The organism is Streptomyces sp. NPDC006743 (assembly GCF_040703815.1).
Taxonomy (GTDB): Bacteria; Actinomycetota; Actinomycetes; order Streptomycetales; family Streptomycetaceae; genus Streptomyces.
This window is the reverse complement of the sequence record NZ_JBEYJA010000049.1, coordinates 1-57671: the sequence shown is the minus strand read 5'-3', so window position 1 is coordinate 57671 and position 57671 is coordinate 1. Positions and strand designations below refer to the sequence as shown.

Annotated in this window: 49 protein-coding genes and 1 riboswitch (1 of these 50 running past the window's edge); of the genes, 40 read left to right on the top strand and 9 right to left on the bottom strand. The window is 73.2% G+C overall.

All coding sequences use genetic code 11. The features are described 5' to 3' along the window. The 10 genes from carA to ABZ719_RS29960 all read left to right on the top strand — a co-directional run. Nucleotides 1-917, top strand: partial view of a glutamine-hydrolyzing carbamoyl-phosphate synthase small subunit gene (gene carA, locus ABZ719_RS30005; RefSeq protein WP_366728293.1) — the 3' portion only. The gene continues 241 nt to the left of window position 1, outside the view; 917 of the gene's 1158 nt are visible here — the last part of the coding sequence; its start codon lies beyond the left edge, outside the window; the stop codon is at nt 915-917. After that, a complete protein-coding gene (carB, locus tag ABZ719_RS30000) occupies nt 910-4218 on the top strand; it encodes a carbamoyl-phosphate synthase large subunit (RefSeq protein ID WP_366728292.1) in 3309 nt (1102 codons plus the stop codon). Before carA ends, carB begins: the two co-directional genes overlap by 8 nt. Nucleotides 4219-4416: 198 nt before the next feature. Continuing rightward, nucleotides 4417-5523, top strand: a complete 1107-nt coding sequence (locus ABZ719_RS29995) for a quinone-dependent dihydroorotate dehydrogenase (RefSeq protein ID WP_366728291.1) — start codon at nt 4417-4419, stop codon at nt 5521-5523. Next, complete coding sequence (gene pyrF, locus ABZ719_RS29990) at nt 5520-6365, top strand: orotidine-5'-phosphate decarboxylase (RefSeq protein WP_366728290.1); 846 nt, start codon at nt 5520-5522, stop codon at nt 6363-6365. Before ABZ719_RS29995 ends, pyrF begins: the two co-directional genes overlap by 4 nt. 266 nt (nt 6366-6631) lie before the next feature. After that, the gene (locus tag ABZ719_RS29985; protein ID WP_003977346.1) at nt 6632-6955 is read left to right on the top strand and encodes an integration host factor; all 324 of its coding nucleotides are present in this window, start codon (nt 6632-6634) and stop codon (nt 6953-6955) included. 59 nt (nt 6956-7014) lie between these two features. Continuing rightward, nucleotides 7015-7608: a guanylate kinase gene (gene gmk, locus ABZ719_RS29980; protein WP_366728289.1), complete on the top strand. Its 594-nt coding sequence runs from the start codon at nt 7015-7017 to the stop codon at nt 7606-7608. 51 nt (nt 7609-7659) lie between these two features. Then, the gene (rpoZ, locus tag ABZ719_RS29975) at nt 7660-7932 is read left to right on the top strand and encodes a DNA-directed RNA polymerase subunit omega (protein WP_003977348.1); all 273 of its coding nucleotides are present in this window, start codon (nt 7660-7662) and stop codon (nt 7930-7932) included. 167 nt (nt 7933-8099) lie between these two features. Beyond that, complete coding sequence (gene coaBC / locus ABZ719_RS29970) at nt 8100-9302, top strand: bifunctional phosphopantothenoylcysteine decarboxylase/phosphopantothenate--cysteine ligase CoaBC (protein ID WP_366728288.1); 1203 nt, start codon at nt 8100-8102, stop codon at nt 9300-9302. Nucleotides 9303-9542: 240 nt separating this feature from the next. After that, nucleotides 9543-10751, top strand: a complete 1209-nt coding sequence (gene metK / locus ABZ719_RS29965; protein WP_366728287.1) for a methionine adenosyltransferase — start codon at nt 9543-9545, stop codon at nt 10749-10751. A 136-nt stretch (nt 10752-10887) separates the two neighbouring features. Continuing rightward, nucleotides 10888-13035 carry a primosomal protein N' gene (locus ABZ719_RS29960; RefSeq protein ID WP_366728286.1) on the top strand — a complete coding sequence of 716 codons (2148 nt, stop codon included), beginning with the start codon at nt 10888-10890 and terminating at the stop codon, nt 13033-13035. A gap of 156 nt (nt 13036-13191) precedes the next feature. Here the strand turns inward: ABZ719_RS29960 and ABZ719_RS29955 are convergent, their stop codons facing one another. Continuing rightward, nucleotides 13192-13746 carry a hypothetical protein gene (locus ABZ719_RS29955; RefSeq protein ID WP_366728285.1) on the bottom strand — a complete coding sequence of 185 codons (555 nt, stop codon included), beginning with the start codon at nt 13744-13746 and terminating at the stop codon, nt 13192-13194. Between the two features lie 261 nt (nt 13747-14007). Between ABZ719_RS29955 and fmt the strand changes: the two genes are divergently transcribed. From fmt to ABZ719_RS29900, 11 genes are all read left to right on the top strand, one after another. Beyond that, nucleotides 14008-14940 (top strand): methionyl-tRNA formyltransferase, encoded by a 933-nt coding sequence (gene fmt, locus ABZ719_RS29950; protein WP_366728284.1) that lies wholly within the window; start codon nt 14008-14010, stop codon nt 14938-14940. A 280-nt stretch (nt 14941-15220) separates the two neighbouring features. Beyond that, nucleotides 15221-16639 carry a transcription antitermination factor NusB gene (locus tag ABZ719_RS29945; protein WP_366728283.1) on the top strand — a complete coding sequence of 473 codons (1419 nt, stop codon included), beginning with the start codon at nt 15221-15223 and terminating at the stop codon, nt 16637-16639. A gap of 372 nt (nt 16640-17011) precedes the next feature. After that, a complete protein-coding gene (rpe, locus tag ABZ719_RS29940; protein ID WP_366728282.1) occupies nt 17012-17698 on the top strand; it encodes a ribulose-phosphate 3-epimerase in 687 nt (228 codons plus the stop codon). 151 nt (nt 17699-17849) lie between these two features. Next, on the top strand, nt 17850-18893 hold the full coding sequence (locus ABZ719_RS29935; protein ID WP_366728281.1) for a sugar-binding domain-containing protein: 1044 nt from the start codon (nt 17850-17852) through the stop codon (nt 18891-18893). Between the two features lie 40 nt (nt 18894-18933). After that, the gene (locus tag ABZ719_RS29930; RefSeq protein ID WP_366728280.1) at nt 18934-19395 is read left to right on the top strand and encodes a ribonuclease domain-containing protein; all 462 of its coding nucleotides are present in this window, start codon (nt 18934-18936) and stop codon (nt 19393-19395) included. Beyond that, a complete protein-coding gene (locus tag ABZ719_RS29925; RefSeq protein ID WP_366728279.1) occupies nt 19392-19721 on the top strand; it encodes a barstar family protein in 330 nt (109 codons plus the stop codon). Before ABZ719_RS29930 ends, ABZ719_RS29925 begins: the two co-directional genes overlap by 4 nt. A gap of 132 nt (nt 19722-19853) precedes the next feature. Continuing rightward, nucleotides 19854-21296, top strand: coding sequence for a GuaB1 family IMP dehydrogenase-related protein (locus ABZ719_RS29920; protein WP_366728301.1), 1443 nt, complete (start codon nt 19854-19856; stop codon nt 21294-21296). A gap of 380 nt (nt 21297-21676) precedes the next feature. Further along, nucleotides 21677-23152, top strand: a complete 1476-nt coding sequence (locus ABZ719_RS29915) for an amino acid permease (RefSeq protein WP_366728278.1) — start codon at nt 21677-21679, stop codon at nt 23150-23152. 36 nt (nt 23153-23188) lie between these two features. Beyond that, entirely contained in the window at nt 23189-23641 is a 453-nt protein-coding gene (locus ABZ719_RS29910; RefSeq protein ID WP_037859947.1) for an Lrp/AsnC family transcriptional regulator, read from the top strand. A 329-nt stretch (nt 23642-23970) separates the two neighbouring features. Further along, complete coding sequence (locus ABZ719_RS29905) at nt 23971-24759, top strand: carbon-nitrogen hydrolase family protein (protein ID WP_366728277.1); 789 nt, start codon at nt 23971-23973, stop codon at nt 24757-24759. Nucleotides 24760-24816: 57 nt separating this feature from the next. Continuing rightward, nucleotides 24817-26514, top strand: coding sequence for an NAD(P)/FAD-dependent oxidoreductase (locus tag ABZ719_RS29900; protein ID WP_366728276.1), 1698 nt, complete (start codon nt 24817-24819; stop codon nt 26512-26514). 146 nt (nt 26515-26660) lie between these two features. Here ABZ719_RS29900 and ABZ719_RS29895 read toward each other — a convergent pair whose 3' ends face one another. The 3 genes from ABZ719_RS29895 to ABZ719_RS29885 form a co-directional block, all read right to left on the bottom strand. Then, complete coding sequence (locus ABZ719_RS29895) at nt 26661-27590, bottom strand: LLM class F420-dependent oxidoreductase (protein ID WP_366728275.1); 930 nt, start codon at nt 27588-27590, stop codon at nt 26661-26663. A 191-nt stretch (nt 27591-27781) separates the two neighbouring features. Next, complete coding sequence (locus ABZ719_RS29890; protein WP_366728274.1) at nt 27782-28477, bottom strand: DUF5995 family protein; 696 nt, start codon at nt 28475-28477, stop codon at nt 27782-27784. Nucleotides 28478-28873: 396 nt separating this feature from the next. Next, the gene (locus ABZ719_RS29885) at nt 28874-30286 is read right to left on the bottom strand and encodes a solute carrier family 23 protein (RefSeq protein ID WP_366728273.1); all 1413 of its coding nucleotides are present in this window, start codon (nt 30284-30286) and stop codon (nt 28874-28876) included. Nucleotides 30287-30494: 208 nt separating this feature from the next. Between ABZ719_RS29885 and ABZ719_RS29880 the strand changes: the two genes are divergently transcribed. Further along, the gene (locus ABZ719_RS29880; protein WP_366728272.1) at nt 30495-30953 is read left to right on the top strand and encodes a thioesterase family protein; all 459 of its coding nucleotides are present in this window, start codon (nt 30495-30497) and stop codon (nt 30951-30953) included. Here the strand turns inward: ABZ719_RS29880 and ABZ719_RS29875 are convergent. After that, nucleotides 30913-32124: an MFS transporter gene (locus ABZ719_RS29875; RefSeq protein ID WP_366728271.1), complete on the bottom strand. Its 1212-nt coding sequence runs from the start codon at nt 32122-32124 to the stop codon at nt 30913-30915. The two genes, ABZ719_RS29880 and ABZ719_RS29875, sit on opposite strands and share 41 nt — an antisense overlap. A gap of 141 nt (nt 32125-32265) precedes the next feature. Between ABZ719_RS29875 and ABZ719_RS29870 the strand changes: the two genes are divergently transcribed. Then, complete coding sequence (locus ABZ719_RS29870) at nt 32266-33504, top strand: ROK family transcriptional regulator (RefSeq protein WP_366728270.1); 1239 nt, start codon at nt 32266-32268, stop codon at nt 33502-33504. A gap of 206 nt (nt 33505-33710) precedes the next feature. On the opposite strand, the gene ABZ719_RS29865 is transcribed toward ABZ719_RS29870, so the two are convergent. Then, the gene (locus tag ABZ719_RS29865) at nt 33711-34460 is read right to left on the bottom strand and encodes an NAD(P)H-binding protein (RefSeq protein WP_366728269.1); all 750 of its coding nucleotides are present in this window, start codon (nt 34458-34460) and stop codon (nt 33711-33713) included. A gap of 509 nt (nt 34461-34969) precedes the next feature. Further along, nucleotides 34970-35100, top strand: a riboswitch (FMN riboswitch). A gap of 153 nt (nt 35101-35253) precedes the next feature. On the opposite strand from ABZ719_RS29865, the gene ABZ719_RS29860 reads away from it, so the two are divergent. The 9 genes from ABZ719_RS29860 (at nt 35254) to ABZ719_RS29820 (ending at nt 42788) form a co-directional block, all read left to right on the top strand. Beyond that, nucleotides 35254-35862, top strand: coding sequence for a riboflavin synthase (locus ABZ719_RS29860; RefSeq protein WP_366728268.1), 609 nt, complete (start codon nt 35254-35256; stop codon nt 35860-35862). After that, complete coding sequence (locus tag ABZ719_RS29855) at nt 35859-36503, top strand: nicotinamide mononucleotide transporter family protein (protein ID WP_366728267.1); 645 nt, start codon at nt 35859-35861, stop codon at nt 36501-36503. Before ABZ719_RS29860 ends, ABZ719_RS29855 begins: the two co-directional genes overlap by 4 nt. Then, a complete protein-coding gene (locus ABZ719_RS29850; RefSeq protein ID WP_366728266.1) occupies nt 36500-37789 on the top strand; it encodes a bifunctional 3,4-dihydroxy-2-butanone-4-phosphate synthase/GTP cyclohydrolase II in 1290 nt (429 codons plus the stop codon). Before ABZ719_RS29855 ends, ABZ719_RS29850 begins: the two co-directional genes overlap by 4 nt. Before the next feature lie 136 nt (nt 37790-37925). After that, nucleotides 37926-38411 (top strand): 6,7-dimethyl-8-ribityllumazine synthase, encoded by a 486-nt coding sequence (gene ribH, locus ABZ719_RS29845; RefSeq protein WP_037859926.1) that lies wholly within the window; start codon nt 37926-37928, stop codon nt 38409-38411. A 34-nt stretch (nt 38412-38445) separates the two neighbouring features. Beyond that, nucleotides 38446-38718, top strand: coding sequence for a phosphoribosyl-ATP diphosphatase (locus ABZ719_RS29840; protein ID WP_016434182.1), 273 nt, complete (start codon nt 38446-38448; stop codon nt 38716-38718). A gap of 52 nt (nt 38719-38770) precedes the next feature. Next, nucleotides 38771-39619, top strand: coding sequence for an ATP phosphoribosyltransferase (gene hisG, locus ABZ719_RS29835; RefSeq protein ID WP_366728265.1), 849 nt, complete (start codon nt 38771-38773; stop codon nt 39617-39619). A 13-nt stretch (nt 39620-39632) separates the two neighbouring features. Beyond that, nucleotides 39633-40115, top strand: coding sequence for a PH domain-containing protein (locus ABZ719_RS29830; protein WP_366728264.1), 483 nt, complete (start codon nt 39633-39635; stop codon nt 40113-40115). A 244-nt stretch (nt 40116-40359) separates the two neighbouring features. Further along, on the top strand, nt 40360-41706 hold the full coding sequence (locus tag ABZ719_RS29825; protein WP_366728263.1) for a hemolysin family protein: 1347 nt from the start codon (nt 40360-40362) through the stop codon (nt 41704-41706). Further along, entirely contained in the window at nt 41703-42788 is a 1086-nt protein-coding gene (locus ABZ719_RS29820; protein ID WP_366728262.1) for a hemolysin family protein, read from the top strand. Before ABZ719_RS29825 ends, ABZ719_RS29820 begins: the two co-directional genes overlap by 4 nt. A 213-nt stretch (nt 42789-43001) precedes the next feature. Here the strand turns inward: ABZ719_RS29820 and ABZ719_RS29815 are convergent, their stop codons facing one another. After that, on the bottom strand, nt 43002-44870 hold the full coding sequence (locus ABZ719_RS29815) for an AAA family ATPase (RefSeq protein ID WP_366728261.1): 1869 nt from the start codon (nt 44868-44870) through the stop codon (nt 43002-43004). A 430-nt stretch (nt 44871-45300) separates the two neighbouring features. Then, nucleotides 45301-45924, bottom strand: a complete 624-nt coding sequence (locus ABZ719_RS29810; RefSeq protein WP_366728300.1) for a hypothetical protein — start codon at nt 45922-45924, stop codon at nt 45301-45303. A gap of 365 nt (nt 45925-46289) precedes the next feature. On the opposite strand from ABZ719_RS29810, the gene ABZ719_RS29805 reads away from it, so the two are divergent. The 5 genes from ABZ719_RS29805 (at nt 46290) to ABZ719_RS29785 (ending at nt 52543) form a co-directional block, all read left to right on the top strand. Next, on the top strand, nt 46290-47246 hold the full coding sequence (locus tag ABZ719_RS29805) for a hypothetical protein (protein WP_366728299.1): 957 nt from the start codon (nt 46290-46292) through the stop codon (nt 47244-47246). 79 nt (nt 47247-47325) lie between these two features. Beyond that, the gene (locus ABZ719_RS29800) at nt 47326-48825 is read left to right on the top strand and encodes an amino acid permease (RefSeq protein WP_366728260.1); all 1500 of its coding nucleotides are present in this window, start codon (nt 47326-47328) and stop codon (nt 48823-48825) included. Between the two features lie 357 nt (nt 48826-49182). Then, nucleotides 49183-50574: a peptidase C39 family protein gene (locus tag ABZ719_RS29795; protein WP_366728259.1), complete on the top strand. Its 1392-nt coding sequence runs from the start codon at nt 49183-49185 to the stop codon at nt 50572-50574. 199 nt (nt 50575-50773) lie between these two features. After that, complete coding sequence (locus tag ABZ719_RS29790; RefSeq protein WP_360978193.1) at nt 50774-50926, top strand: SCO1431 family membrane protein; 153 nt, start codon at nt 50774-50776, stop codon at nt 50924-50926. Between the two features lie 444 nt (nt 50927-51370). After that, the gene (locus ABZ719_RS29785) at nt 51371-52543 is read left to right on the top strand and encodes an acyl-CoA dehydrogenase family protein (RefSeq protein WP_366728298.1); all 1173 of its coding nucleotides are present in this window, start codon (nt 51371-51373) and stop codon (nt 52541-52543) included. A 677-nt stretch (nt 52544-53220) separates the two neighbouring features. Here ABZ719_RS29785 and ABZ719_RS29780 read toward each other — a convergent pair. Then, nucleotides 53221-53655 (bottom strand): hypothetical protein, encoded by a 435-nt coding sequence (locus ABZ719_RS29780; RefSeq protein ID WP_366728258.1) that lies wholly within the window; start codon nt 53653-53655, stop codon nt 53221-53223. A 268-nt stretch (nt 53656-53923) separates the two neighbouring features. Here ABZ719_RS29780 and ABZ719_RS29775 point away from each other — a divergent pair, with 268 nt between their 5' ends. The 3 genes from ABZ719_RS29775 to ABZ719_RS29765 all read left to right on the top strand — a co-directional run bounded on the left by ABZ719_RS29775 (nt 53924) and on the right by ABZ719_RS29765 (nt 57536). Next, the gene (locus ABZ719_RS29775) at nt 53924-54364 is read left to right on the top strand and encodes an Lrp/AsnC family transcriptional regulator (RefSeq protein ID WP_018570152.1); all 441 of its coding nucleotides are present in this window, start codon (nt 53924-53926) and stop codon (nt 54362-54364) included. Nucleotides 54365-54610: 246 nt separating this feature from the next. Then, entirely contained in the window at nt 54611-56215 is a 1605-nt protein-coding gene (locus ABZ719_RS29770) for an amidohydrolase (RefSeq protein WP_366728257.1), read from the top strand. Between the two features lie 520 nt (nt 56216-56735). After that, nucleotides 56736-57536 (top strand): polyprenol monophosphomannose synthase, encoded by an 801-nt coding sequence (locus tag ABZ719_RS29765; protein ID WP_366728256.1) that lies wholly within the window; start codon nt 56736-56738, stop codon nt 57534-57536. Nucleotides 57537-57671 lie beyond the last annotated feature (135 nt).

Genomic DNA, 57671 nt, shown 5'->3' with positions numbered 1-57671 from the left:
AGGACCCCGAGTCCCGGCGCATCTGGGTGGCCGGCTACGTCGTCCGCGACCCCGCGCGCGTGCCCTCCAACTGGCGCTCCCGCCGCTCCCTGGACGAGGAGCTGGCCGCGCAGGGCGTCGTCGGCATCAGCGGCATCGACACCCGCGCGCTCACCCGCCACCTGCGCGAGCGCGGCGCCATGCGCGTCGGCATCTTCAGCGGCGACGCCGTCCAGGACGACGCCGCGCTGCTGGCCCGCGTCCAGGAGGCCCCCGAGATGGTCGGCGCGGACCTGTCCGCGGAGGTCGCCACCAAGGAGGCGTACGTCGTCCCCGCGATCGGTGAGAAGAAGTTCACCGTCGCCGCCGTCGACCTCGGCATCAAGGGCATGACCCCGCACCGCATGGCCGAGCGCGGCATCGAGGTGCACGTCCTGCCCGCCACCGCCACCCTGGAGGACGTCTACGCGGTCCGGCCCGACGGCGTGTTCTTCTCCAATGGCCCCGGCGACCCCGCCACCGCCGACCACCCCGTCTCCGTGATGCGGGGCGTCCTGGAGCGCGGCACGCCGCTGTTCGGCATCTGCTTCGGCAACCAGATCCTCGGCCGCGCCCTCGGCTTCGGCACCTACAAGCTGAAGTACGGCCACCGCGGCATCAACCAGCCGGTGCAGGACCGTACGACCGGCAAGGTCGAGGTCACCGCGCACAACCACGGCTTCGCCGTGGACGCCCCGGCCGACCAGGTCTCCGACACCCCCTTCGGCCGCGCCGAGGTCTCCCACGTCTGCCTGAACGACAACGTGGTGGAGGGCCTCCAGCTCCTCGACAAGCCGGCCTTCAGCGTCCAGTACCACCCCGAAGCGGCGGCCGGTCCCCACGACGCCGCCTACCTGTTCGACCGCTTCGTTTCCCTGATGGAGGGCCAGCGTGCCTAAGCGCACCGATATCCAGTCCGTCCTGGTCATCGGCTCCGGCCCGATCGTCATCGGCCAGGCCGCCGAGTTCGACTACTCCGGCACCCAGGCGTGCCGGGTCCTGAAGGCCGAAGGCCTGCGGGTCGTCCTGGTGAACTCCAACCCGGCGACGATCATGACCGACCCGGAGATCGCCGACGCCACCTACGTCGAGCCGATCACCCCCGAGTTCGTCGAGAAGATCATCGCCAAGGAGCGCCCCGACGCCCTGCTGCCCACCCTGGGCGGTCAGACGGCCCTGAACACCGCCATCTCGCTGCACGAGAACGGCGTCCTGGACAAGTACGGTGTCGAGCTGATCGGCGCCAACGTCGAGGCCATCCACAAGGGCGAGGACCGCGACCAGTTCAAGGAGGTCGTGGAGGAGGTCCGCCGCAAGATCGGACACGGCGAGTCCGCCCGCTCGGTCATCTGCCACACCATGGACGACGTCCTCGCCGGCGTCGAGGAGCTGGGCGGCTACCCGGTCGTCGTCCGCCCCTCCTTCACCATGGGCGGCGCCGGCTCCGGCTTCGCCCACGACGAGGAGGAACTGCGCCGCATCGCGGGCACCGGCCTCACGCTCTCCCCGACCACCGAGGTCCTTCTGGAGGAGTCCATCCTCGGCTGGAAGGAGTACGAGCTGGAGCTGATGCGCGACAAGAACGACAACGTCGTGGTCGTCTGCTCCATCGAGAACTTCGACCCGATGGGCGTGCACACCGGTGACTCGATCACCGTCGCCCCGGCGATGACGCTCACCGACCGCGAGTACCAGGTCCTGCGCGACATGGGCATCGCGATCATCCGCGAGGTCGGCGTCGACACCGGCGGCTGCAACATCCAGTTCGCGATCAACCCGGTCGACGGCCGCGTGATCGTCATCGAGATGAACCCGCGCGTCTCCCGCTCCTCCGCGCTCGCGTCCAAGGCCACCGGCTTCCCGATCGCGAAGATCGCCGCCAAGCTCGCTGTCGGTTACACCCTCGACGAGATTCCCAACGACATCACGCAGGAGACCCCGGCCTCCTTCGAGCCGACCCTCGACTACGTGGTCGTCAAGGCTCCGCGGTTCGCCTTCGAGAAGTTCCCGAGCGCGGACTCCACCCTCACCACCACCATGAAGTCGGTCGGCGAGGCCATGGCCATCGGCCGCAACTTCACCGAGGCGTTCCAGAAGGCGCTGCGCTCCCTGGAGAAGAAGGGCAGCCAGTTCACCTTCGTCGGCGAGCCGGGTGACAAGCAGGCGCTCCTGGAGCGGTCCGTCCGGCCCACCGACGGCCGCATCAACACGGTCATGCAGGCCGTCCGGGCCGGCGCCACGCCGGAGGAGATCTTCGAGTACACGAAGATCGACCCCTGGTTCGTCGACCAGCTCTTCCTGATCAAGGAGATCGCCGACGAGCTGGCCGAGGCCCCCGAGCTGACCGCCGAGCTGCTCGCCGAAGCCAAGCGGCACGGCTTCTCCGACCAGCAGATCGCCGAGATCCGCGGGCTGCGCGAGGACGTCGTCCGCGAGGTGCGCCACGCGCTCGGCATCCGCCCGGTCTACAAGACGGTCGACACCTGCGCGGCCGAGTTCGCCGCCAGGACCCCGTACTTCTACTCGTCCTACGACGAGGAGAGCGAGGTCGCGCCGCGCGAGAAGCCCGCCGTGATCATCCTGGGCTCCGGCCCCAACCGCATCGGCCAGGGCATCGAGTTCGACTACTCCTGCGTCCACGCCTCCTTCGCGCTGAGCGACGCCGGGTACGAGACCGTGATGGTCAACTGCAACCCGGAGACCGTCTCCACCGACTACGACACCTCCGACCGGCTGTACTTCGAGCCGCTCACCCTGGAGGACGTCCTGGAGATCGTCCACGCCGAACAGCAGGCCGGACCGGTCGCCGGTGTGGTCGTCCAGCTCGGCGGCCAGACCCCCCTCGGTCTGTCGCAGGCGCTCAAGGACAACGGCGTGCCGGTCGTCGGCACCTCGCCCGAGGCCATCCACGCCGCCGAGGACCGGGGCGCCTTCGGCCAGGTCCTCGCGGAGGCCGGCCTGCCCGCCCCCAAGCACGGCACCGCCACCACGTTCGCCCAGGCCAAGACCATCGCCGACGAGATCGGCTACCCGGTCCTGGTGCGCCCGTCCTACGTCCTGGGCGGCCGCGGCATGGAGATCGTCTACGACGAGGCCCGCCTGGAGGCGTACATCGCCGAGTCGACCGAGATCAGCCCCTCGCGTCCGGTCCTCGTCGACCGCTTCCTCGACGACGCCATAGAGATCGACGTCGACGCCCTCTACGACGGCGAGGAGCTGTACCTGGGCGGCGTCATGGAGCACATCGAGGAGGCCGGCATCCACTCCGGCGACTCGGCGTGCGCGCTGCCGCCGATCACGCTGGGCGGCTTCGACATCAAGCGGCTGCGCGCCTCCACCGAGGCCATCGCCAAGGGTGTCGGGGTGCGCGGCCTGATCAACATCCAGTTCGCGCTGGCCGGTGACATCCTCTACGTCCTGGAGGCCAACCCGCGCGCCTCCCGCACCGTGCCCTTCACCTCGAAGGCGACCGCGGTGCCGCTGGCGAAGGCCGCCGCCCGGATCTCGCTGGGCGCCACCGTCGCCCAGCTGCGCGAGGAGGGCCTGCTGCCCAGGAACGGCGACGGCGGCACCATTCCGCTCGACGCGCCGATCTCCGTCAAGGAGGCCGTCATGCCGTGGTCGCGCTTCCGCGACATCCACGGCCGCGGCGTCGACACCGTCCTGGGCCCGGAGATGCGCTCCACCGGTGAGGTCATGGGCATCGACTCCGTCTTCGGCACGGCCTACGCCAAGTCGCAGGCGGGCGCCTACGGGCCGCTGCCCACCAAGGGCCGCGCCTTCATCTCGGTCGCCAACCGGGACAAGCGCTCGATGATCTTCCCGGCCCGTGAGCTGGTCGCCCACGGTTTCGAACTGCTCGCCACCTCCGGCACCGCCGAGGTCCTCAAGCGCAACGGCATCAACGCCACGCTGGTGCGCAAGCAGTCCGAGGGCACCGGCCCGAACGGCGAGAAGACCATCGTCCAGCTCATCCACGACGGCGAGGTCGACCTCATCGTCAACACCCCGTACGGCACCGGTGGCCGCCTGGACGGCTACGAGATCCGTACGGCGGCCGTGGCGCGGTCCGTGCCCTGCCTGACGACCGTCCAGGCGCTCGCCGCCGCCGTCCAGGGCATCGACGCCCTCAACCGCGGCGACGTGGGCGTGCGGTCGCTCCAGGAACACGCCGAGTTCCTGACCGCGGCCCGCGACTAGCGGCCGCACCGAGGGGGACACCGGAAACGGTGTCCCCCTCCTCATGAGGGCCCGTCCCTTCATGAGGAGCCGGTCTCTCCACGACGACCCGGCCTCTTCATGACGTTTCACGAGGACCCGGTTTCCGCACGAGCACCCGGGTCCCTCCACGAGGACCCCTGGTCGCCGCCTCGAGCACCCCCGAAGGACTTCTCCGCGATGTACAAGCTCTTCTTCCGCCTGGTCTTCCGGCGCATGGACCCGGAACAGGCCCACCACCTCGCCTTCCGCTGGATCCGCCTGGCCGTCCGCGTCCCGGTGCTGCGCACCTTCGTCGCCGCCGTCCTGGCACCCCGCTACAAGGAACTGCGCACCGAGGCACTGGGGCTGCGCATGCACGGCCCCTTCGGGCTGGCCGCGGGCTTCGACAAGAACGCCGTCGCCATTGATGGCATGTCCATGCTCGGGTTCGACCACGTCGAGATCGGCACGGTCACCGGGGAGCCGCAGCCCGGCAACCCCAGGAAGCGCCTCTTCCGCCTCGTCGAGGACCGCGCGCTCATCAACCGCATGGGGTTCAACAACGACGGCTCGCTGGCCGTGGCGGCCCGCCTGGCCTCCCGCACGCCGGTGTTCAGGACCGTGGTCGGCGTCAACATCGGCAAGACCAAGGTCGTCCCCGAGCAGGAGGCGGCCGCCGACTACGTGAAGTCCGCCGAGCGCCTCGCCCCCCACGCCGACTACCTGGTCGTCAACGTGTCCTCGCCCAACACCCCCGGCCTGCGCAACCTCCAGGCGACCGAAGCGCTGCGGCCGCTGCTCAGCGCGGTGCGCGAGGCCGCCGACCGGGCGGTGCCCGCCCGCCGCGTCCCGCTGCTGGTCAAGATCGCGCCGGACCTCGCCGACGAGGACGTGGACGCCGTCGCCGACCTCGCCGTGGAACTCGGCCTGGACGGCATCATCGCCACGAACACCACCATCGCGCGCGAGGGACTCGGTCTGCGCGCGCGGCCCGCCCTGGTGAAGGAGACCGGCGGTCTGTCCGGCGCGCCCCTGAAGGAACGCTCCCTGGAGGTCCTGCGCCGCCTCTACGCGCGCGTGGGCGACCGCATCACCCTGGTCGGCGTCGGCGGCATCGAGAACGCCGAGGACGCCTGGCAGCGCATCCTGGCCGGCGCCACGCTGGTCCAGGGCTACAGCGCCTTCGTCTACGAGGGGCCCTTCTGGGGCCGCGCCATCCACAAGGGCCTCGCCGCGCGCCTGCGCACCAGCCCGTACGCCACCCTCGCCGACGCGGTCGGCGCCGACGTGAGGAAGTCCGCATGAGCCCTCTGGAGCCCTTCGGCGCACGCCTGCGCCGTGCGATGGACGAGCGCGGCCCGCTGTGCGTGGGCATCGACCCGCACGCCTCCCTGCTCGCCGAGTGGGGCCTGAACGACGACGTGGCCGGGCTGGAGCGGTTCAGCCGCACCGTCGTGGAGGCGGTCGCCGACCGGGTCGCCGTCCTCAAGCCGCAGAGCGCCTTCTTCGAGCGGTTCGGCTCGCGGGGCGTCGCCGTCCTGGAGGCGGCGGTCCAGGAGGCGCGGGCGGCCGGGGCGCTGGTCCTCATGGACGCCAAGCGCGGCGACATCGGCTCGACCATGGCGGCCTACGCCGAGTCGTTCCTGCACAAGGACGCGCCGCTGTTCTCGGACGCGCTGACCGTCTCGCCCTACCTCGGTTACGGGTCGCTGAAGCCCGCGGTCGACCTGGCGCGGGAGAGCGGCGCCGGCCTGTTCGTCCTGGCGCTGACCTCCAACCCGGAGGGCGGCGAGGTGCAGCACGCGGTGCGGCCCGACGGCCGCGACGTGGGCGCCACCATGCTCGCCCACCTGGCGCGGGAGAACGCGGGAGAGGGCCCGATGGGCTCCTTCGGCGCGGTGGTCGGCGCCACGCTCGGTGACCTGTCGTCGTACGACCTGGACATCAACGGGCCGCTCCTGGCGCCCGGGATCGGGGCGCAGGGGGCGACGCCGGCCGATCTGCCCGCGGTCTTCGGTCCGGCGGTGCGCAACGTGGTGCCGAACGTCAGCCGCGGTGTTCTGCGTCACGGTCCCGACGTGGTCGCGCTGCGTGACGCGGCGGACCGTTTCGCGCAGGAGATCCGGGCGGCGGTGCGGGCCGGCTGAGCCCCGGACGAACGGTCGGGCGGAGCCCCGAGTCCGGCCCCGGGTCTGGATACATTCTCAAATCCGGGGCAATATGTCCTAAATGCCCGGCCTCACTGAGGCTGACCAGGACTTTTCCGCTGTTCTCGCTGACTCTGGCGCCCTTGACCGCTAGTCTCCGTCGAGAGTCATCGGGCGAGCGTGTTGCTCGTGGCTCCCCAGGTGTGGGGCGACTAGGTTCCTCACCGGTCCGTATCCGACAGTTCGACATCCGAGGTGACGTAGGCGTGGCTCTTCCGCCCCTTACCCCTGAACAGCGCGCAGCCGCGCTCGAAAAGGCCGCCGCGGCTCGCCGGGAGCGGGCCGAGGTCAAGAATCGACTCAAGCACTCCGGCGCCTCCCTGCACGAGGTCATCAAGCAGGGCCAGGAGAACGACGTCATCGGCAAGATGAAGGTGTCCGCCCTTCTTGAGTCCCTGCCGGGCGTGGGCAAGGTCCGCGCCAAGCAGATCATGGAGCGACTCGGCATCTCCGAGAGCCGTCGTGTGCGCGGCCTCGGCTCCAACCAGATCGCTTCCCTGGAGCGTGAGTTCGGCAGCACCGGTTCCTGAAGTCCCGGTGCCCGGGACGGGCGTCCCGGGCACCGCCGGATTGCTGGAATAATCGCTGCATGGCTGTAACACCCCGGGGGACGACCCCCGTACCCCCGGACGCACGTCCGCGGCTGACCGTGCTCTCCGGCCCCTCCGGGGTCGGCAAGAGCACGGTCGTCGCTCATATGCGCAAGGAGCACCCCGAGGTCTGGCTCTCGGTGTCGGCGACGACCCGCAAGCCCCGCCCCGGCGAGCAGCACGGCGTCCACTACTTCTTCGTCACCGACGAGGAGATGGACAAGCTGATCGCCAACGGTGAGCTGCTGGAGTGGGCCGAGTTCGCCGGCAACCGCTACGGCACGCCGCGCGCCGCCGTGCTGGAGCACCTGGAGGCGGGTGTGCCGGTCCTGCTGGAGATCGACCTCCAGGGCGCCCGGCAGGTCCGCGAGTCCATGCCCGAGGGACGCCTGGTGTTCCTGGCCCCGCCCTCCTGGGAGGAGCTGGTGCGCAGGCTCACCGGCCGGGGCACCGAGCCGCCCGAGGTGATCGAACGCCGGCTCCGGGCCGCGAAGGTCGAGCTGGCGGCCGAACCCGAGTTCGACGAGACCCTGGTCAACACCTCCGTCGAGGACGTGGCGCGCGAGCTGCTAGCCTTGATGGACGTCGTGTGATCGTCACCGATCATCCGGACTGATTCTTTCCCATCCATCGGAAGGTAGAGCGTGTCCTCTTCCATCTCCGCGCCCGAGGGCATCATCAACCCGCCGATCGACGAGCTCCTCGAGGCCACCGACTCGAAGTACAGCCTCGTGATCTACGCGGCCAAGCGGGCCCGCCAGATCAACGCGTACTACTCGCAGCTCGGCGAGGGCCTCCTCGAGTACGTCGGTCCGCTCGTCGACACCCACGTCCACGAGAAGCCGCTCTCCATCGCCCTGCGGGAGATCAACGCCGGTCTGCTGACGTCCGAGGCCATCGAAGGCCCGGCGCAGTAACCGCCGACGATACGGCGCAGATGCGGCGCAGGTACGGTGCGATAAGTCGTATCTACAGACCGCAGTAGCTTTTTCCACAGGCCCGGCAGCGCGACTGCCGGGCCTGTGGTGTGTCATAGGAGGCGTGCGCCGCACCGGGCGCACCGGGGCCGAGCCAGGGAGAGACGGTGGACAAGCCGAAGGTCGTGCTGGGGGTCAGCGGCGGCATCGCCGCGTACAAGGCCTGTGAACTGTTGCGCCGGTTCACCGAGTCCGGACACGAGGTGCGCGTCGTCCCCACCGCCTCCGCGCTCCACTTCGTCGGCGCCGCCACCTGGTCCGCCCTGTCCGGCAACCCCGTCGCCACCGAGGTCTGGGACGACGTCCACGAGGTGCCGCACGTCCGCATCGGCCAGCACGCCGACCTGGTCGTCGTCGCCCCGGCCACCGCCGACACGCTCGCCAGGGCCGCCCACGGCCTCGCCGACGACCTGCTGACCAACACGCTGCTCACCGCCCGCTGCCCGGTCGTCTTCGCCCCCGCCATGCACACGGAGATGTGGGAGCACCCCGCCACCCAGGAGAACGTGGCGACGCTGCGCCGGCGCGGCGCCGTCGTCATCGAGCCGGCCGTCGGCCGCCTCACCGGCGTCGACACCGGCAAGGGGCGGCTGCCCGACCCGGCGGAGATCTTCGAGGTCTGCCGCCGCGTCCTCACCCGGGGCGCCGGCGCCCCCGACCTGGCCGGCCGGCACGTCGTCGTCAGCGCGGGCGGCACCCGCGAGCCGCTCGACCCCGTCCGCTTCCTCGGCAACCGCTCGTCCGGCAAGCAGGGCTACGCGCTGGCGCGCACCGCCGCGGCCCGGGGCGCCCGGGTCACCCTGGTCGCCGCCCACACCGAGCTGCCGGACCCGGCGGGCGTCGACCTCGTGCGGGTCTCGACCGCCGTACAGCTGCGCGAGGCGGTGCTGAAGGCGGCCGCGGACGCCGACGCGGTCGTGATGGCGGCCGCCGTCGCCGACTTCCGTCCCGCGGTCTACGCGGCCGGGAAGATCAAGAAGAAGGACGACCAGGAGCCCGAGCCCATCGCCCTGGTGCGCAATCCCGACGTCCTCGCGGAGATATCGGCCGACCGGGCGCGGGCCGGGCAGGTGATCGTCGGCTTCGCCGCCGAGACCGACGACGTCCTCGCCAACGGCCGCAGGAAGCTGGCGCGCAAGGGCTGCGACCTCCTCGTGGTGAACGAGGTGGGGGAGCGCAGGACCTTCGGCTCCGAGGAGAACGAGGCGGTGGTGCTGGCGGCCGACGGCGGCGAGACGCCGGTCCCCTACGGACCGAAGGAGGCCCTGGCCGAGACGGTGTGGGACCTGGTCGTCTCCCGGCTGGGCTGATCGTCCCCGCCGCCTCGCGCGCCACTCGAACACCGCACACCGTCACCCGGCGGCCCTGTTCAATCGCCGCGGGCATTGGGCAGAATGCCCGTGCCGCAGGTCACAGGGCTCCCGAGTGGCGAGACAGGTGGGCCGGTGGCCGAGCGCGACCGATAAACTGTCCACGGACGACGCCGGGCGCAGCCCCCCGCGCCGTCCGCCAATGATCAGCCAGCAGCCGCTGCAACCCCAGGGAGCGTTGTGTCCCGTCGCCTGTTCACTTCGGAGTCCGTGACCGAGGGTCACCCCGACAAGATCGCTGACCAGATCAGCGACACCATCCTCGACGCCCTCCTGCGGGAGGACCCCTCCTCGCGGGTCGCCGTCGAGACGCTGATCACCACCGGCCTGGTGCACGTGGCCGGCGAGGTCACCACCAAGACCTACGCGGACATCGCGACCCTCGTCCGCAACAAGATCCTCGAGATCGGCTACGACTCCTCCAAGAAGGGCTTCGACGGCGCCTCCTGCGGCGTGTCGGTGTCGATCGGCGCGCAGTCCCCGGACATCGCGCAGGGCGTCGACGCGGCCTACGAGGCCCGGGTCGAGGGCGACGAGGACGAACTGGACCGCCAGGGCGCCGGTGACCAGGGCCTGATGTTCGGCTACGCCTGCGACGAGACGCCGACCCTGATGCCGCTGCCGATCTTCCTCGCGCACCGCCTGTCCAAGCGCCTCTCGGACGTCCGCAAGAACGGCACGATCCCCTACCTGCGCCCCGACGGCAAGACGCAGGTCACCATCGAGTACGACGGTGACAAGGCCGTCCGCCTGGACACGGTCGTCGTCTCCTCGCAGCACGCCTCCGACATCGACCTGGAGTCGCTGCTCGCCCCCGACATCCGCGAGTTCGTCGTCGAGCCGGAGCTGAAGACGCTCCTGGAGGACGGCATCAAGCTGGACACCGAGGGCTACCGCCTGCTGGTCAACCCCACCGGCCGCTTCGAGATCGGCGGCCCGATGGGCGACGCCGGCCTGACCGGCCGCAAGATCATCATCGACACCTACGGCGGCATGGCCCGCCACGGTGGCGGCGCCTTCTCCGGCAAGGACCCGTCCAAGGTGGACCGCTCGGCCGCGTACGCGATGCGCTGGGTCGCGAAGAACGTGGTGGCCGCGGGCCTCGCCTCCCGCTGCGAGGTGCAGGTCGCGTACGCCATCGGCAAGGCCGAGCCCGTCGGTCTGTTCGTGGAGACCTTCGGCACCCACAAGGTCGAGCCCGAGAAGATCGAGAAGGCGATCGACGAGGTCTTCGACCTCCGTCCGGCCGCGATCATCCGCGACCTCGACCTGCTCCGCCCGATCTACGCGCAGACCGCCGCCTACGGTCACTTCGGCCGTGAGCTGCCGGACTTCACCTGGGAGCGCACCGACCGCGTGGACGCCCTGCGCGAGGCCGTGGGCCTGTAACAGCCCGCAGACACGCAGCGCCGGCTCCCGGGACCCGTTCGTGGTCCCGGGAGCCGGCGTCGTCGCGCGGGCGCGGCTCCCGGCGCCGCAGCGGTGGTCAGGCCCGTTGTCAGTGCCGTTTGGTAAAAATGCAAGCGTGAGCAGCGAGAACGGGCCGGGGGACGGCGGGGCCGAGGGTGCGCCGCCCGAGCAGCTTGCGCTCATCCGGGAGACCGTGCGCAAGGCCAAGGAGCCCCGGGCCAAGCCCCGGACCTGGCGCGGCGCGGCCCTCGCCCCGCACCTGCCCGTCGCACGCGTGCTCGTCGACAAGGGCGTGCTCCACCTCGACCGCTCCTTCGACTACGCGGTGCCCGCCGAGCTGGACGCCGACGCGCAGCCCGGGGTCCGGGTGCGGGTGCGCTTCGGTGCCGGGCGGCACCGGGTGCGCGAGGGCCGCCGCGAGGGCGGCGGCCTCATCGACGGGTTCCTCGTCGAACGGCGGGCCGAGTCCGACTACTCCGGGCCGCTGGCCGCGCTCGCCCAGGTCGTCTCCCCGGAGCCCGTCCTGAGCGAGGAACTCCTCGCGCTGGTCCGGGCCGTCGCCGACCGGTACGCGGGCAGCGTGGCCGACGTGCTCCAGCTCGCCGTCCCACCGCGCAGCGCGCGCGCCGAACAGCGGCCCTCGCCCGCCCCGCTGCCGCCGCCGAAGATCCCGGAGCCGGGCTCCTGGACCCGTTACGGGCACGGGGCCGCCTTCATCGAGTCGCTGGCCGCCGGCGGCGCCCCCCGGGCCGTGTGGAACGCCCTGCCCGGGCCGCAGTGGAGCGAGGAGGCGGCGCGGGCCGTGGCCGCGACGCTCGCCTCCGGGCGCGGCGCGCTCGTCGTCGTCCCCGACGGCCGCATCGCCGCCCGGCTCGACGCCGCGCTGACCGCGCTCCTGGGGGAGGGACGGCACGCGCTGCTCACCGCCGACGCGGGGCCCGAGAAGCGCTACCGGCAGTGGCTCGCGGTGAGCAGGGGCTCGGTACGGGCGGTGGTCGGCACCAGGGCCGCCATGTTCGCGCCGGTCCGCGACCTCGGTCTGGTCGCCCTGTGGGACGACGGGGACGACAGCCACAGCGAGCAGCACGCACCGCAGCCGCACGCGCGCGAGGTGCTGCTGCTGCGCGCCGCGCAGGACCGGTGCGCCTTCCTGCTCGGCGGCTGGAGCTGCACCGTGGAGGCGGCCCAGCTCGTCGAGACCGGCTGGGCGCGGCCCCTGGTCGCCGCGCGGGACCAGGTGAGGCGGGCCGCGCCCCTCGTGCGGACGGTGGGCGACGGCGACCTCGCGCGGGACGAGGCGGCGCGGGCCGCCCGGCTGCCCTCGCTCGCCTGGCAGGCGGCCAGGGAGGGACTGCGGCACGGCCCCGTCCTGGTCCAGGTCCCCCGGCGCGGGTACGCGCCCCGGATGGCCTGCGCGCAGTGCCGGGCGCCGGCCCGCTGCCGGCACTGCGCCGGTCCGCTGGAGGGCCAGGACGCGGGCATCCTGCGCTGCGGCTGGTGCGGGCGGGAGGAGTCCGGCTGGCACTGTCCGGAGTGCGGTGCGTTCCGGCTGCGGGCCCAGGTGGTCGGGGCGCGGCGCACCGCGGAGGAACTGGGGCGGGCCTTCCCCGCCGTACCGGTGCGCACGTCGGGCCGCGAACACGTGCTCGACACGGTGCCGGGCACGCCCGCCCTGGTGGTGAGCACACCGGGGGCTGAACCGGTCGCCGAGGGCGGTTACGCGGCGGCCCTCCTGCTGGACGGCTGGGCCATGCTGGGCCGGCCCGACCTGCGGGCCGGCGAGGACGCCCTGCGCCGCTGGATCGGCGCTGCGGCCCTCGTGAGGCCGCAGGAGGCGGGCGGCACGGTGGTCGTCGTGGCCGAGCCGACCCTGCGCCCCGTGCAGGCGCTGGTGCGCTGGGATCCCGTGGGGCATGCGCTGCGGGAGCTGTCCGAGCGGGCCGAACTGGGCTTCCCACCGGTCTCCCGGATGGCGGCCGTGACGGGCCCCGGGGCGGCCGTCGCGGACTTCCTGCACGCGGTCGAACTGCCGCGCGACGCCGAGATCCTCGGGCCCGTGCCGGTGCCGGACACCCCGGCCGGCCGCCCCCGGCGGCCCGGCGCGCCGCCGCCCGGCGAGCACTGGGAACGGGCGCTGGTCCGCGTGCCGCCCGGCAGCGGCTCCGCCCTCGCCGCGGCCCTGAAGACCGCGCAGGCGGCCCGGACGGCCCGGGGGAGCGGCGAGGCGGTGTGGGTGCGGATCGATCCGCCGGACATCGGGTGACGGACCGGGGCCCCGGGTGCCGGGACCGGCCTCCGTGGCGAGGCCCGCTGCCGTTGCGAGGGCCCTTTCCCGCTGCGAGGCCCGCTTCTGCCGCGAGAACCTGCTCCCGGGCCGGCCGGCTCCCGCCGGGGAAGGGGCCGTGCCGGGTGCGGTGCGTCAGCCGTTGCGCGGGCCCGGGAAGGCCGTAGGCCTGACGTCCTCGCGCAGCGACGGGCTTCCGGCCGTCGGCTGGGTCGGCATGGACCGGGCGGCCGGGACCGTGGGCACCGGGGGCGCCGCGGCCAGTCCGGGGCCCAGTGCGACCGGCCGGCTGCCCGGCGTCTCCGGCGCACGCTCGGCCTCGGCGGCAGCCGCCTGCGCGGCGGCGCGGCGCGCACCGTAACGCCGGTGCACCGCCTGCTTGGTGACGCCGAGCGCCGAGCCCACCGCGTCCCACGAGAAGCCGAGCGAGCGGTCGAAGTCGACGGCGGCCGTGACCAGGGTCTCGACGCTGTCCCGCAGTTCCTGCGCGAGGCGGACCGTCGGGGCGGGGGCCCGTCCGTAGACGACGAAGCCCGTGGAGGGGCCGGAGCGGCGCGGGCGGTAGACGTTGCCCAACTGGGCGGTGAGCGTGCGCAGTGCGTCCACCTGCCGGCGGACCCGCTCGATGTCCCGCACCAGCAAGTGCAGGCTGGCCCGGGCCTGGGCGTCGTGGGTTGCGTGGTCGGCCATGAACAAGCCTCTCGAACCGGCGTTGAAAGGAACGGGCCGTACGAGCGGCCCCTTTTGGTCAACTCTCACTTGACCAACGCGTTTTCCGCCCGCTGGTCACGCTGTGGGGGCGTAAGGGCATATGCGTACGCCCCCCGTGGAGCGGCCGTGCGCTGCGTCCCCCCGCCCCCGGCCGCTTCCCTCCCACGTCCTTGCGGGGTCATAGACTTGTGGGCCGCGTACCCACCCCGAACATCCTGACCGAGAGGCCCGCACCCGCCCATGAAGCTCGTCTTCGCCGGTACCCCCGAGGTCGCCGTTCCCGCCCTGGACGCCCTGCTCGCCTCCGGGCGGCACGAGGTCGCGGCCGTCGTCACCCGCCCCGACGCACCGGCCGGCCGGGGGCGCAGGCTCATCGCGAGCCCGGTCGCCGAACGCGCCGAGGAGGCCGGGATCGAGGTGCTCAAGCCCGCCAGGCCGCGCGACCCCGACTTCCAGGAGCGGCTCAAGGAGATCGCCCCGGACTGCTGCCCCGTCGTAGCCTACGGCGCCCTGCTGCCCAGGACCGCCCTGGACATCCCCGCGCACGGCTGGGTCAACCTGCACTTCTCGCTGCTGCCCGCCTGGCGCGGTGCCGCGCCGGTGCAGCACAGCCTCATGGCCGGTGACGAGATCACCGGCGCCTCCACGTTCCTCATCGAGGAGGGGCTCGACTCCGGTCCGGTCTACGGCACCGTCACGGAGGCGATCCGCCCCACCGACACCAGCGGTGACCTGCTCACCCGGCTCGCGCTCGCCGGGGCGGGGCTGCTCGCGGCGACCATGGACGGCATCGAGGACGGCACCCTGAAGCCCGTGCCGCAGCCGTCGGAGGGCGTGACCCTCGCGCCCAAGATCACGGTCGAGGACGCCCGGGTCGACTGGGCCGCCCCCGCCCTGCGCGTGGACCGCGTGGTCCGCGGGTGCACGCCGGCGCCGGGCGCCTGGACCACGTTCCGCGGCGAACGCCTCAAGCTGATCCAGGTGGCCCCCGTGCCCCGGCGCACCGACCTCGCGCCCGGCGCGCTCGCCGTCGGCAAGAACGACGTGCACGTCGGCACCGGTTCGTACGCGGTCGAGCTGCTGTGGGTGCAGGCCCAGGGCAAGAAGCCGATGCGGGCGGCGGACTGGGCGCGGGGCGTGCGCATCGCCGAGGGCGAGACCCTCGGCGGCTGACCGACGCCGTGCGCCTCGGGCGCGGTCGCCCGGCAGCGGACCGTGCGACCCGCGAGAAGGCAGTGCTGCCCGCCGGACCGGGACCGGCGGGCGGGGGAGAGGTGCGGCGGCCGGGACGGCGGCGTGGCGGCCGTCCGGCAGGTCAGGGCCGGGGGAGGGCCGGTCGGGCGCCGGGGCGGGTCGTAGGCTGGGTGCACAGCGCACCCGGGCCCGCGCACCCGCGCCCGGCCCCGCCCCACGCGTCCGTGCGCGGCGCCCCAGACATCCGGAGCACCTTTTCGTGAGCGACACCCCCCGTCGGCCCCGCAAGCCCGCCAAGCCGTACCGCCGGCCCCAGAAGGACCCCGTCCGCATCCTCGCCTTCGACGCGCTGCGCGCCGTGGACGAACGGGACGCGTACGCCAACCTCGTGCTGCCGCCCCTGCTGCGCAAGGCCCGGGAGAAGGGCGACTTCGACGGACGGGACGCGGCGCTCGCCACCGAGCTGGTCTACGGCACCCTGCGCCGGCAGGGCACGTACGACGCGATCATCGCCGCGTGCGTGGACCGGCCGCTCAGGGAGGTGGACCCGCCCGTCCTGGACGTGCTCGCCCTGGGCGCCCACCAGCTCCTCGGCACCCGCATCCCGAGCCACGCCGCGGTCTCCGCCACCGTCGAGCTGGCCCGGGTCGTGCTCGGTGACGGGCGGGCCAAGTTCGTCAACGCGGTGCTGCGCAAGGTCGCCCAGCACGACCTCGACGGCTGGCTGGAGAAGGTCGCACCGCCCTACGACGAGGACCCCGAGGACCACCTCGCCGTCGTCCACTCCCACCCGCGCTGGGTCGTGTCCGCCCTGTGGGACTCGCTCGGCGGCGGACGCGCCGGCATCGAGGACCTCCTGGACGCCGACAACGAGCGGCCCGAGGTGACCCTCGTGGCCCGGCCGGGGCGCGCCACCACCGAGGAACTGCTGCGGGAGGAGGCCGCGGTGCCGGGCCGCTGGTCGCCGTACGCCGTCCGGCTCACCGAGGGCGGCGAGCCGGGCGCGGTGGACGCCGTACGGGAGGGGCGCGCGGGCGTACAGGACGAGGGCAGCCAGCTCGTCGCCCTGGCCCTGGCCGCCGCGCCCGTCGACGGCCCCGACACCAAGTGGCTGGACGGCTGCGCGGGGCCCGGTGGCAAGGCCGCCCTGCTCGCCGCGCTCGCCGCCGAGCGCGGTGCCGTGCTGCTGGCCTCGGAGAAGCAGCCGCACCGGGCCGGCCTGGTCGCGAAGGCGCTCGCCGGGAACCCCGGGCCGTACCAGGTGATCGCGGCCGACGGAACGCGCCCCGCCTGGCGGCCGGGCAGCTTCGACCGCGTCCTGGTCGACGTGCCGTGCACCGGCCTCGGCGCCCTGCGCCGCCGCCCCGAGGCCCGCTGGCGGCGCCGCCCGGAGGACCTCGACGGCTTCGCGCCGCTCCAGCGCGGCCTGCTCCGTACGGCCCTGGAGTCGGTCCGCGTCGGCGGTGTCGTCGGCTACGCCACCTGCTCGCCCCACCTCGCCGAGACCCGTGCGGTCGTCGCCGACGTGCTCAAGCAGTTCCCGGCGACGGAACTGATCGACGCGAGGCCGCTGCTGCCCGGCGTCCCCGCCCTGGGCGAGGGCCCCGACATCCAGCTGTGGCCCCATCTGCACGGCACGGACGCGATGTACCTGGCCCTGATCCGCCGCACCGGCTGATCACCACCCGCAGGCAGCCCGCCCCCCCCGCAGCGCGGGAACTTGCCGGGGTGCCGCCGGGGCGGCCCGCCCCTGACGCGTAGGACGTGCTGAGACGCGTCCGGGGCCGCCCCGACCGGATGCGCCGGGCCGGCCCGCTCGTCACCGGGGCGCCCCCGCCCCTGACCTGCGACGCCTGCCGGGACGCCGCCGGGACGGCCCCCGCGGAGGCGCGGGGAACCGGCGCCCAGCCGCCGCCGGCCGGCCGGCCGACGAGCCACAACCGGCGCGCACACCGGCGCGCACGCCGGCCCCGGCACCCGGGGACCGCCCCCCACGGCCCCCGGCGGCCCGCCGTTCCGGCCGGGCGCCGCGGCATGGCAGGCTTGGGGCATGGCCGTGCAGATCAACCCCAGCATCCTGTCCGCCGACTTCGCGCGCCTCGCCGAGGAGGCGAAGGCGGTCGAAGGGGCCGACTGGCTCCACGTCGACGTGATGGACAACCACTTCGTCCCGAACCTCACCCTCGGCGTGCCGGTCGTGGAGTCCCTGGCGCGGGCGACGGACACCCCGCTGGACTGCCACCTGATGATCGAGGACCCGGACCGGTGGGCCCCGCAGTACGTCGAGGCGGGCGCCTCCTCGGTGACCTTCCACGTCGAGGCCGCCGCCGCGCCGGTGCGCCTGGCCCGCGAGATCCGCGCCAAGGGCGCCCGCGCCTCGATGGCGCTGAAGCCCGCCACGCCCGTCGAGCCCTACGAGGACCTGCTCCCCGAGCTGGACATGCTCCTGATCATGACGGTGGAGCCCGGTTTCGGCGGACAGGCGTTCCTCGACATCATGCTGCCCAAGATCCGCCGTACCAGGGAGCTGATCGGCAAGCACGGCCTGCAGCTGTGGCTCCAGGTCGACGGCGGCGTCTCGGCCTCGACGATCGAGCGGTGCGCGGACGCCGGTGCCGACGTCTTCGTCGCGGGCTCCGCGGTCTACGGCGCCGACGACCCGTCCGAGGCGGTCCGCGCCCTGCGCGCACAGGCGCAGACGGCCACATCCCAGGCATCCTGGGCGTGCGGCCACTGAGTATCGGGGCATCCCGGGCGGCCCGTACGCGCGGCCGGCGCGCGTCGGGGCGTCCCGGACGTGCAACCACTGGGCATCAGGTACGTGAACGGCTCTCATCAGGGCTGATCAACAGCGCCGGATCTGCAAGGATGAACGGCGAATCCAGAGTGTGAACAGCAGTGAGGAGATCGCCGTGTCGGGTATGTCGGCGGGCCGGTCAGCAGTGCGGATGGGACCCGCTGAGCTGGTGCAGGCGGCGGCCATGGCCCGCCGCTTCTACCTCGAGGGCAAGTCCAAGATCCAGATCGCCGAGGAGTTCGGCGTGAGCCGGTTCAAGGTGGCCCGGGTCCTGGAGACCGCCCTCGAACGGGATCTCGTACGGATCGAGATCCGGGTGCCGGCCGAGCTGGACGCCGAGCGCTCCGACGCGCTCCGCGCCCGCTACGGTCTGAGGCACGCCGTCGTGGTCGAGTCACCGGCCGAGGCGGAGGAGACGCCCGACCCGGAGAACCTCGGCGAGGTCGCCGCCGACCTGCTCGGCGAACTCGTCGACGAGGGCGACGTCCTGGGCCTGGCGTGGGGCCGTTCCACCATCCACATGGCGGCGGCCCTGGACCGGCTGCCCCCGTGCACGGTGGTGCAGCTGACGGGCGTGTACGACGCGGGGACCTCCGAGCGCGGCTCGGTGGAGGCCGTCCGCCGCGCCGCCCAGGTCTCCGGCGGCGACGCGCACCCCATCTACGCGCCGATGCTGCTGCCGGACGCGGCCACCGCGGCGGCGCTGCGCAACCAGACCGGGATCGCCCGCGCCTTCGAGTACTTCGACAAGGTCACCGTCGCCTGCGTCTCCATCGGCTCCTGGGAGCCGGGCATCTCCACGGTGCACGACATGCTCAGCGACGAGGAGCGCGCCCACTACGCCTCGCTCGGCGTGGCCGCCGAGATGGCCGCGCACCTCTTCGACGCCGAGGGCCGCCGGATCGGCCGCGACCTGGGGGAGCGGTGCATCACGGTCAAGGCCGACCAGCTGCGCCGTATCCCCGAGGTCGTCGCCATCGCCGGCGGCCAGCGCAAGGCGGCCGCGATCGACGCGGTGCTGCGCTCGGGGCTGGTCACCAGCCTCGTCACGGACACCTCGGCAGCCGACTACCTGATGACGGCCGGACCGTCCCCCAAGTCCGCGCTGCACCGGGCGGACCCGGACGGGTCCTGACGGCGGGCCGCCGGCGGACGGCCGTGGGAGCATCGTCGCCATGCTGCTGCGGTCCGTCCCCCGTGCGCTCGCGGGTCTCCTCGTCTGCCTCGCCGTCCTCCTTGCGGGCTGTTCCGCCGGGGGCCCGGGCGGTTCCGCCACGGGGGGCGCGGCCTCCCCGCCTGCCCGGTCCTCCGCGTCGCGGCCCGCGCCGGCCGGCGTCGCCACGCCCGCCTGGGCGCGGGGCATGGCCACCGTGCGGGAGTCCCGGCTGCCGGCCGAGGCCCGCCACACCCTGGCCCTCATCGACCGGGGCGGCCCCTTCCCGTACTCCCGGGACGGCGTCGTCTTCGGCAACCTCGAGAAGCGGCTGCCGGCCCACGCGCGCGGCTACTACCACGAGTACACCGTCAGGACCCCCGGCTCCCGCGACCGGGGCGCCCGGCGCCTCGTCACCGGCCGGGACGGCGAGATCTACTACACCGACGACCACTACGACTCGTTCCGGGCGGTGCTGAGATGAGCGACGACCTGGCCGGACGGCTCGTGGCCGTCCTGGACCTCGACGGGGTCAGGGACAAGGCCGGTCTGATGGACCGTGCCGCGCGGGCCCTGGCGCTGCCCGACTGGTTCGGCCGCAACTGGGACGCGCTGGCCGATTCCCTGGCCGATCCCTCCGTGTGGCCTCAAGAGGCGGCGGAGCGCGGACTGCTGCTCGTCGTGCGGGGCTGGCGCGCGTTCGCCGAGGGCCGCCCCGAGGAGTGGCGCACCGCCGAGGACGTGTTCGCCGAGGCGGCGGACCGCACCCCCGCACTGGCCGTAGCCCTGATCCTTGGAGGTTCCTCCTAGACCCCCTCTGACCAGCCTGGATGTTGCGACAGGGCATGACCGGCCATCGGGCATGGGAGAATGAAGTACGTGCTCTTTCCCCCTGGCTGACCTGTCCGGGGGCCACCTCTGATCGACTGGGATGTGCAGCACGTGCGTTTCCTCAACGACATCCAGCCCGCGTACGACCTGACGTACGACGACGTCTTCATGGTGCCGAGCCGCAGCGCGGTCGGCTCGCGTCAGGGCGTGGACCTCAGCTCCCCGGACGGCACGGGCACCACCATCCCGCTCGTCGTCGCCAACATGACCGCGATCGCCGGCCGCCGCATGGCCGAGACCGTGGCCCGGCGCGGCGGCCTGGTGGTCATCCCGCAGGACATCCCGATCGACGTCGTCACCGAGGTCGTCTCCTGGGTCAAGGGCCGTCACCACGTACTGGACACCCCGATCGTGCTGGCCCCGCACCAGACGGTCGCCGACGCCCTGTCCCTGCTGCCCAAGCGGGCGCACAACGCCGGTGTGGTCGTCGACGAGGACCACCGGCCCGTCGGCGTGGTCACCGACCAGGACCTGACCGGCGTGGACCGCTTCACCCAGCTCGAAGTCGTCATGAGCCGGGACCTGGTGCTGCTGGACGCGGACATCGACCCGCGCGAGGCCTTCAACCGGCTCGACGCGGCCAACCGCCGCTACGCGCCCGCCGTGGACAAGGACGGCCGCCTCGCCGGCATCCTCACCCGCAAGGGCGCCCTGCGCGCCACGCTCTACACCCCGGCCACCGACGCGCAGGGCAGGCTCCGGGTCGCCGCCGCCGTCGGCATCAACGGCGACGTGGCGGGCAAGGCCGAGCAGCTCCTCGGCGCGGGCGTCGACACCCTCGTCATCGACACGGCCCACGGCCACCAGGAGTCGATGATCAGCGCGATCAAGCTGGTCCGCGACCTCGACCCGCAGGTGCCGATCGTGGCCGGCAACATCGTCTCCGCCGAGGGCGTCAAGGATCTGGTCGAGGCGGGCGCGGACATCGTCAAGGTCGGTGTGGGCCCCGGCGCCATGTGCACCACCCGGATGATGACCGGCGTGGGCCGGCCCCAGTTCTCCGCCGTACTGGAGTGCGCGGCCGAGGCACGGAAGTACGGCAAGCACGTGTGGGCCGACGGTGGCGTCCGTCACCCCCGCGACGTGGCGATGGCGCTCGCCGCCGGGGCGTCCAACGTGATGATCGGCTCCTGGTTCGCGGGCACGTACGAGTCGCCGGGCGACCTCCAACAGGACGCGAACGGCCGCCTTTACAAGGAGTCCTTCGGCATGGCCTCCGCCCGCGCGGTGCGCAACCGGACCTCGGAGGAGTCGTCCTACGACCGGGCCCGCAAGGCGCTGTTCGAGGAGGGCATCTCCACCTCCCGGATGTTCCTCGACCCGGCCCGCCCGGGCGTCGAGGACCTCATCGACTCGATCATCGCCGGTGTCCGCTCCTCCTGCACCTACGCCGGTGCCGGGTCCCTGGAGGAGTTCGCCGAGAAGGCGATCGTCGGCATCCAGAGCGCGGCCGGCTACGCCGAGGGCAAGCCGCTGCACGCCAGCTGGAACTGACCGCCACCGCCACCGCCCTCGCCGGCCGGCTGCCCCGCCGCCCGGAGCCGGAGCGGCCCCCTTCCGTACGGCCCCTGCCGTCCCGCCCGCCGGGACGGCAGGGGCCGTCGGCGTCCGTGGCGGCCGCGGCACACCGGGACACTCCCACCCGTCCCGTACGCAACGGTCGAAAGCGCCCGCGCAACGAACACCCGCGCAGGCCCCCGGAACGCAACGATCATGCGGAGAGACGCAAGGTTGCTGCATTACGCTTGTGAAGCGCAGCCTCATAGGGTCTGCGCTGTACATGGCGTGGCAGGGACCCCGCTCGGTGGGTCCCCACGGGACGTGGTGCCACCGGTCCCCGCCGCTCGAAGAACCGCAGCGACAAGGAGCCGCGCGTGCTCGACCAAGGCGCACCGCCCAACCGCACCCTCACCGTCCCCTCGTCCTTCGGTGCGCGCCTGATGCGTCGCAAGCCCGTGGAACGCCTGGTCGCGGAGGGCGGCCAGGGTGAGGGGGGCAGTCTCAGGCGCTCCATGGGGCTGTGGCAGCTCACCATGATCAGCATCGGTGCCACCCTGGGCACCGGCATCTTCGTCGTCCTGGGCGAGGCGGTCCCCAAGGCAGGGCCCGCCGTCACGCTCTCCTTCGTGATCGCCGGTCTGACGGCGCTCTTCTCCGCCCTGTCCTACGCGGAGCTGGCCGGCACCATCCCGGTCTCCGGGTCCTCGTACTCGTACGCATACGCAACGATGGGCGAGCTGATCGCCTGGGTCTGCGGCTGGTGCCTGGTCCTGGAGTACGGCGTGTCGGTGGCTGCCGTCGCCGTCGGCTGGGGCGAGTACCTCAACGAGCTGCTCAAGGGCACGATCGGCGTGACCATACCCGCGGCCCTGTCGGCCCCGCCCGGCGACGGCGGCGTCTTCAACCTGCCCGCCCTGATCGTCGTCCTGCTGGCGATGACCTTCCTGCTCGGCGGCGCCAAGGAGTCCGCGCGCGCCAACACGATCATGGTGTGCGTCAAGATCGCCGCGCTGATCCTGTTCTGCGCCATCGGCGTCCAGGGCTTCCGCTCCGGCAACTACTCCCACTTCATGCCGCTCGGCATGGGCGGTGTCAGCGCGGCGGGCGCGACGCTGTTCTTCTCCTACATCGGCTTCGACGCGGCCTCCACCGCCGGTGAGGAGGCGAAGAACGCGCAGCGCGACCTGCCGCGCGCGATCATGCTCTCCCTGGTGATCGTCACCGCCCTCTACGTCCTTGTCGCCGCCGTCGCCGTGGGCGCCAAGCCCTGGCGGCAGTTCAACGACTCGGAGGCCGCCCTCGCCCAGATCATGCGCGAGGTCACCGGCCAGAGCTTCTGGGGCACCCTGCTGGCCTTCTGCGCGGTCATCGCCATCGCCAGCGTCGTGCTGACCGTCCTCTACGGCCAGACCCGCATCCTGTTCGCGATGTCCCGCGACGGTCTGGTGCCCAAGGCGTTCTCCCGGGTCCACCCCAAGTCGGGCGCGCCCCGGGTGAACACGGTCATCGTCTCCCTGTTCTGCGGTGTGCTGGCCGCCGCCATCCCGCTCGGGCAGCTCGCGGACGCCACCAGCATCGGCACCCTCTTCGCCTTCGCGCTGGTCAACGTGGCCGTCGTGGTGCTGCGCCGGACCCGCCCGGCCATGCGTCGCACCTTCCGGGTGCCGCTGTCGCCGGTGCTGCCCGCGATCGGCTTCGTGCTGTGCGTGTGGATGATGGGCAGCCTGTCCGCCGTCACCTGGGTGGTCTTCGGGATCTGGATGGCCGTCGGGCTCGTGATCTACTTCCTGTACGGCCACCGCCGTTCCCGTCTCGCGGCCGGTCCCGCCCCCGCGACGGCAGCCCAGTAGCCCCGAGCCCGACCCCGAAGAAGTGACCCACGCCCCGTGCTGAACGATCTCGACGAACGCATCGTGCACGCCCTCGCCGAGGACGCCCGCCGCTCCTACGCGGACATCGGGCAGCTGATCGGCCTGTCCGCGCCCGCCGTCAAACGGAGGGTGGACCGGCTGCGTGCCACCGGCGCCATCACCGGTTTCACCGTCCGCGTCGACCCCGCGGCGCTCGGCTGGCACACCGAGGGCTACGTGGAGATCCACTGCCGGCGCAACACCTCGCCGGAGACGATCCAGCGCGGTCTCGAGCGCTACCAGGAGGTCGTGTCCGCGTCCACCGTCACCGGTGACGCGGACGCGATCGCCCAGGTCTTCGCCGCGGACATGCGGCACTTCGAGCGGGTCCTGGAACGCATCGCGGGCGAGCCGTTCGTGGAGCGGACCAAGTCGGTCCTGGTCCTCTCCCCGCTCCTGCGCCGCTACTCCTCCGGCTCCCCCACGTAAGCGCCCGCGCGCCCCGGAGCCGGCCGCCGCCCCTGCGACCCGTGCGAGGTCCAGGGGCGGCGTGGTGTGCGCGCGGGGCGGGGGAGGAGCGGACGGGCCGAGTCCCGGCCGGGTCCGCGGCGGAGCCGTGTGACGGAGGGCGCCGGTCCGCCGGGGCCGGGCGGCGGGCGGACCGCCGCCGCCACCGCTCGCGCAACGAATCGCCGCCCGGCCCCGCCCGCACGCAACGAACACCGCGCCGCCGCGCAACGGCTCCCGCTTGTCCGCCCCCACCCCCGCCCGTACCGTCTAACCGACCCCCGAATCCCCCTGACCGGCAAGGATCCCGCATGCGCACCGCCCTGCTCCAGAGCTCCGGCCGCCCCGGCTCCGTCGCCGAGAACCTGAAGGTCCTCGACGCCGCCGCGGGCCGCGCCGCCGCTGCCGGGGCGGGCCTGCTGGTCACGCCGGAGATGTTCCTGACCGGATACGCGATCGGCGACGGCATCGGCCGCCTCGCCGAACCCGCCGACGGCGACTTCGCGGACGCCGTCGCCGACCTCGCCGGCCGGCACGGCCTGGCGGTCGCCTACGGCTACCCGGAGCGGGACGGGGACGCCGTGTTCAACTCGGCCCAGCTCGTCTCCGCCGACGGCACGCGTCTGGCGAACTACCGCAAGACCCACCTCTTCGGCTGCTTCGAACGCGACCACTTCACCCCGGGCGAGCAGCCCGTCGTCCAGGCCGAGCTGGGCGGCCTGACCGTCGGCCTGATGATCTGCTACGACGTCGAGTTCCCGGAGAACGTCCGCGCCCACGCCCTCGCCGGCACCGACCTCCTGCTCGTGCCGACCGCACAGATGCACCCGTACCAGTTCGTCGCCGAGTCGGTCGTGCCGGTGCGCGCCTTCGAGAACCAGATGTACGTCGCGTACGTCAACCGCGTCGGCAAGGAGGGCGAGTTCGAGTTCGTCGGGCTCTCCGTCCTGGCCGGCCCCGACGGAGTCGCCCGCACCCGCGCCGGCCGCGACGAGGACCTCGTCGTCGCGGACGCCGACCCCGGATTCCTCGCCCGCTCCCGGGAGTCGAACCCGTACCTGCTGGACCGCCGCCCCGGCCTCTACGGGTCCCTGGGCTGAGACCGGGCCGGCCCCGACCTCCCCGATCGTTCTTCACGCGCAAGGAGTCCGTACCCCATGACGTCCACCGTGCCCAACGCCGTCGAGCACGCAGACGAGCAGCAGCCGCCGATCACCATGTTCGGCCCGGACTTCCCGTACGCGTACGACGACTTCCTCGCCCACCCGGCGGGGCTCGGCCAGATACCCGCGACCGAGCACGGCAGCGAGGTCGCGGTCATCGGCGGCGGCCTGTCGGGCATCGTGGCCGCCTACGAGCTGATGAAGATGGGCCTCAAGCCCGTCGTCTACGAGGCGGACCGGATCGGCGGCCGGCTGCGCACCGTCGGTTTCGAGGGCTGCGACGCGGACCTCACGGCCGAGATGGGCGCGATGCGCTTCCCGCCGTCCTCCACGGCGCTCCAGCACTACATCGACCTGGTCGGCCTGACCACCCGCCCCTTCCCGAACCCGCTCGCCGAGGCGACCCCGTCGACCGTCGTCGACCTCAAGGGCGAGTCGCACTACGCCGAGACGATCGACGACCTGCCGCAGGTCTACCGGGACGTCGCCCAGGCCTGGAACAAGTGCCTGGAGGAGGGCGCCGACTTCTCCGACATGAACCGCGCCCTGCGCGAGCGGGACGTGCCCCGCATCCGCGCGATCTGGTCGAGGCTCGTCGAGAAGCTCGACAACCAGACGTTCTACGGCTTCCTGTGCGACTCCGAGGCGTTCAAGTCCTTCCGGCACCGGGAGATCTTCGGCCAGGTCGGCTTCGGCACCGGCGGCTGGGACACCGACTTCCCCAACTCCATCCTGGAGATCCTGCGCGTCGTCTACACCGAGGCCGACGACCACCACCGCGGCATTGTCGGCGGCTCGCAGCAGCTGCCGCTCAGGCTGTGGGAGCGCGAGCCGGAGAAGATCGTCCACTGGCCGTACGGCACCTCGCTGAAGACGCTGCACCCGGGCGGCGAGCCGCGCCCGGCCGTGACCCGGCTGCACCGCACCGCGGGCAACCGGATCACCGTGACGGACGCGGACGGCGACATCCGCACCTACCGGGCGGCGATCTTCACCGCGCAGTCCTGGATGCTGCTGTCCAAGATCCAGTGCGACGACGCGCTGTTCCCGATCGACCACTGGACGGCGATCGAGCGCACCCACTACATGGAGTCCAGCAAGCTCTTCGTCCCGGTCGACCGGCCGTTCTGGCTGGACAAGGACGAGGAGACGGGCCGGGACGTCATGTCGATGACGCTCACCGACCGCATGACCCGCGGCACCTACCTCCTGGACGACGGCCCGGACAGGCCCGCCGTGATCTGCCTGTCGTACACCTGGTGCGACGACAGCCTCAAGTGGCTGCCGCTGTCCGCGAACGAGCGGATGGAGGTCATGCTGAAGTCCTTGTCGGAGATCTATCCGAAGGTCGACATCAGGAAGCACGTCATCGGCAACCCGGTGACCGTCTCCTGGGAGAACGAGCCCTACTTCATGGGCGCGTTCAAGGCCAACCTGCCCGGCCACTACCGCTACCAGCGGCGCCTGTTCACGCACTTCATGCAGGAGGGGCTGCCCGAGGACAAGCGGGGCATCTTCCTGGCCGGCGACGACATCTCCTGGACGGCCGGCTGGGCCGAGGGCGCCGTCCAGACCGCGCTGAACGCGGTCTGGGGCGTCATGCACCACTTCGGCGGGGCGACCGACGCGACGAACCCCGGCCCCGGCGACGTCTACGACGAGATCGCGCCCGTCGAACTGCCGGAGGACTGACCCCGGGCACGGACCGCCAGGGCTGATCGCCGGCACTGACCGCGAGCACAGGTCGCGCGGGCCAGGACCGACAGCGGGGGCCGGCCGCGAGGACCGAGGGCCGCGCGCGGGGCCGGGTCCCGCAGGCCGGTCCCGGGCGGGGGCGGTCACAGTCCGGCGGCCCGCGCCTTCTCGTAGACCTCCGCGGCGACGTCCTTGAGTTCCTCGGCGTCCCGCAGGGTGCTCTGCAGGTCGACGAGGATCTCCTCCATGCCGATCTCGGCGTGCGCGAGGAGGTCCTCGACGATCTGGTCGGCGCTGCCGTGGAAGGGGTTCCGGTCCGTGCCTTCCCGGGCCTTGGCCGAGTAGCGGGCGTTCGCCCGCAGCACCGTCCGGATGGGCTGCTGCCGGCCGCGCTCGGCGGCCAGGTCCTGCAGGGCGTGCCACTGGGCGGCGACCTGCTCGACGCTCATGCCGGCCGGCAGCCAGCCGTCGGCGTGCTCCACGAGCCGCTCGCGCGCCTTGCGGGTGCTCGCCGCCAGCAGGATCGGGATCGGCCGGGCGGGCTTGGGGCCGACCACGGCCGAGTCGATCTCGGTGATCCGGCCGTGGTGGCGCACCGGGTCGGGGCCCCACACCGCCCGGCAGACGTCGATCACCTCGTCCAGCACCCGGCCGCGCTCCTTGATCGGGCGGATGCCCGCCGCCGCGTACTCGTCCAGGGACCAGCCGGTGCCCAGCCCCGCGATCACCCGGCCGCCGCTTGCCGCGTCCAGCGAGGCCAGGGTCCTGGCGAGCTGGAAGGGCACGTGCAGCGGCGCGACCAGCACACTGCTGCCGAGGCTCACCCGCTCGGTGACGGCCGCGGCCAGCGTGAGCGTGACCAGCGGGTCGGCCACGTGGCGGTAGGAGTCGGGCCAGGGCAGGCCCTCGATGCCGTAGAGCCCCTGGGTCGCGGGCTCGGGGAACAGCGCCCGCTCGTACACCCAGAGGCTGTCGTAGCCGATGCCCTCCGCCGTCCGTGCCACGTCGGGCACGTCCCTGCCGAGGTCGTACTGACGGTTCTGCGGAAGGCCCAGTCCCAGACGGGTCGCCATGGTGGTGCGCTCCTTCGTGATCGCCGGTGATCGCCGGTGTCCATGGGCAACGTACAGCGATCACAGGGGAGTTCCGGGGAGCAGCGCGGTGCCGTCGGGCGGCCGGGGGAGCCGTCGGGGCGCCCCGGCCCGGGGAGCGGCCGGGGAGCGGGCCGAGCCGCCGCGGGCCCGGCGGGGGAGGGGCGGGCCGGTCAGGCGGGCAGCGGTGTGAGCATCATGCGGCCGGCGAAGCCGACCGCCGCGTCCAGCCGCCGGGTGAAGTCCTCGGCCACGTCGGGCAGCCGGCGCAGCGCCCACAGCGCCCGCGCGGCCGACCAGGCGGCGTCCCGGGCCTGCTCCAGGCTCCACGCGCCCAGCAGATGGGTCAGCGGGTCGGCGATCCGGAGCAGGTCCGGACCCGGCATCAGGTCCTCGCGGACGCGTTCCTCCAGCGCGGCCAGCAGGTCGCCCACCCGCTCGAAGTCGCCCTCCAGTTCGGGCGGTTCGCACTCCAGCGCCGCGCACGTGTCCACCACGGCCAGGGCCAGGTCGTGTCCGATGTGCGCGTTGACGCCGGCCAGCGCGAACTGGAGCGGGCGCACCCCCGGGTGCCTGCGCGACTGGAGGAGCGGCCGCCAGCAGGCCGGTGCGTGCCGCTCCTGGGTCGCCGGGTCCACGGCGGTGAGGTACCGCTCGGCGAACCGTACGTCCAGCGTGGCCGTGGCCCCCGGTGCGGCGGACCGCCGGGCCGCCGGCCGTCGCCCGAACTCCTCGGTGACCGCGAGGTAGACCCGGTTGAAGACCGCGATCCCGTCCCGCTCCGGCAGCCCGGCAGCCAGGTCACGCATCCGTGTGACGACCGCGTCCACTGTGTCCGGACGACGGATGAGTTGTACCGATTGCCCCATGGGGGCAGGGTCCCAGGCCCGCACCGGGCCGGGGGCCGACCGGCCGGACGCTTCCCCAGAACGGGGGAACGTCCGAGCGACCGGGCCCCGGACACAGGGGCGTTCACCTATAGCGGGCTCCCGTCACGGCTCCGGCTGCGGGGGCGTTCGCCCGTACCGGGCATCCGTCACGGATCCGGCGCGGTCCGGAACCCGTCACGGCCCCGGCACGGCCCGGAACCCGTCACGCTCCCTGGCCGGGGCCTCCGGCACCGTCAGAGAGCCGACGTGGTCGGGCATCCGCCGTGCCCCCGGCAAGGTCCCCGCGCCGACCGCGACCGGCGCCGCCCGGCCGCCTGCCGCATCCCGGCACGTTCGGCGCGGGCGGGCGCGTCTCCCGCTCCGTGCGGGCGCGTCTCAGGGCGCGGCCCGACCCGGCCCGCCGCTCCCGGCCCGCCCCGAAGCGTCGTACGACGACGTGCCCTCGTCCAGCAGCGGCTCCTGCTTCTTCAGGTGCGCCGGGGCGAAGGCCCGCAGGGCGTGGTACCCGGTGATGACGACGACCGTGCCGAGCGCGATGCCGCTCAGCGAGAAGGTGTCGGTGAACTTCATGCTGACGTTGCCGACGCCGATGATGATGCCCGCCGCGGCCGGCACCAGGTTCAGCGGGTTGCGCAGGTCCACCCTGGCGTTGGTCCAGATCTGCGCACCGAGCAGGCCGATCATGCCGTACAGGATGACGGTGATGCCGCCGAGCACGCCGCCGGGGATCGCGGCGACGACGGCACCGAACTTGGGACAGACGCCGAACAGCAGCGCGAAGCAGGCGGCGGCCCAGTAGGCCGCGGTCGAGTAGACGCGGGTGGCCGCCATCACGCCGATGTTCTCGGAGTAGGTGGTGTTGGGCGGGCCGCCCACGGCGGTGGAGATCATGGAGGCCGCGCCGTCCGCGGAGATCGCCGTGCCCAACTTGTCGTCGAGCGGGTCGCCGGTCATCTCGCCGACCGCCTTCACGTGGCCGGCGTTCTCCGCGACCAGTGCGATCACGACGGGCAGCGCCACCAGGATCGCCGACCAGTGGAACGCCGGCCCGTGGAAGGCGGGCAGCCCGATCCAGTCGGCCTTGCCGACGCCGGAGAGGTCCAGGCGCCAGTGGTCGGTGAGCCTGCCCGACCCGTCCACGGAGTGGATCTTGCCGAAGACCCGGTCGAAGATCCAGGAGATGCCGTAGCCGAAGACCAGCCCGAGGAAGATCGCGATCCGGGACCAGAAACCCCGCAGGCAGACCACGGCCAGTCCGGTGAACAGCATCACCAGCAGGGCCGTCCACTGGTCCTGCGGCCAGTACGTCGACGCGGTCACCGGGGCGAGGTTGAAGCCGATCAGCATCACCACCGCGCCCGTGACGATCGGCGGCATCGCGGCGTGGATGATGCGCGCCCCGAACCGCTGCACGGCCAGGCCGACCAGGAACAGCACGACACCGACGACGAAGACCGCGCCGGTCACGGTCGCGCTCGTGCCGCCCTGCGCCCGGATCACCGCGGCGACGCCCACGAACGACAGCGAGCAGCCCAGGTAGCTGGGCACCCGGCCGCGTGTGGCGAGCAGGAAGAGCACGGTCGCCACGCCCGACATCATGATGGCGAGGTTCGGGTCGAGGCCCATGAGCACGGGGGCCACGAAGGAGGCGCCGAACATGGCCACGACGTGCTGGGCGCCGAGCCCGACCGTGCGGGGCCAGGACAGCCGTTCGTCGGGCCGGACCACCGCTCCGGGTGCGGGCGTGCGCCCGTCACCGTGCAGTTTCCAGCGCACGCCGAGGTCCATGGTGGGGTTTCGCTTTCTCTGTACGTGAAGTCTGTCCAGACCATTGTGCGGGTGGCCGGGCGGCTGACCAGCACCTTCCCCGCCGACCAGGCTGAGCGACCGCTTAGAATGACGGCCGTCCCGCCCCCGCGGGCCCGTACGCCCCCTCGCGCCGACCCGGCCGTGCGTCCGGTCCCGCCGCCCGGCCCGTACGTTCAGGAGCACCACCGTGACCGCCGAAGCACCCGCCGCCCCCGCCCTGTCGTACGGGCGGCTGATCCCCGTCACCGTCCACTTCGACGACCTGGACGCCCTCGGGCTGCTGCACAACGCCCGCTACCCGCTCATGGTCGAGCGCGCCTGGGCCGGACTGTGGCACGAGCAGGGCTTCCGCTTCGAGGGCGACTGGGTCGCCGCCGGGGACGCCTGCAACGCCGTCAAGGAACTGCGCATCACCTACGAGGCACCGGTGACCCGGCCGGGCGGGTACGCCGTCCACCTGTGGCTCGAACGGCTCGGCACCACCGGTCTCACCTACGGCTTCCGCTTCTGCTCGGCCGACGGCGCGCTGACGTACGCGCACGGCAGCCGCGTCCTGGTCCGGCTGGACCCCGCGACGCTCCGGCCGGCACCGTGGAGCGAGGAGTTCAGGGCCGCGGGTCAGGAACTGCTGCGCCCGGCCCGCTGATCTTCGGGCGGTCCCGGTCGCCCGCGCGCAGCACTCCCGCGAAGACCGCCAGGCCGCACGCCAGGACGGTGACCAGGCCGAACGACACCACCAGGCTGGTCGCCTGGGCGAGACCGCCGATCGCGCCCGGCGCCACCAGGCCCGAGGTGTACGTGATGGTCGCCACGCCCGCGATGGCCTGGCTGGGGTTCGGTCCGCTGCGTCCCGCCGCGGCGAAGCAGAGCGGGACGACGACCGCGATGCCCAGGCCCATCAGGGCGAACCCGGTCATCGCCACCGCCGGATGCCCCGCCGCCACGACCAGCAGGCCCCCGGCCACGGCCAGCACCCCGCCGGCCCGCACCGTGCGCACCGAGCCGAACCGGTCCACCACCTTGTCCCCGGCGATCCGGGCGATGGCCATGGTGAAGGTGAAGCCGGTCGTGCAGGCCGCGGCGAGTCCGGCCGAGGTCTCCAGCCGCTGCCGCAGGTAGACCGCGGACCAGTCCAGGCTCGCGCCCTCCGCGAACACCGCGCAGAACCCGACGGCACCGATCAGCAGGGCCGACTTCGGCGGCAGCGCGAACCGCGGCGGCGGGTCCTCGTCCTCGGCGGGCTGCAGGTCCAGGACCCAGGCGCAGGCGGTGAAGCCGAGGACCGTCAGCACGGCCGCCGTCAGCGTGTGGTGCAGGCGGGCGTCCGCCCCCAGGTGCGCGGCGAGCGTCCCCGCTGCCGAACCGATCAGGGCGCCCGCGCTCCACATGCCGTGCAGCCCCGACATGATCGAGCGGCCGAGCCGGTTCTCCACCTCCACGCCGAGCGCGTTCATCGCGACGTCCGACATGCCCGCCGAGGCGCCGTACACGAACAGGGCCAGGCACAGGGCGAGCAGGTTCGGGGCGAGTGCGGGCAGCACCAGCGAGAGCGTCCACAGGGCCAGCAGGCCGCGCAGGGCGGTGCGGGCGCCGAAGCGGTGGCTGATGCGCCCGGCCAGCGGCATCGCCACGGACGCCCCCAGCGCGGGGAACGCCAGCGCGAGGCCCAGCTGGCCGGCGCTGACCGAGGCGTGGTCCTGGATCCAGGGCACCCGGGTGGCGAACGACCCCGTCACGGCGCCGTGCACGGCGAAGACGGCCGCCACGGCGTACCGGGCGCGCCTGACCTCGCGCTGGTGGTAGACCACTGCTGTCATTCTCCGGCCCCTCCCGGGCGTGTGCGTCGTCCCGCCGTGCTGCTGCGGACGTAAACTATCAGGGACCCTGCCTGATAGATAGGGAGCCGGGGGTGGCCCGCGAAGGCGGGCCGCCCCCGCGGATCTGGAAGGATTCCCGGCATGCCCGCATCCCCGAGCACCGCCCGGGCCATCAACGACCGGCTCGCCCTGCGCCTGTTGCAGCAGGAAGGGCCGTTGACGGCAGGCCAGTTGAAGCAGCTGACCGGACTGTCCCGGCCCACCGTCGCCGACCTGGTCGAGCGCCTGACGGTCTCCGGCCTGATCACCGTGGTGGGGGAGTCCGGTGAGCAGCGGCGCGGACCCAACGCCCGCTTGTACGGCATCGTCGCCGACCGGGCCCACCTCGCCGCCCTCGACGTGCGCACGGACAGCGTCGCCGTGACCGTCTGCGACCTGATCGGCCGGGAACTCGCCGCCGAGTCGGTGCCGATCGGGCCCGGCACCGGCACCGGCCCCGCCGTCGAGCAGGCCGTCACCCTGGTGGAACGCGCCGCCAAGGAGGCGGGCGCGGAAGAGCTGCACACCGTCGGCATCGGCGCGCCCGGCCTGATCGACCCGGTCACGGGCGAACTGCGCGGAACCACCGGGCTGCCCGAGTGGCACCGCCGGCTGGTGGCCGCGCTCCAGGAGCGGCTGCCGCGGGCCCGCGTCATTGTCGAGAACGAGACGAACCTCGCCGCGCTGGCCGAACAGCGCGACGGGGCCGCCCGCGGGCGGGACACGTTCGTCCTGCTGTGGCTGGGCCACGGCGCGGGCGCGGCGGTGGTCCTGGACGGCGTCCTGCGGCACGGCGCCTCCGGCGGCACGGGCGAGATCGGGTTCCTGCCCGTGCCCGGCACCGGCGGCCTGCCCTCGGCGACCGACTGCACGGGCGGCTTCCACTCGCTGGCCGGTTCCGCGGCGGTGGCGGAGCTGGCCGCCCGGTTCGGGCTCTCGGCTGCCCCGGCGGGACGGGAACCGGCCGCCGCGGAACTGGTCCGCGGCGCGGTGCGGGGGGACGCGCCCCGGGCCGCCGAGTTCCTGGACGCGCTCGCCGACCGGGTGACCCTCGCGGCGGCCTCCGTGGTGGCGGTGCTGGATCCCGGGTGCGTGGTGCTGGGCGGCGAGATCGGCCGGGTCGGCGGGGACGCGCTCGCCGCGCGGGTGGCGCGGCGGGTCGCCCGGATGTCACCGCTGCCCACCGAGGTCCGGGCGAGCACGCTGGGCGGCGGGGCGGTGCTGCGGGGTGCGCTCCTGACGGCGCGGGACCGCGCCCAGGAGATCCTTTTCGCGCCCCCCGGCCCGCCCGCTCACCCCCGCCGGACGCCCGGCCCCACGGCCCCGGCACACCCGCGCTGAGGCCCGGCCGCCTTGCTTCCCACCGGGCACGCCCGCCCGTGTTGACGGCGCCCGGCCGCGTCCCTCCCGGCCCGGCTGTGCCCGCGTTGACGGCCCGGCCGCCTTGCTCTCCGCCGGGCAGGCCCGCCCGTGCCGACGGCGCCCGGCTGCGTCCCTCCCGGCCGGCCTCCCAGCCCTGGTACACCCGCGCTGACGCCCCCGCCCCCTCACTCCCGCCGGCCGGTTCCGCAGTGGGCCGCCAGGTATTCCTCGAAGGTGCGCTTGCCCACGGCCCGCCGCGGAGCGAGGTGCTCGCCTTCCCGGAAGCCCTGGTAGGCGCGGCCGGCCAGGGGCACGTTCAGGACGGGGCGGCGGCGGGCCGTGGCCCCGAGGTAGGCGCGGGCCAGCGACTCCAGGCCGCGGACCTCGGGGCCGCCCATGTCCGGCACCTGCCCCGCCGGTGCGCCCGCCGCCAGTTCCGCCAGCCGTCCGGCCACCTCCGCCGCCTCGACCGGCTGCTCCCGCACACCGGCCGGGAGCAGCATGACCGGCGGCCGGGCCAGGCGCCGGAAGGCGGCCGCCAGGAGGTCGTGGGTCCGGGTGGCGCGCAGGACCGACCAGCCCAGGCCCGACTCCTCGACCAGCCGCTCCACGGCCCGCCCGGTCTCGTAGCGGCCCAGCGGAAGCCGGCCCGCGCCCACGGCGGAGACGAGCACCAGAGGTCCCGCCCCGCCCCGGCGCGCCGCCGCCACCAGGTGGGCCGCGGCCTCCTCGCCGCCGTCCCGCGGCGGACTCGCGCAGTGCACGACCGTGTCCGCACCGGCCACGGCCGCGTCCAGCGCAGTCCCGCCCTCGCGCAGGTCCACGGCGCAGCGCGCCCGCCGGCCGAGCACCCGCACCTCGTACCCGTCCGCGCGCAGCCGCTCGGCGACGAGCCCGCCGAGGGGCCCGCCGCCGGTCACCAGGATCACGGTCATGCTGTTCAGCCCCTTCGGACGGCCTGTCCAGCGGCCCTCGGACGGCTCCCCGGGACGGCTGGAGGTTCGTCCAGGCGGCCTGTCCGACGGCCGCCTCCGGACGGCCTGCCCGGCAGTGCCCACCGGCGGCTCCTCCGGCGGTCCCGACCGGCATCGTCAGTACGAGGTCCAGCTTGTCCGCGTTCGGCGGCACCCGCATCCGCACCCCTGCACCAAGCGCCCGCCACCACCCACGTGTTCCGCCCCGCGTCAGGGGAACTCTCCCGCTGTGCGGCCCTGTTGACCCCTCTGGTCTAGTCCACCTAGGGTCGGACCGGGTCCGACCCTAGGTGGACCGGGTCCGACGCCCGCACAGACCGGCCCGGCGGCGGTGACGACGGCCCTTGCCCGCCGCCGGGCCTCCCGCCGCTCGCCGACCGTCAGATCAGTGATGCGCTCTGTGAGCGAGCCCACACCGACCGCCCGTATGGACGCGGGTGGAGCGTGGCACACTGGCCCTGTACCAGTAGCAGCGCACTCCGGGGTCGGTGAAAGTCCGAACCGGCGGTTACAGTCCGCGACCCGGTCGCTTCCAGCGGCCGGTTGACCAGGTGAAATTCCTGGACCGACGGTTAAAGTCCGGATGGGAGGCAGTGCGCGGCGAGCGGGCACATCTGTGCGCGTCGCCGTCCACGGGCTCGTCCTTGCGACGGGTTCCGCTTCGGCGCCGTCGTACCCCGTGCGTTCGCTCGTGTGTCCTGCCGTCGTCGGCAGCCCCGGAGTCCGTGCCCGAAGAGGCAGGAGGACCCGGGAAGTGTTCACCGGAATCGTCGAAGAGCTGGGCGAGGTCACCGCCGTCGAGAACCTCGGCGACGCCGCTCGCTTCCGCCTCCGCGGACCCGTCGTCACCGAAGGCGCGCGGCACGGCGACTCCATCGCCGTGAACGGCGTCTGTCTGACCGTCGTCGACCACGAGGGCGACGAGTTCACCGCCGACGTCATGGCCGAGACCCTCGAACGCTCCAGCCTCGGTGCGCTCGCCCCCGGCTCCCGGGTCAACCTCGAACGCCCCACCGCCGTCGGTGCCCGCCTCGGCGGCCACATCGTCCAGGGCCACGTCGACGGCACCGGCACGATCCTGGAGCGCACCCCCTCCGAACACTGGGAGATCGTGCGGATCTCCCTGCCCGCGCACCTCGCCCGCTACGTCGTGGAGAAGGGCTCCATCACCGTCGACGGCATCAGCCTCACCGTCGTCGACGCGGGCGCCGAGCACTTCACCGTCAGCCTCATCCCCACCACCCTCGCGCTGACCACCCTCGGACGGAAGCAGCCCGGCGAACCGGTCAACCTGGAAGTGGACGTCGTCGCCAAGTACGTCGAACGGCTGCTCGGCGACCGGATCGCGGGGGCCGGCCGGTGAACTGGCTCAACTCCGAGGCCTTCACGCTCTTCGGCCAGCACATCAAGTGGTCCGACATGATCGGCAACATCATCGGTCTGCTCGGCCTGGCGTTCGGCTGGCGCCGCTCCATATGGAGCTGGCCCACCCAGTTCCTGTCCGGCCTGATCCTCTTCGCCGCCTTCGCCACCGCCCATCTCTCCGGCAGCGCGGGCAAGCAGATCGTGGTGATGGTCGTCGCCGTCTACGGCTGGTGGCAGTGGAACCGCGGCAGCGGCACGGCGGAGGACGGCCACATCGCCGTACGCTTCGCCACCTGGCGCGAGCGGGCCGCCCTGCTCGCCGTCGCCGCCGTCGGCACCCTCCTGGTCGGCGCCCTGTTCAAGGCCTACCCGTCCCTGTCCTGGGACCCCTGGCCCGACGCCTACATCTTCGTCGGCACCGTCGTCGCCATGTACGCCCAGGCGCGCGGCATGGTCGAGTTCTGGTTCGCCTGGCTGCTCGTCGACGCCGTCGGCGTCCCCCTCAACTTCGCCAACGGCTTCGCCTTCTCCGGCTTCGTCTACGTCATCTACGGCGCGCTCGTCCTGTGGGGCCTGCGCGACTGGTGGCTGCGCTCCCGCCAGGGCACGCGGCCCGTCCCGGAAGGAGCGCCCGCATGACCGCGGCACCCGTCCTGTACAGCACCGACGACATCGAGGACTTCGCGCTCGACCCGATCGAGCAGGCCGTCGCCGACATCGCGGCCGGCCGTCCCGTCGTGGTCGTCGACGACGAGAACCGCGAGAACGAGGGCGACCTCGTCATCGCGGCGGAGAAGGCGACCCCCGAGATCGTCGCCTTCATGATGAGCGAGTGCCGCGGCCTGATCTGCGCCCCCATGGAGGGCGACGAACTCGACCGGCTGCGGCTGCCGCAGATGGTCGAGGACAACACCGAGTCGATGAAGACCGCGTTCACGGTCTCCGTCGACGCCGGCGCCGCCCACGGCGTCACCACCGGCATCTCCGCCGCCGACCGCGCCACCACCCTCCGGCTCCTGGCCGGCGGCACCGCCGAACCCGGCGACCTCGTCCGGCCCGGCCACGTCTTCCCGCTGCGCGCCAGGCCCGGCGGCGTCCTCGTCCGCGACGGCCACACCGAGGCCGCCGTCGACCTCGCCCGGCTCGCGGGACTGCGTCCGGCCGGCGCCATCGTCGAGATCGCCGGCGAGGACGGCCGCATGCTGCGCCTGCCCGAACTGCTCCTGTTCGCCCGCAAGCACGGCCTGACGATCATCTCCATCGAGGACCTGATCGCCTACCGCCGCGGCAGCGAACCCACCGTCCGCCGCGAGGCCGAGGTCAGCCTCCCCACCGCGCACGGCACCTTCACCGCCTACGGCTTCCGCTCCACCGTCGACGGAGTGGAGCACGTCGCCCTCGTGCACGGCGAGATCGGCGACGGTGACGACGTCCTCGTCCGCGTCCACTCCGAATGCCTGACCGGAGACGTCTTCGGCTCCCAGCGCTGCGACTGCGGCCCCCAGCTGGACGCCTCCCTGGAACGCATCCAGCAACAGGGCAGGGGCGTGGTGGTCTACCTGCGCGGCCACGAGGGACGCGGCATCGGCCTGATGTCCAAGCTGCGCGCGTACGAACTCCAGGAGCGGGGCCGCGACACGCTCGACGCCAACCTGGAACTCGGCCTGCCCGCGGACGCCCGCGACTACGGCGCGGGCGCGCAGATCCTGCGGGACCTCGGCGTCCGCAGCGTCCGCCTGATGACCAACAACCCCGACAAGACCGAGGCGCTGCTCAGCCACGGCATCAAGGTCACCGGCCGCGAGCCCATGCCCGTGAAGGCCGGCGAGCACAACCTCCGCTACCTGCGCACCAAGCGGGACCGGATGGGGCACGACCTGCCCTGGCTGGACGCGGCCACCGCGTCCACCTGCGGCAACCAGTAGACCCGGCGGCCAGGCCCGGCCGGTCCGCAGCACCGGCCGGCACACAGCGCTGGTCGGCGCAGAGCACAGAGCACAGAGTGCTGCAGAGCACAGAGCACTGCTACAGAGCACAGCGCACAGAGCACTGAGGAGACACGTGAGCGGCAAGGGTGCACCGGATCTGTCCGTCCGCAACGTCGGAGACCTCCGGGTCGCCGTCATCGCGGCACAGTGGCACGAGAAGGTGATGGACGGACTGGTGGACGGCGCCCTGCGCGCCCTGCACGAGCTGGGGATCGACGAGCCCACCCTGCTCAGGGTGCCCGGCAGCTTCGAACTCCCCGTGGTGGCGAAGGTGCTGGCCGGCCGCGGCTACGACGCCATCGTCGCCCTCGGTGTCGTCATCCGCGGCGGCACCCCGCACTTCGACTACGTCTGCCAGGGCGTCACCCAGGGGCTGACCCAGGTGTCGGTGGACACCGGCGTCCCCGTCGGCTTCGGCGTCCTGACCTGCGACGACGAGGAACAGGCCCTGGACCGGGCCGGTCTCGAAGGCTCCCGGGAGGACAAGGGCCACGAGGCGGTCACCGCCGCCGTGGCGACCGCGGCCACGCTGCGTTCAGTATCCGAACCCTGGCGGTGACCAGTGGCCCGGAGCGCGTAGGGTAAGCAGCACCATGTCCAAGAAGACGTTCGAGGAGCTGTTCACCGAGCTCCAGCACAAGGCCGCCCACGGCGACCCCGCCACCTCCCGCACCGCCGAACTGGTCGGCAAGGGAGTCCATGCCATCGGCAAGAAGGTCGTCGAGGAGGCGGCCGAGGTCTGGATGGCCGCCGAGCACGAGGGCAAGGAGGCGGCCGCCGAGGAGATCTCGCAGCTGCTGTACCACGTCCAGGTGATGATGGTCGCCCGCGGCATCTCCCTGGACGACGTCTACGCCCACCTGTAACCCGCCCGCCGTAAGAGCAGTTCCACCCCCTCACGCGAAGGAAGCCGACCTCATGCTGCGCATCGCCGTCCCCAACAAGGGTTCACTCTCCGGCCCTGCGGCGGACATGCTGCATGAGGCCGGCTACCAGCAGCGCCGGGAGTCCAAGGAACTGCGGATCGTCGACCCGGGCAACGAGGTGGAGTTCTTCTACCTCCGCCCCCGCGACATCGCGATCTACGTCTCCTCCGGCCGCCTCGACATCGGCATCACCGGCCGCGACCTGCTCGTGGACTCCGGCGCCAACGCGGAGGAGATCCTCCCGCTCGGCTTCGCCCGCTCCACCTTCCGCTTCGCCTCCAAGCCCGGCACGGCGAGCGGCGTGGGCGACCTGAGCGGCAAGACGGTCGCCACCTCCTACGAGGGCATCGTCGCCAAGCACCTCGCCGACAGCGGCGTCGACGCCTCCGTCGTCCACCTCGACGGCGCGGTGGAGACCGCGATCGAGCTGGGCGTCGCCGAGGTCATCGCCGACGTCGTGGAGACCGGCACCAGCCTGCGCAACGCGGGCCTGGAGGTCTTCGGCGAGCCCATCATGAAGTCCGAGGCGATCGTGATCCGGCGCACCGGGGCCGACGCCGAGGAGCCCAAGGTGCAGCAGTTCCTGCGCCGCCTCCAGGGCGTCCTGGTCGCCCGGACGTACGTGATGATGGACTACGACTGCCGGGTCGAGCAGCTGGAGAAGGCCGTCGCGCTGACCCCCGGCCTGGAGTCCCCGACCGTCTCCCCGCTGCACAACGAGGGCTGGGTCGCCGTCCGCGCGATGGTCCCCGCCAAGGACGCGCAGCGGATCATGGACGACCTGTACGCGATCGGCGCCCGCGCGATCCTGACCACGGCCATCCACGCCTGCCGCCTCTGAGGACGAACGAGCGATGTCCGACCTCCCTCCCGCCCTCCCCGTCACCTTCCGGCCCGGGCACACCCGCGCGGTGCTGCTCACCGCCGGCGTCGCGATCTTCGTCGTGATCGCGGCCGTGGCGGTCCTCCTGGAACCGCTCACCCCCGGCGAACGCGTCAGCTTCGTCTTCACCGGCGCCCTCCTCTTCGGCGTGCTCGCGCTGCTGGCGCGCCCGAAGGTGGTCGCCGACGAATCCGGCGTCACCGTGGTGAACATCACCTCCAAGCGGCACCTGGAGTGGCCGGAGGTCCTCCAGGTGAACCTGCGCCCCGGCGACCCGTGGGTCTTCCTCAATCTGAGCGACGGCACCAGCCTGCCCGCACTGGGCATCCAGCCCGGTATCGCCAGGCAGCGCGCCGTCGCCGACGCCCGCACCCTGCGCGCGCTCGTCGAGGCCCGCGCCGTCCACGACCCGGAGCAGACCCCGGGGACGGGCCCCGGACCCGTCTCGGGGTGAACCTCCGGGACGGCTCCGGGGCGTCCGCCCTGACGCATTCGGCCCGGTCTTGATTAATCTGGTGGCGGAGACGTTTCGCTGCGTCCCCGCCCCTGAGCCCCGACCGGTGCCAGGGGTTCCTGCTACCCGAGGAGTGACTCCCCCCGGCGATGGACGGATCGTCCTGCAGTACCTGCGCCGCCCCCTGCCGACATAGCGCGCACCGCGAACAAGCGGTCCGCGCGCACTTTCAGGCGGCGGCATCATGACCATCCCCCTGCTGCTCCTCGGAGCGGCTTTCCTGCTGATTCTCGCCAACGGTTTCTTCGTCGCGGCCGAGTTCGGCCTGGTGACCGTCGAGCGCCCCGACGCCGAGAGGGCCGCGGCCGAAGGCGACCGGCGGGCCCGTACGGTCGTCGAGTCGCTGGGCGAGCTGTCCTTCCAGCTCTCCGGCACCCAGCTCGGCATCACCATCACCTCCCTCGTCGTCGGCATGCTCGCCGAACCGGCACTGGCCGAGCTGCTGCACGGCCCGCTGACCGCGACCGGTCTGCCCGCGGGCGCGGTCTCCGGTGTCGCCGTGGTCGTCGGCATGCTGCTCGCCTCCGCCCTGCAGATGGTGATCGGCGAGCTGGTCCCCAAGAACTGGGCGGTGTCCCGGCCGCTGCAGGTCGCGCGCTTCGTGGCCGGCCCGCAGCACCACTTCTCGCGCCTGTTCCACCCGGTGATCGCCGCGCTGAACACGGTCGCCAACCGCCTGGTACGGGCGCTGGGCGTCGAGCCCGCCGACGAGCTGGCCTCCGCCCGCACCCCCGGCGAGCTGGTCTCGCTGGCCCGGCACTCCGCCCAGGCCGGCGCCCTGGAACAGGACACGGCCGACCTGTTCGTCCGCACCCTCTCCCTGGGCGACCTCACCGCGCAGCACGTCATGACGCCGCGCGTGAAGGTCAGCGCCCTGCAGTTCTCCGCGACCGCCGAGGACGTCGTCAACCTCACCCGGGCCACCGGCCTGTCGCGCTTCCCCGTCTACCAGGAGAAGATCGACGAGGTGGTCGGCATGGCCCATCTCAAGGACGCCCTCGCCGTCCCCGCGCACGAACGGCTGCGCACCCCCGTCGGCCGCATCGCCCGGCCCGCGCTGCTGGTCCCCGAGACCCTGCCGGTGCAGCCGCTGCTCGCTCAGTTGCGCAGCGAGCAGCCCATCGCGGTCGTCGTCGACGAGTACGGCGGCACGGCGGGCGTCGTCACCCTGGAGGACATCGTCGAGGAACTCGTCGGCGAGGTCCGCGACGAGCACGACGCCAAGGACGTGCCCGAACTCGCCCCCGCCCCGCCGGAGGACGGCCGGCCCGCCTGGGACGCCGACGGCGGCTGCCGGGTCGACCTGCTGCGGCGCATCGGCCTCGACGCGCCGGAAGGCCCCTACGAGACCGTCGCCGGACTCGTCGCCGACCTGCTGGGCCGTATCCCGGCCCCCGGCGACAGGGCCGAACTGCCCGGCTGGCGGCTGTCCGTGCGCCAGGTCGGCCACTACCGCGCGGAGCGGGTCCGGCTGGTCCGCACGGGGACCGCGGCACCCACCGCCGAGGCCGTGACGGAGGCCGCCCGATGAGCGTGCTCCAACTGGTCCTCGCCGCGCTGCTCGTGCTCGCCAACGGCTTCTTCGTCGGCGCCGAGTTCGCGCTCGTCTCCGTCCGCCGCAGCCAGATCGAACCGCTCGGCACCGCCCGAGCCCGCCAGGTGCTGCACGGCCTGGAACGGCTGCCGCAGATGATGGCCGCCGCCCAGTTCGGCATCACCGTCTGCTCGCTGACCCTGGGCGCCGTCGCCGAACCGACGGTGGCGCGGCTGCTGGAACCGGTCTTCACCCGGATGCACCTGCCCGACGGCGTGGTGCACCCGCTGGGCTACGTCATCGCGCTGGCGGCCGTGGTCTTCTTCCACCTGGTCATCGGCGAGATGGTGCCGAAGAACCTGGCGATGGCCGCACCGGAGAAGGCCGCGCTCTGGCTCGGCCCCGGCCTGGTCGCCTTCGCCCGTGTCTGCAAGCCCGTCACCGTGGCGCTCGGCGCCTGCGCCCAGGGCATCCTGCGGCTCTTCCGTGTCGAACCCAAGGACGAGGTCGAGGCCGTCTTCACCAGCGAGCAGCTCAACCGGCTCGTCGAGGACGCCGGACAGGCCGGTCTCCTCGGCCCCGAGGAGCAGGAGCGCCTGGAGGACGCCCTGGAACTGGGCTCGCGGCCCGTCCTCGACGTGCTGCTGCGCCGTGACGCGCTGGTGACCGTCCGCCCGTCGGTCACCCCCGGCGAGATCGTCGCCCTCACCGCCCGCACCGGCTACTCCCGTTTCCCGGTCGCCGCGGAGAACGGCGCCTTCATGGGCTACCTGCACGTCAAGGACGTCCTCGACCTGGAGGACTCCGACCGTGCCGTGCCGCAGCGGATATGGCGCCCGATGGCCACGCTCAGGTCCGAGCTGCCGCTGGACGACGCCCTGACGGTCATGCGCCGCGCCGCCACCCATCTGGCCCAGGTCGCGGACGCCTCCGGCAAGGTGCTCGGCGTGGTGGCCCTGGAGGACGTACTGGAACTCCTCGTCGGCGAGGTCCGCGACCCCGCCCACCGGACGGCCCCGGAGATCCGGCTCACGGAACCCCGGGTCAGCGGAGAACCGGAACAGGCCCTGGCGACCTGAGCCGCCGTCGCCACGTGAGCCCACGGCCGCCCGGCGGCCGTGGGCTCACGTGTGCGCCGGGCCGCGTGTGCGCCGGGCCGCGTGTGCGCCGGGCCGCGTGTGCGCCGGGCCGCGTGTGCGCCGGGCCGCGTGTGCGCCGGGCCGCGAGGGCGGCCGGTCCGGCGCAGGAGACGTCGCGAGCGCGGAAGTGCCGGGTGGCTCCCGGCGGTGCCGTCACAGGGCCGACGGGTCCTGGGGGCCCCGGCCCGACAGCACCTCCCCGTACGCCTGCATCAGGTCCGGCAGGCGCAGGGTCGCCAGGTCGTCCCGGGTCAGGGTGCCCGGGTAGCCGGACAGGCGCAGATCCCGGTACGCGCAGCTCTTCTCGTACAGGGTGCGCAGGAAGCGGCCGTTGCCCAGTTCGTCGATCCACCCCTGGTCGACCACGTGCCCGGCGATGGAGCGCAGCTCGTCCAGGGCCTCGTCGTCCCAGCGGTCGCCGTTCTCCGCGGCGAGCACCTTGCCGATCTCGGTGAGTTCCTGGGGGCGGTACGACGGGAAGTCCACCCGGGTGGTGAAACGGGAGGACAGGCCGGGGTTGGCGGCGAGGAGACGGTCCATGCCCTCGGGGTAGCCGGCCAGGATGACCACCAGGTGGTCGCGGTTGTCCTCGGCCCGCTTCAGCAGCACCTGGAGTGCTTCGTCGCCGTACGCGTCGCCCTTGCCGTACCCCGAGTTGGACAGGGAGTACGCCTCGTCGACGAAGAGGACCCCGCCGATGGCGGAGTCGATCAGCTCGTTGGCCTTGACCGCGGTCTGGCCCAGGTACTCGCCGACCAGGTCGGCCCGCTGCGCCTCCACCAGGTGGTCGCCGCCGAGCAGCCCGAGCGCGTAGAAGACCCGGCCGAGGATCCGGGCCACCGTGGTCTTGCCGGTGCCCGAGGGGCCGGAGAAGACGAAGTGGCGTTTCGGCGGCTGGACGGGCAGCCCCTGCCCGGCGCGCAACCGGGCCATGTTCAACTGGGCCGACAAGGCCTTCACCTGGCGCTTGACCGGTTCCAGCCCCACCATGCGCTCCAGTTCGGCGAGCGCCTGTTCGAGTAAGGCGGGGTCCGTCGGCCCGCTGGGCAGCGGGCCGACGGCGACCGCGCCCCGCTGACGCACCGCCGGACCGGCGGGGGAGGGGAAGGGGCCGGCGGCGGGCGGTTCCGCATCGTCGAGTCTGAGGTCCCGGCCCTCCGCACCGAAGAGCGGATCAAGGACGTCCGGGCCGTCCACGCTGTCCTGGCCGGCCCCGGCGAGCGTGATCGCCGCGAAATCGGCGGCCTCGTCGTCGTAGCCGTCGCCCTCGGCGATCGCCGCGAGCCGTGCCGAGGTGTCCATGAAGGCGGGGTCGACCCGGTGCACCGCCCGGTACAGGGGCAGCGCGGCGGCGCTGCGGCCGGTGCCCTCGTGCGCCCTGGCCAGCCAGTACCGCAGCTCCTTGCGCTGCGGCTGCTCGCTGCGGCACCGCATCAGCGCGGCCGACAGCAGCGGCTCGGCCTGCCCGTACATCTCCAGCCGGACCCGGGCCATGCCGCCGAACAGACCGGCCTCGATGCCGAGCATCGGATCGTCGACGAGCGGGTCGGTGTGCCGTACCAGCTGCTCCCAGTCCTTGATCAGGTAGGCGCGGCAGGCGTGCAGGAAACGGACGTGGGCGTCGGCGTCCACCGGCGGCAGACCGGCCAGCGCCCGGTCCAGCTCGGGCACGTGGCGTCCGTCCAGCCAGTGCGAGGCGTGCGCGAGCAGCAGATCGCGGGGACTCTCCAGCACGGGCTGCACCCACCAGCCCAGCCAGTACCAGGAGTTGAGGGTGCGCCGGTGCCGGGTGCGCTGTTCGCCGAAGCGGTCCCGGTGCCGGAACATCCTGAGCAGCGCGGTGGTCGTGTCGACGCGCAGCGCGTGCAGCCCGAGCCACCCGTCCGCCATCCCCGGGTCCATCTCCACCGCGGCCCGGAACTCCTCCTCGGCCTGCGGGTAGGCGCCCATCGCGTAGGCGTCCACACCGCGCAGCCAGGCCAGGTCGGCCGGGGCCTCGGGGCCCTGCGTGCCGAAGTCCATCACGTCCCCCACAGACCGTGCCCCCGTAGGTTCGCCGCCGGACCGCCGCCCGGTGGCTGCCTTGGTCGAACCGCTGCTGCGCGGACCGGAGTTGCAGGTGCGCGAAGCAGTCGTTCGAAGGTCGCACCGAGGGCATGGTACCTGCGGGATCGCCGCCCGCCGAAGGGTGCGGCACACGCTGTTCGGCGGGACGGAAGCGGAAGCGGTTCGCCCGGATCGGTGACCGAGGGTGATCGAATGGAGCCGCGCGGCGTCCGGATAGCGGTGCGCGGGCAGAACGAAGCCCCCGGTCACGGGGGAACAACCGGGGGCTTCGTGTTTGCGGGCGGTCCGCGATGACCGCACATTGAGAACGTAAGACCTGTACGGGCCCCGGGTCAAGCGAAGTTGGGACACTTGGCCAAGTTCCCTCACGGCGGTCTTCACAAGTTCAGCACATTGCCGACGACCCCTCACCCTCCGTAGCGATCTGGTCCGGTCCAACCCGTCCGGAAGGCCCCGGCAGCACCTCGTAGCCGTGCCCGGACTGCCGCACCAGGAGGTCCGCGAAGGGCCGGGAGGGGTCCTCGGCGAAGTGCCGGCGCTCCGCCTCGACCCAGTCCGCCCAGAACTCCCGCTGCTCCGCCCCGTCCCGCGCCCGTCCGCGCCTCCAGGACTCCTCGCGCGGCAGCTCCATCCACAGCAGCCGGGCCAGGTGGGGGCGCAGGGCCCGGCGGCCCGCCCCCACGCCCTCGACGAGGACGACGGGCGCCGGCGCCAGCGCGCGCGTGGCCGGGCCGAAGCGCCGGGCCCGCCAGTCGTAGGGGGCGTAGTGCGCCGTCAGGCCCCGGGCGAGCGGGGCGACGACCTCGGTCAGCAGCCGCCCGTCCCACGCGAACAGTTCCTCGTGGCCGGAGACGTCGTCCAGGTGCAGGACGGGAGCACCGCCCAGCGCCACGGACAGCCGGGCGGTGAAGGTGGACTTCCCGGAACCGGCGTGTCCGTCGACGCCGACCAGGCGGACGGGCCCGCAGGACGGCGGGAGGCGGCGCAGACGGTCGGCGAGGGTGTGAATGGCTCTTCCCGGGGCTGGAGTGAGGGGGGCGGGCGAAGGGCGGGGTGAGAGGCGGGCCGGGGCGGGGACGGGTCCTGGCGGGGTGCGGATGTGGTGGCATATTTCCCGGGAACATTCTAGTGACCGGTCGGACCGGACGTCCGTGTCACCGCCCGAGTCAACACCGTGAACACCAGCCGCAATGCCCTTCGGTACACCCGCCGCGGTGCCCTTCGGAACACCCGTGGCGGTGCCCCCGAGTACCGCTGAATACCCGGCTAATCCCGGGGTGAACATGTCGAAAATCGCGTTCCGGTTGTGCTCCGTGATGAGTAAAGTGCCGGAAGCGCACTGTGAGGTGCCGTGCGGTGACCGACAGGGGGAAGATGGCCGCTGGGTTATTCGACGGGCAGTACGTCTGGCACCCCGCGGCGGACGACCGCGTCCTGGCCGGCGTGTGCGTCGACATCCGGGCCGGCCGCTGGGCGAGCGCCCGCGCCGCCCTCGCCGAGACACGTGACGACTTCGCGCTGCGGGCCCACCGCTCCCTGGTGCTGGCCTCGGAGGCCGCCGACTCCGACCTCGCCGAACGCTGGCTGGCCGAGGAGCCCGGGCCCGAGTCGGCCCTGGTGTGGGCGCGGGTGGCGGTGCACCGGGCGCTGCGCGCGGCCGACGCCGGCGACGAGCGGGCCGCCGCGCTGGAGCGGATAGCGCTCTCGGCCTGCGAACGGGCCTCGGCGGTGGACCCCGCCGACCCCACGCCCTGGGCGGCCAAACTGGCCATGGCCCGGCTGCACCGGCTGCGCGACCCGGCGCCGCAGGGGCTGCTGACCGCCCCGCCCGGCCCCTGGCGACTGTTCGCGCACGTCCTGTCCCTGGACCCCTGGCACCGCGAGGCCCACCACCGATTTCTGGCCTTCTTCTTCACCCGGCACGGCGGCTCGGTCAACGCGGCCTGGGACGTCGCCGCCTTCCTGAGCCAGCGCGCGCCCGCCGACTCCGCGCTGCGGCTGCTGCCGCTGGTCGCCCTCGTGGAGAGCTACGACGCCTCGCAGTCGCTCGCGGACCGGGTCTGGGAGCAGCCCCAGTGGCGCTCCGCCGCCCTCGCGGTCTACCGCAACTGGCTTCCCACGGTGTCCGGTTACCGGTTCACGCCGGTGCTCGACCTGGCCTACCTGGCCCATGCGCTGGTGCTGGCCGGGTGCGAGTTCGAGGCCCGCGCGGTCCTGACCGCCATGGGCCCCTACGCCTCACGGATGCCCTGGTGCGTCTTCGGCGACCCCGTGGAGCAGTTGTCCCGGGCACGGCGGGCCTGCGGCCTCCCGGTGCCCTCGTCCCCCTGACCCTCGCACCACCCCCCCCACGAGAGGAAGGCCGACCGTGTCGGAACGGATACAACTCCCGCGCGCCAGAACCCGCGGCATGGCTGACCCGAGGGCGCTCGACGACGACGCGACCCTGCACGCGATGGGTTATCCGAGGAAACTCACCCGGCGTTTCAAGGCGTTCGACAATTTCGCGATCTCCTTCACCATCATCAACATCATCTCCGGGATCTTCTCCTCCTTCGGATTCGGTATGAACGCGGGCGGCCCCCGTATTCTCGTGTTCGGCTGGATCGGTGTCTCCGTCATGGTGCTGTTCGTCGGCGCGGCGATGGGAGAGGTCGCCTCCGCCTATCCCACGAGCGGCGCGCTGTATTTCTCCGCTGGGAAACTCGCCAAGCGGCACAAAGGGGCCTGGTCCTGGTTCACCGGCTGGCTGAACTTCGTCGGCCAGGTCGGCGGTACCGCGGCCACCGGGTACGCGGCGGCCACCTTCATCCAGGCCTTCGTCGCCCTCCAGTGGACCTCCTACCGGCCGACCGCGCACCAGACGGTGCTGATCACCGCGCTCGTCATCGTGCTCCAGGGGCTGGCCAACACGTACACGGTCCAACTGGTCGCGGTCCTGAACCGGATCTCGGTGTGGTGGCTGCTGATCGGGATGGTGGTCATCGTGACCGCGCTGGTCGCCGTTCCCGGCGATCACCGTCCGGTGTCCTTCGTCACGCATTTCGCGAACAACACCGGTTTCACGAGCGGGCTTTACGGAGGGCTGCTCGGGCTGCTGGTCACCAGCTGGACCTTCACCGGCTTCGACGGCAGCTTCCACATGTCCGAGGAAACGGTCCAGGCGACCGTCAACGCACCCCGGGGCATCGTCCGCGCCATCGGCTATTCGGCGGTCACCGGCCTGATCCTCATGCTCGCGCTCGTCTACAGCATTCGTGACTACGCGCGCGTGGCGGGCGCGGACGCACCGCCCGTCCAGATCCTCATCGACGCGCTCGGCCTGGGCGCGGCGAAAGCCATGCTGCTGATCGTCATCGGGGCCATGCTCTTCTGCGGCCTGGCCAACCTCACCAGCAACACCCGGCAGATCTTCGCCTTCTCACGGGACGGCGCCATGCCCGGCTCCCGCTGGTGGCACTCGGTCTCCCCGCGCACCCGCACGCCCGTCAAGGCCGTCTGGCTCGCGGTCGTCTGCTCCCTGGCGCTGGTCCTGCCCGGCTGGTGGTCGCACACGGCCTTCACCGCCATCGTCAGCGTCAACGTCGTCGGGCTCTTCCTCGCCTACGCCGTCCCGATCCTGCTGAGGCTGCGGCTGGGCGACGAGTTCCAGCCGGGTCCCTGGCACCTGGGCCGCTGGGGCCGCCCGGTCGGTGTCGTGGCGGTCACCTGGATCGTGCTGAGCAGCGTGCTGTTCATGCTGCCGCAGGCCTCGCCGATCACCGCCGATTCGTTCAACTACGCCCCCATCGCCCTGGCCGCCGTCCTGCTCGTCGCCACGGTCTGGTGGTTCGCCACCGCCCGCCGCCGCTTCCAGGGCCCGGTCAGCTACGGCCGCCCCGACGAGGTCGCCGCGATGGACCTGATCTGACGGGGCGCCGGAACCGTTCAGGGCGGTGCCGGAACCGCTGCGGTGGTGCGTAAGGCGCCGGGCGCCGGTGCCGGTCCGGGCGCCGTGACGGGTCCGGGCCGGGGCGGTCGGGGTGCCGCCCGGCGGTGGCCGCCGTCCCCGTCCGGGCCCCCGGCAGAGCGTGCGCCGGGCTCCCGCGGGGCAGCCGGAGAGGCGGGCGGGCCGGGGACGGCGTGCCAGTGGTGGAGACCAATATTGCTGGGCGCGGCGCGTGGTGAAGTGCTGGCAGGAGACGGTCGCCGCCGCCATAGTGGGGGCGCATCGCCGTGCACGGACCGGCCATCCGCCCCGACTCGGACACCTGGGGGTCTTCCACCCATGAGCGGACCCGATCAGCCCACCCGCAGATCCGTTCTGGCCGCCGCGGTCGTCGCCGCCGTCGCAGGTGGCGCGGCCCCGGCCGCCGCCCAAGCGGCCGGAGGGACCACCGCCCCCGCCGCCGGACGCCGTCCGCCCGGCGCCGTGGGCGGCTCCGCCCGCCCGGCCGACTACCGTGCCTGGACCACGTACACCGACTGGCGCGCGGGCGCCCGCGACGGCACCCGCGCGGTGGCCGGCGCCCGCCCGGGCCTGGAGATCGCCGCCCCCCGCGGCACCACCGACTACACCGACCCGCACACCGGCACCACCGCCACGTGGGAGTACGCCACCTGGACCGGTCCGCTCCACCGGCTCCCCGTCCCCGCGACGGAGGCCGTCGCCTCCTGGAACGCGCACACCCCGGCCGGCACCTGGCTCCAGGTGGAGCTGCGGGGCACGTACTCGGACGGCACCGACACCCCCTGGTACGTGATGGGCCGCTGGGCCGCCGGCGACCAGGACATCAGGCGCACCTCCGTCGACGGACAGAGCGACGGCCGCAGCACGGTCTGGACGGACACCTTCTCCGTCGACGACCCCTCCTCCGGCCTGCGGCTGGCCGCCTACCGGCTGCGCCTCACCCTCTACCGCAGGCCCGGCACCCAGCTCACCCCGACCGTCTGGCGCGTCGGTGCCATGGGCTCCGACATCCCCGACCGCTTCACCGTGCCCGCCTCGGCCCCCGGACGCGTGGGTGCGGAACTCACCGTCCCGCGGTACTCGCAGGAGATCCACGCGGGCCAGTACCCGCAGTACGACAACGGCGGCGAGGCCTGGTGCAGCCCCACCTCCTCGCAGATGATCGTCGAGTACTGGGGCGGCCGGCTCACCCCCGCCCAACTGTCATGGGTGGACCCCTCCTACGCCGACCCGCAGGTCTGCCACGCGGCGCGCTCCACCTACGACTACCAGTACGCGGGCTGCGGCAACTGGCCCTTCAACGCGGCCTACGCGGCGACGTTCAAGGACCTGCAGGGCGTCGTCACCCGGCTCGGCTCCCTCACCGACCTGGAGACGCTGATCGCGGCCGGCGTCCCGGCCATCACCTCGCAGTCCTTCCTCAAGAGCGAACTGACCGGAGCGGGATACGGCACCTCCGGCCACCTGATGACGGTCATCGGCTTCACCGCCGACGGGGACGTGATCGCCAACGACCCCGCCTCGCCGAGCGACGAGGCGGTCCGGCGCGTCTACCGGCGCCGGGAGTTCGAGAACATCTGGCTGAGGACCAAGCGGTACAACGCCTCCGGCAAGGTCGTCTCCGGCAGTGGTGGCGTCTGCTACCTGTACTTCCCGGCGCACCCCACGCCCCGCCAGCGCGCGGCGCTCGAGGCGGTGGGCGTGCGCTGACCGGACCGGCGTCGGCCGGCAGGCGGGGCCCCGGGCGCCCGGGACCCCGCCTGCGGGGACCGGACCGCCGGTGAGCGCCGGTCCCCGCCTGTGAGCAAGGTCTCCGCCGCACGAGGTGTCGCCGGTGGCAAGGTGGAGACGAGGCGGGCGCCGAGCCCGCGGGGGATTCCACACCGCACGTCCGACCCTGCGAGAGACCATGACCGCTCCTTCGGCCACCGCCACACCCGCCCGCGTCCGCACCGGTGGCCCCCGGGACGACGGCGACGGGCCCAAGGTCCTCGAGCACGTCCTCGGCTGGACCCTCGTCGTGGTGATCGCCATGCTCGTCGCCCAGCTCGGACTGCTGTGACCCCTCGATCGCCCGGCAGGACCGGACCGCCGAAGACCTGATCCACCCCACGCCGGGCACGACCCCGCCGCCTGCCGCACGACCGTCCCCGGCTCTCCCGCGACACCGCGCGCACCCCGAGCGAAGACCCTGGGCGGCACGCTCCGCGATCGAGGAGACCGCCCCCGTCCGTCCGGTCCCCGCGGCCGCCCGTCGACACCCCACGACCGCCTACGGGAACCGCTGATCACCGCTCCCGGCACACCGCTTCACCCTTTCTTGAAGTAAGCGGTCGTTAACCGGTGACTCCCTGCCTCCGATCGGGCATACTCACAGCGCACAGCCGCTGGTCAGCCGCTTCCGTGACCCGGGAGGACGAACATCGGCCGGCCCGAGGAAGACCCCGGCGGAGCCGCCCCACAGGGTGCCTGTCCGCCAGTGCCCGACAGGGAGGAGAGCGTCGCCATGCCCGACCGCGCCCCGCAGCCGGTGGACCGGCAACTGCCCACGGACGAGGCCCGGGACCTGATCTCGCTCGTCCGCGACATCGCGCAGCACGAGATCGCCCCGAAGGCGGCCGAGGAGGAGGACGCCGGGCGCTTCCCGCGCGACGTCTTCACCCTGCTGTCCCGCTCCGGACTGCTCGGCCTGCCCTTCGAATCCGAGTACGGCGGCGGCGACCAGCCCTACGAGGTGTACCTCCAGGTCCTGGAGGAGCTGGCGGCGGCCCGCCTCACCGTCGGACTCGGCCTGAGCGTGCACTCCCTGGCCGCCTACGGGCTCGCCGCGTACGGCACCAAGGAACAGCGGACCGAGCATCTGCCCGCGATCCTCGGCGGCGGACTGCTCGGCGCCTACGCCCTGTCCGAACCGGCCTCCGGCTCCGACGCCGCCTCGCTGCGCACCAAGGCCGTCCGCGAGGGCGACGCATGGGTGATCACCGGCACCAAGTCCTGGATCACCCATGGCGGCATCGCCGACTTCTACACCGTCATGGCCCGCACGGGCGAAGAGGGCCCGCGCGGGATCACGGCCTTCCTGGTGCCGGGCGACGCGGAGGGTCTGAGCGCCGCGGCACCGGAGAAGAAGATGGGCCTGAAGGGCTCGCCGACCGCACAGATCCACCTCGACGGGGTGCGGGTCCCCGACACCCGCCGGCTCGGCGAGGAGGGCCAGGGCTTCACCATCGCGCTGGCGGCCCTCGACTCGGGACGGCTCGGCATCGCGGCCTGCGCCATAGGCCTCGCCCAGGCGGCACTCGACGAGGCGGTCGCCTACGCCACCGACCGGCGGCAGTTCGGACGGCCGATCGCCGACTTCCAGGGGCTGCGCTTCATGCTCGCCGACATGGCGACGCAGATCGAGGCGGGCCGGTCGCTGTACCTGACGGCGGCGCGGCTGCGCGACGCGGGACGGCCGTTCGCGCGGCAGGCGGCCATGGCCAAGATGTTCTGCACGGACGCGGCCATGAAGGTGACGACCGACGCCGTCCAGGTGCTCGGCGGGTACGGCTACACCGCGGACTTCCCGGTCGAACGCTACCTGCGGGAGGCCAAGGTGCTGCAGATCGTCGAGGGGACCAACCAGATCCAGCGGATGGTCATCGCCCGTCACGTCGCGGGTCCCGAGACCCGCTGAACTGCCCGAGGCCGAGCAGGGGCGCCGCCAGCCGGACCCATTCCGGGTCGTGGCGCCCCGGCAGAGTACGGCCCCGGTCGGCCCAGGTGCGCATCAGGTCGCGGTAGATCGGCGGGTCCGGGAGCTGCGGGGGCGCGGGCGGAACCAGTTCCGCGGGCGGCGGCACGAAGATGCGACGCCGACGTCCGGCTGCCGGAGGAATGGCGGTCATACCCGGGCAACGCGCCGCACGGCGGACAGGTCACCGCCGGGGGGAATCGAGCGTGAGTCCAGCGGCGTCCGGTCCGAGGTCCCCGGCTGCGAGAAGACCCGGGCCGCGCCTCTTCCGGTACGCCGCCGGCTCTTCGGCGTCGCGTGCCGTCGGCGCCCACCGGCACGTCCGCGCCGATCGGTGCGCCCGTGGTCAGCGATGCCCCCGTGCTCACCGATGTGTCCGTGCGTATGGGCACGTCCGTGTCCATCGGTGCGCCGTGGTCAGCCACTCAGCCGTGCCTCACCCATGCGCCCTGTCCACCGGCACGTCCGCGCCGATCGGTGCGCCCGTGGTCAGCGACGCACCCGTGCCCACCGGGCCGCCCACGCCGATCGCGGCACGCCCGTGCACGCCGGTTCCGCACCACGGCGCCGGTGCGCCATGGTGCGGACGGAGTGGCTGGGGCGGGCGGCCGGGCGGGTGGTCAGGCGGCCTGGCGGCGCATCGCCGGTACCCGCATCGGGCGCGAACCGGGGCCGCCCACGTGCGAGAAGGGCTGCATCCGCCAGTCGAGTCCCTGGGGGAGCGTCAGCAGCAGGGCCGTCTGCTGCTCCTGCGGGCCGTCGAACTCGTCCGCCGGCCGCGCCTCGTCGGCCTTGCGCCCGGTACCGGCGCAGACGGTGAGTCCGAACGGGTTCCACGGCGAGGCGCACAGCGCGTGCTCCGGCAGGATCTCCTCGTCCGCCAGCAGCGCGATGGGCTGCGCGCACTCCGGGCAGATCACCCGGAACATCTCGAAGGTGTCGTAGGCGTCGGTGCCCTCGCCGAACTCGTCGGGTTCGACGCCCTCCGGCTGCGGCTCGACGGCCGGCTGCTGCCGCTTGGGCACAGATCGACCAGGGCGCTTGAGACTCTGCATGGGATGCTCCCCCTAAAGGCTGGGCCGTGAAGGCGCTGCGGCCTGGACCACAGCAAGCACTTCCCGCCCGCTCTCGGCGGTAATCACGAGAACATCACGAAGAGCGACCGGTTGTTGTGGCGTTGGTCACATGCCGGTCGTGGATGCCCCGCGCGACCGGTTTGTCCCCCGGGTGGCCGACCGGCCGCCGCCGGACTGCGCGCGAAGGGGCATGACCTGGGCCGCCGAGGTATCCGAGGAGATCAAGCGCACTGTAGGTTCTTGCGCCATGGAGGAGCTGGACCGACAGATCGTGCAGCTGCTCGTCAAGGACGGGCGGATGAGCTACACCGACCTGGGCAAGGCCACGGGCCTGTCCACGTCGGCCGTGCACCAGAGGGTGCGGCGGCTGGAGCAGCGTGGCGTCATCCGCGGGTACGCGGCGGTCGTCGACGCCGAGGCCGTCGGGCTGCCCATGACCGCCTTCATCTCGGTCAAACCCTTCGACCCCAGCGCACCGGACGACATCGCGGACCGGCTCGCGGGCGTGCCGGAGATCGAGGCCTGCCACAGCGTGGCCGGTGACGAGAACTACATCCTCAAGGTGCGCGTCGCCACGCCGCACGAACTGGAGGAACTGCTGGCCCGGGTGCGGACCCTGGCCGGGGTGTCGACCCGGACCACGGTGGTCCTGTCGACCCCGTACGAGGCGCGCCCCCCGCGCATCTGACCGGCCCCGCCAGCGGCGGCCGGCCGTTACCTGCCGCTTCGGCCGGCCCGGGGCGGTTCCGGCGCCGTTCCGGCCGGTCCGCTGCCGTTCGGGTCGCCGGGCCCGGTTCCGGCGTCGTCCGGACCCCTCCCGTCGGGCTCCGGCCCCGCTCCGGCGGTTCCGGTGCCGCTCCGGGGCGGTCGGGCGCGCCGCGCGGGTACCGCCCTGCGTGCCGGGCGGCCCGGGGGAGGGGCGAGACTGGTGCCCATGAGTGAGCGCACCGCCGAACCGCAGACCGTCCTTCTCCGCCGCGGCGAGGTCCACAGTCCCGCCGACCCGTTCGCCACCGCGATGGTCGTCGAGGCGGGACACGTCGCCTGGGTCGGCTCCGAGGGCGCGGCCGACGCCTTCGCGGACGGGGTCGACGAGGTCGTCGACCTGGACGGGGCCCTGGTCACCCCGGCGTTCACCGACGCCCACGTGCACACCACGGCCACCGGCCTCGCGCTCACCGGACTCGACCTGTCCGCCGCCCCCTCCCTGGAGGGGGCCCTGGCCCGGGTGCGGGACTTCGCCGCCGCCCGGCCGGACGACCGGGTCCTGCTCGGCCACGGCTGGGACGCGGCCCGCTGGCCCGGCGGCCGTCCCCCGACGCGCGCGGAACTCGACGAGGCCACCGGGGGCCGCCCGCTCTACCTCAGCCGGATCGACGTCCACTCCGCGGTCGTCACCACCGCCCTGCTCGACCTCGTCCCGTCGGTCCGCGGACCGGTGGACGGCCCGCTGACCGCCGACGCCCACCACGCCGTGCGGGCCGCCGCGTTCGCCGCCGTCACGCCCGCCCAGCGCGCCGAGGCGCAGCGTGCGGCGCTGGCCCGGGCCGCCTCCCTGGGCATCGGCTCCGTGCACGAGTGCGGCGGCCCTGACATCTCCTCCGAGGACGACTTCACGGGTCTGCTGCGCACGGCCGCCGAGGAACCGGGCCCGCGGGTCGTCGGCTACTGGGCCGAGGCGGACGCCGACAAGGCGCGGCAGCTCGGGGCGCTGGGCGCGGCCGGGGACCTGTTCGTCGACGGCTCCATCGGCTCCCACACCGCCTGCCTGCACGCCCCGTACGCCGACGCGGCCCACACCGGCAGCGCCTACCTCGACGCGGACGCCGTCGCCTCCCACGTCACCGCGTGCACCGAGGCGGGCCTGCAGGCCGGGTTCCACGCCATCGGGGACGCCGCGGTCGGCACGGTCGTCGAGGGGGTGCGGGCCGCCGCCGACAAGCTCGGCCTGGCTCGCGTCCGCGCCGCCCGGCACCGCGTCGAACACGCCGAGATGCTCACCCCGGAGACCGTCGCGGCCTTCGCCGAGCTGGGACTGACCGCGTCCGTCCAGCCCGCCTTCGACGCGCTGTGGGGCGGTGAGGACGGCATGTACGCCCAGCGCCTGGGCGTCGAGCGGGCCCGGACCCTCAACCCGTTCGCCGCGCTGCTGCGGGCCGGTGTCCCGCTCGCCCTCGGCTCCGACAGTCCCGTCACCCCGCTCGACCCGTGGGGCACGGTCCGCGCGGCCGCCTTCCACCGCACCCCCGAGCACCGGGTCTCCGTGCGGGCCGCCTTCACCGCCCACACCCGCGGCGGCTGGCGGGCCGTCGGCCGCGACGACGCCGGGGTCCTGGTGCCGGGCGCCGTGGCGGACTACGCGGTGTGGCGCACCGGCGAGCTGGTCGTCCAGGCCCCGGACGACCGCGTCGCCCGCTGGTCGACGGACCCCCGCTCCGGCACCCCCGGCCTGCCCGACCTCGGCGAGGGCCGTGACCTGCCCGTCTGCCTGCGGACCGTGGTGGGGGGCCGGACCGTCTTCGTACGGCCGGGCGAGTGATCTCCCGGTGCGGCGCGGCGGCGAGGATCCCCCGCCGCCCGCTCGCGCGACCTGCGCATCCTCGGCACCGGCCGGGCGGCGCCGGGCTCCCCGGCGGGCCGGGCCGCTGTTTGACAGGCGACGGCAGGGGGCCGGTAGGTTCTGCCGGGTCCACCACCGGACGCCCGACCGGGGAACTTCCGTACCCGCGTCGCAGTGCCGCTGGGTCAGGGACGGTGTGCCGCACCGGGTCACCGTCACTGGGAGCCAGGCTCAGCGTCCGCGTCGGCGGGGGAAGGTTCCGGACGGTCGGCAAGGTGTGACCCGGGTGGGGCCCGGTCGCTCAGTAGACAACGGCTTTCGGTCGATCCGCAGCCAGCGGGTACCAGGTCGGCCCGAAGGGCACCGGGCCCCCATTCCGAAAAAGAGAGTTCTTACCCAGCTCTGGTCGAATCGACACCACCGAACGGACGTGGTGTCACATCCTCGCAGGCCCTGGCCACTATGGTGGTCCCCTGCGTACGGACATGAAGGGGCAGTAGTGAACCACGGCGACGGCACCCCCGCGGCTGGGTCCCAGGAGAGGCGGTTCGGTCCGCTAGGCACCGCGTTGGTGATCATTCCGACCTACAACGAGGCGGAGAACATCACCACGATCGTGGGCCGGGTCCGCAAGGCCGTCCCCGACGCGCACGTCCTGGTGGCCGACGACAACAGCCCCGACGGCACGGGCAAGCTCGCCGACGAGCTGGCCGCGGAGGACGGGCACGTCCACGTACTGCACCGCAAGGGCAAGGAAGGCCTCGGCGCCGCCTACCTCGCTGGCTTCCGCTGGGGGCTCGAGCGCGACTACGGCGTCCTCGTCGAGATGGACGCCGACGGCTCCCACCAGCCCGAGGAGCTTCCCCGGCTGCTGACCGCCCTCAAGGGCGCCGACCTGGTCCTCGGCTCCCGCTGGGTGCCGGGCGGCCGCGTGGTCAACTGGCCGAAGTCCCGCGAGTTCCTCTCCCGCGGCGGCAGCACCTACTCGCGCCTCATGCTCGACGTGCCGATCCGCGACGTGACCGGCGGTTACCGGGCGTTCCGGCGGGAGACCCTGGAGGGGCTGGGCCTCGACGAGGTGGCCTCGCAGGGGTACTGCTTCCAGGTCGACCTGGCCAGGCGCGCGATCAAGGCCGGCTTCCACGTCGTCGAGGTGCCGATCACGTTCGTGGAGCGGGAACTGGGCGACTCCAAGATGAGCCGGGACATCGTCGCGGAGGCGCTGTGGCGGGTCACCTCCTGGGGCGTGGGCGAGCGCGTGACCAGGCTCACCGGCCGGGGCGGCGGCTCACAGGCGTAGCCGCCCGCGCCGGCGCTGCCCTCTTAGAGCTGCGAACAATAGGGGCGCCCGGCTCGCGACGCCCGGCACGCACGCTCGCGGCGTTGCCGAAAGGCCCTGGTAGCTCCGCTACAAGGACCTTCCGGCGCCTTGCGA

Coding starts and splice junctions, on each gene's coding strand:
- ABZ719_RS29995 (WP_366728291.1), top strand. CDS start 4,417: ATGTACAAGCTCTTCTTCCGCCTGGTCTTCCGGCGCATGGACCCGGAA.
- pyrF (WP_366728290.1), top strand. CDS start 5,520: ATGAGCCCTCTGGAGCCCTTCGGCGCACGCCTGCGCCGTGCGATGGAC.
- gmk (WP_366728289.1), top strand. CDS start 7,015: ATGGCTGTAACACCCCGGGGGACGACCCCCGTACCCCCGGACGCACGT.
- ABZ719_RS29955 (WP_366728285.1), bottom strand. CDS start 13,746: ATGGCCGACCACGCAACCCACGACGCCCAGGCCCGGGCCAGCCTGCAC.
- fmt (WP_366728284.1), top strand. CDS start 14,008: ATGAAGCTCGTCTTCGCCGGTACCCCCGAGGTCGCCGTTCCCGCCCTG.
- rpe (WP_366728282.1), top strand. CDS start 17,012: ATGGCCGTGCAGATCAACCCCAGCATCCTGTCCGCCGACTTCGCGCGC.
- ABZ719_RS29930 (WP_366728280.1), top strand. CDS start 18,934: ATGCTGCTGCGGTCCGTCCCCCGTGCGCTCGCGGGTCTCCTCGTCTGC.
- ABZ719_RS29925 (WP_366728279.1), top strand. CDS start 19,392: ATGAGCGACGACCTGGCCGGACGGCTCGTGGCCGTCCTGGACCTCGAC.
- ABZ719_RS29905 (WP_366728277.1), top strand. CDS start 23,971: ATGCGCACCGCCCTGCTCCAGAGCTCCGGCCGCCCCGGCTCCGTCGCC.
- ABZ719_RS29900 (WP_366728276.1), top strand. CDS start 24,817: ATGACGTCCACCGTGCCCAACGCCGTCGAGCACGCAGACGAGCAGCAG.
- ABZ719_RS29895 (WP_366728275.1), bottom strand. CDS start 27,590: ATGGCGACCCGTCTGGGACTGGGCCTTCCGCAGAACCGTCAGTACGAC.
- ABZ719_RS29890 (WP_366728274.1), bottom strand. CDS start 28,477: ATGGGGCAATCGGTACAACTCATCCGTCGTCCGGACACAGTGGACGCG.
- ABZ719_RS29885 (WP_366728273.1), bottom strand. CDS start 30,286: ATGGACCTCGGCGTGCGCTGGAAACTGCACGGTGACGGGCGCACGCCC.
- ABZ719_RS29875 (WP_366728271.1), bottom strand. CDS start 32,124: ATGACAGCAGTGGTCTACCACCAGCGCGAGGTCAGGCGCGCCCGGTAC.
- ABZ719_RS29870 (WP_366728270.1), top strand. CDS start 32,266: ATGCCCGCATCCCCGAGCACCGCCCGGGCCATCAACGACCGGCTCGCC.
- ABZ719_RS29865 (WP_366728269.1), bottom strand. CDS start 34,460: ATGACCGTGATCCTGGTGACCGGCGGCGGGCCCCTCGGCGGGCTCGTC.
- ABZ719_RS29850 (WP_366728266.1), top strand. CDS start 36,500: ATGACCGCGGCACCCGTCCTGTACAGCACCGACGACATCGAGGACTTC.
- ABZ719_RS29840 (WP_016434182.1), top strand. CDS start 38,446: ATGTCCAAGAAGACGTTCGAGGAGCTGTTCACCGAGCTCCAGCACAAG.
- hisG (WP_366728265.1), top strand. CDS start 38,771: ATGCTGCGCATCGCCGTCCCCAACAAGGGTTCACTCTCCGGCCCTGCG.
- ABZ719_RS29830 (WP_366728264.1), top strand. CDS start 39,633: ATGTCCGACCTCCCTCCCGCCCTCCCCGTCACCTTCCGGCCCGGGCAC.
- ABZ719_RS29825 (WP_366728263.1), top strand. CDS start 40,360: ATGACCATCCCCCTGCTGCTCCTCGGAGCGGCTTTCCTGCTGATTCTC.
- ABZ719_RS29820 (WP_366728262.1), top strand. CDS start 41,703: ATGAGCGTGCTCCAACTGGTCCTCGCCGCGCTGCTCGTGCTCGCCAAC.
- ABZ719_RS29815 (WP_366728261.1), bottom strand. CDS start 44,870: ATGGACTTCGGCACGCAGGGCCCCGAGGCCCCGGCCGACCTGGCCTGG.
- ABZ719_RS29805 (WP_366728299.1), top strand. CDS start 46,290: ATGGCCGCTGGGTTATTCGACGGGCAGTACGTCTGGCACCCCGCGGCG.
- ABZ719_RS29800 (WP_366728260.1), top strand. CDS start 47,326: ATGGCTGACCCGAGGGCGCTCGACGACGACGCGACCCTGCACGCGATG.
- ABZ719_RS29795 (WP_366728259.1), top strand. CDS start 49,183: ATGAGCGGACCCGATCAGCCCACCCGCAGATCCGTTCTGGCCGCCGCG.
- ABZ719_RS29790 (WP_360978193.1), top strand. CDS start 50,774: ATGACCGCTCCTTCGGCCACCGCCACACCCGCCCGCGTCCGCACCGGT.
- ABZ719_RS29785 (WP_366728298.1), top strand. CDS start 51,371: ATGCCCGACCGCGCCCCGCAGCCGGTGGACCGGCAACTGCCCACGGAC.
- ABZ719_RS29780 (WP_366728258.1), bottom strand. CDS start 53,655: ATGCAGAGTCTCAAGCGCCCTGGTCGATCTGTGCCCAAGCGGCAGCAG.
- ABZ719_RS29775 (WP_018570152.1), top strand. CDS start 53,924: ATGGAGGAGCTGGACCGACAGATCGTGCAGCTGCTCGTCAAGGACGGG.
- ABZ719_RS29770 (WP_366728257.1), top strand. CDS start 54,611: ATGAGTGAGCGCACCGCCGAACCGCAGACCGTCCTTCTCCGCCGCGGC.